Source organism: Marinococcus sp. LNHM5E3-2.1, from assembly GCF_056034365.1.
This window is the reverse complement of the sequence record NZ_JBQLIB010000001.1, coordinates 171,624-228,903: the sequence shown is the minus strand read 5'-3', so window position 1 is coordinate 228,903 and position 57,280 is coordinate 171,624. Positions and strand designations below refer to the sequence as shown.

The window sequence follows — 57,280 nt, the reverse complement described above, 5'->3', positions numbered from 1 at the left end:
GAATTAGATGAAAAAGAAAGCAGCACTTTTATCGTTTAGCATTTCTTCAGTTTTGGTTTTAGGTGCATGTGGGGGTAACGATGTTCCTAGCGGCGAAGAAGCAGAACAGGAATTAGAAGAACTTGGGGAAGAAGTCACTGACGATCTTAATGAAGATGCAGACGCTTCTGGAGAAAATAAAAAGGATAACCAAGATTCACAAGAGAAAAAGAAAGATCAGGAACTCGCAGATAAAGCTGAACCCTACCATGAAGATATGAGCAAAGGAGATCCTGTGCTAGCTGAGGGTGAAGTGACATATGAATCTTATCCCGGAGAAGAATTTAATCCTTACGATGATTATGTTTATACGATCAGTAAAGATGCTTTGGGCGAAGAAGTTTATTGGTCTACAATCCCTGAGGATACCGAAGTTGAAATGGGGGACGAAGTGAAAGTTATCGGTACGTATGATGGGGTGAATGAGGACACAGGAATTCCATTAGTTAAAGGGAAATCTTTAGAGATCGTAGGGTCTAGTAATCCTGACAGTGATGCTTACGCAAATGAAGACAATGAGGAGATTCCAGAAGACGCCGTAACCATTGAAGATGAGGTCTTTTATGCCAGCAAGGACTATGAAGATATAGATGAATATACCCATTCTTATTATGCGAAAGTAAAAAACAACACCGATGAATCGTATGATCTAGACGGCTCCTCTGTTACCTGGTATGACGAAAACGATGAAATGATTAACGTTACTGATGACTACTCTGTCTGGATTTATCCGAACATTCTTATGCCTGGAGAAGAAGCACTTATTTCAGTAAATGAAGATTATATGCCAGATGATAATTTAAGTGATGTGGAGCTCCTGCTTTCCCCTTCTCCAGCCGGATCTGATTATGAAACAGAGTATTTAGATATTGAAAAAGTGAGTATTAACGATAGACCTGCTGTTGTCGGACAATATACCAACACCTTGGATGAAGAAGCTGGCAACGCGTATGTAGCCTCCGCTTTTTATGATAGTGATGATAACTTGGTTGGCGTTAGCGCCCTGCAAGTCCACGACTTAATCAGCCCAGGAGAAACCACAGCTTTCGAATACGGCCTCCCCTCGATGACCAGTGAAGCATATGAGAGCATTGAGTATGAAGAAACAGAAGCATTCGAGTTACAAGGATACGCGCAGGCAGAATAATTTTGTCACAAAAGCAGATATCGAAGAAACCGAAACGAAGGCGTAAGCTCCAGTTACATCAGAGCTTTCTTAATTAATTAGTACAGAAAAGGTGATCAATATGGCCGATATAGGATTTGTAATACTATCACAAGAATCAAAAAGAACTAATAAAAAATATAATATTACTGAACCAATAAGTGCTTTTGTTGTTCCGTTCTTACCTACGCAAAAATCTTTCGTTATATCATTTTCAATATTTAATATAGAATTTCACACAAAATATCAGTGTGTTATAGAAATTTTTAATGAGAGAAATGAAAAAATTGATGGGGATGACTTCAATATGGATATAAACGAGCCCCCTAAAAACCCTGAAGGAAAACTACCTGCTCACGCTGATACTCTTGTTTCTATGCCTTATAGGGATTTTGCTTTTTACGATGAAGGTATTCATGTTTTTAAAGTTATTATAAAAGAGTTATCGAGCGGTTACGAATCTTCCTTATACACCAGGGTGCCGGTAATGAAAACACAGTCTCATGATGTATCGAGTGATTCAGATGAATGAAGATAAAAAACCTGAGAAATCCATACGCGTAGACCCTTGGTTAATAATCGAAGGAATGAAAAGCGAAACATTTAACGAAAAAAATACCGAAGAAACAGAAAACCAATATGGTAATTTAGCTAAAACGGGAGTTTCTACTGATGGGAAAACTCCAATAATAATCTCCCCAACATCCGACCAGGAAGTTTATGCTACAATAGATATAGAAGGAATCAACGAAGAAAGCGACGAAGAGTTCACTTCTCTGGGAAAGGAGGAGCATGACATGGACACGAATGGTGAAGCCAATCTGAGACAGGAATTTAAAGCTGACTTGAGGGCAGATCGAGAAGAATTTAAAAACGAAATAAGAGATCAACGCCAAATATTCAAAGAACAGCTCGAGTCTTTTAATAACCTATCTTCACAAAGAGAAAAGAATATTGATGATAAATTTAATCAAACCATGGATGAACTCCGCTCCTTGCGATCCGATTATAACCAACAATATATTGCGCTTAACTCCAATATTGACGGAGTAAGAAAGGAATTAACAGATGAATTTAAAGAGTCTAAAAGATGGATTGTTGGTACAGCAATAGGCACTGGAGTAGGAGTATTAGGTATCCTGGCTACACTTTTAACCATTTTATTATAAGCCTCTTGTCGAGAGGCTTTTCTTTTACTATAAAAAAAGAACAAACGTTCGCATTAACAGGGGGAAATATGTATTTATCCACAGACTTAGAAACCGTTGTTGATAAGATGCACCACTCATTAGATCATACTTCTATTAGTGACATTGATATGGATATGATAGCCTTGAAGCTCGGTTTTCGCGTAACGTACGGGGGTCGTTACACCTTCGTCGATGGTGCCATCATGAATATTCACCACGTCACCTGGGCGGAAGCGTTCTATGCGTTTGCTCATGAACTTTGCCATCTCCTGATGGATCGAGGGATGCAATGGGCCTTTCCAGAGATTCATGCGGAATACACGGAAATGAAATCCAACCTGTTTGCTGCTTATTTTTGCGTGCCAACCTTTTTGTTGAAACAGTATTCTCTGCCAAGAAACATGAAGCACGCCGCCGAAATCGTCGCCGATGAATTCACCGTACCTTATGACGTGGCCCTGAAGCGCGTCGAGCAATACCGCATGCGCAAATACCAAGCGATTGGATTAATTTAAGGAGGGATAAGCATGGCCAGCTTTCGCAAACGATACGGAAAATGGGAGTTCCGGATCACCTATTTTGATCCCATTGAACGGAAATTCAAAGAAAAAATGCGCGGAAACTATAAAAGTAAAGTCGAAGCCAAAAAAGCCGCTTCGGAACTCGAGTACAATATCGAACTGAACGCAGAAGAAATCAGCTTGGAGCACTGGCTGCATACCTACATTGAGCACTACCGGGAAGCCAAAGTTGCCGCCAATACGCTCACGAGCAACAAAAACAGCGTACGGATCATCCTGGATTATTTCCAAAAAATCCGGCTCAAAGAAATCACGCCCGAGCTGTATCAGTCCTTTTTGAACGATATGCAGAAACAGGGCTATTCCACCAACTCCATCCGCAGCGTGCACGGCACCTTCCGTAAAGCGATGGAACGAGCGGTCTTGAATCAACGCCTGGACACCAACCCGGCATTGAACGTGCAGCTCCCTTCCGGATCCAATCAACGGGACAGCATGAAATACCTTCCGGCGGCTAAAATTGTCCCGTTCTTACATGCCGTTCAGGCTTATGATCCGCACACCTATTACTATTTTAAAGCGCTGCTAGATACCGGCATGCGGAAAGGCGAAGCTGCCGCCCTTACCTGGGACGATATCGACATGGACAACCAAACCATCCATATTAATAAATCCTTTGATGTGAACAAGCAGCTGCTCGGCACGACGAAAACGAAAAAAAGCCGGATCATTTATTATGGTCCGACCCTGCAGCACGATTTAGAAGCGATTGCCAAAGACCAAAAGATCCGGAAAATAAAATACGGCCATTACTATCACAAAGACCTGAACCTTGTCTTTGCTCGCGAATACGGTGATTACCAGGCACGCGGGGCGACCTTCCGGGCGATGAAAAAAGCGTGCCAGGAAGCCGGCGTCGATGATCTGCCGATCCATGCGCTGCGTCATACCCATGCCGTCCTGCAGCTGGAAGCCGGCATCAGCATGAAAGCCCTCCAGGAACGACTCGGTCATGCCTCCATGAGCACGACCGCCAATATCTATTCGCATATCACGTCCAAAATCGAAAAAGAGAACGTCGATCTGTACGAATCCCGCATGCAACAGGTGTATCAGCCGTCGTCCTCCGCCCAACATTAGCCCAGATGTAGCCCAGATACAGCCCAGGTAATCATCCCATGTCAGCTATTGTATTATTTGATACGCCCGCTATGGCACGGGTTATCCTACGTAAAACCACGTAAAACCAAACCGAGATTTAATTGCAAGATACATTCCTGACTCCCTGTCTTGCAATCAGGAAGCCTTGTCACACAAGGGTTTTGTTTCGTTTCTTTTAACAGCAGCGGGCAATATACCCAAACAGCGCCCACGTTATTTAAAAAGCATAACAAAACCTCAATAAAAATCCCCTGCTGCAAGCGGGGGATTCTTGTTGTGCGCAGACATATTATATAAAAATTTTCCTGTCCCCGCAAATGAAAAAGTTTTCTGAACAAGAGGAGGGAATTGGTTTCTTTCTCTTTTTTCTATCTGAATTCTCACTCAGTTTTCAGCAGGATATTTTACTATTTTCTGCTTTTCTGCACATTTTCAAAAATTCCGGTGCCCCCGAGTCCAGCAAGCACGCCTGCCCATACCCGCTCTGCCAGAACGGCATTCGAGTACGGAAAAGGGACAAGTGCCAGGGATGCCCCGATCCCGAGCGTCAGAAGGGGGATATACTTTTTCGGCAGCGGGAGCGCCTGCTTTAACAGCTGCATCAGCGCCGTACTTGTCGTACCGATGAATGACATGTACAGCAGAAATTCCGGACTGACTTCCATTTTCTTCGCCTCCCCTTTGTTTTTTCTTCTCTCTGCAAAAGGCATGTATGCCTCTGTTTTTAAACCATCCTTTTAAGTTGAATTTGCAAAAATAAAAAAGGCCCGGTAAACCGGACCCTTCGGATATAACATTCAATTCGGTTTATTTATCTTCCGCTTCCCCTTTATTCAGTCAGCGGCTCCCGCTCAGGCATGGCACCTGCTTCGATATATTCAGCCATCCCACGCACAATTTCCTCTGCTCCGTATTTCTTTGCTTCTAATGGAAACATCTCTTCGACAGTTTCCAAATAAAAAGAAAGATCTTTATTACGGAGAAAATGGGAATAGTATTCGCGCTCGTTCTGGAATTCGTGTCTTGATCTCGTTTGAGCAACAGACTGCATTTCAATGTCCGCTAAAGTACGGACCACCTCTTCAAATGTTTTCATGTCTTCACTCCTTTTCATAGGATCAATGACACGGAAAAGTACAATGGATGAATAGAAGTATATTATAACACGAAAAGGCTTATGAATCATAACGAGTTGACCGGAACAGTGATAATATTTCCCCCTGTCGAGCAGCTTCCGTCCATTTTCCACAGACATCAAACGTTGACAAACAAAACTGTAATATTTATAATTACAGTATAAACATTAACAATTCTTTTACCCGGAGAGATACGTATGAACAGCCACTTTTCTATAGCTGTACACAGTTTGACACTGCTCGCCCATCAGCCGGAGAAAGCTGCCTCAAGCACTTTCATTGCTGAAAGTGCCTCTGTGCACCCGGTTCGGATCCGTAAGGTGTTAAGCCTGTTGAAGCAGCATGATTTGATTCAGTCCAAGGAAGGCGCCGGTGGAGGTTTTGTCCTTTCCCACCCTCCGGAGGCCGTCACATTGTGGGATGTATACCAGGTCACATCAAAAGGCACTCTGCAGCCCCGGTGCCCGGATGAAAACCCCGATTGCTCCGTTGGGGCTAATATGAAACAAGTGCTGGGCGGTGTTTTTTCGGAGGGTGAATACGTTTTTGGAGAACACCTTGATCAATTTACTATTGCCGACATGCTGAAAAAATGTATCACAAATTAACTGAGCAATGTTTTTGCAATCAAAAACAGGGAAATGTATAGTTATAGATAATTCAGATTACAACACTATTAATTAATAGGTAATCCTTAGGAGGTTACGCGAATGTTACCAACAAACGATATTATTTCGGTAGGAGATTGGGTTCGAGGAACCACCATTTATGGTGAATTGGTTGTAGGCTATGTAGAAGCAATTGAAGAATCTTATCAAACCATTAAAGTAAAAGTTATCTCCTCTGACAATCAGGATATAATGGAAAAATCAGCTGAACTGCTGCTCCACAAAGTAAGCAAGCTGAATACCGTACAGCCTGTTTCAGAAGATGAATTGCATGACCTGATTGATCTTGCATTGGTCACCAATGATAAACAGTGGTTTCTGGAGCTCACTGCCGAATTGAATAATAAAGCAAATGTCCGGTCATCCAACGATTCCTCCTACGCGCTGTCGAATTACAGCGAGTACTAGGAAATTCCGGCATATTAACTACAATAGCCCTTTGCAGATTTACTGCGAAGGGCTATTTTTGCATCTGTATACTTGTTATTTCTTAATTTGAATATTCATCTTCTGTTCGAGGGCCTGCTGCAGATGAGCAAAGGTTTTTACTTTACTGAAATCAATCCCAAGCCGCACGGCCGTTTCTGCAATTTCCGGGCGAATGCCGGTAATAATGATTTCCGTGCCGATTAAACTCAGCCCGTGATGCAGGTTAAACAGCTGCTGAGCCACCATTGTATCGATAATCGGCACCCCGGACATATCAATAATCAGTACATCGAGTTCAAGCTTTGCCACCTCTGTAAGAGTCACGTCTTCAATCATTTTCGCCCGGTGCGTATCAATATCTCCGACAAGTGGGAGGACACCAATATCCCCTATTAATTTAATGATCGGCACACTCAGCTCCACCATCATCTGCTGCTGGGCCTCGAGCTGAGCTTCGTTCATCTGATAGTAGTATTGGTTTACAAGCTCCAGTCCCTTTTCAAACACCGACTGAATCTTCTCTGCCCAGTCAGCCACCTGCAGCGGGGAAATCTCGTCCTCCCGTTCTTTGAAGTAGGTAGACAGACGCTTCCAGAGGTCAACACGCCCGACTCTGAAAAACTCTACCGAGTAAAACCTCGGCCCCTGGTTTTCAAGCCCGTCCATCGCCGTAAGCTGCGCCCAGTCAGTAAGTGATGGTTCTTCCCCTATTACTGCTTTTGCCGTTTCCTGAATGAATCCCTTGAGTCTTCCCCGGAATGCCTCCCTCCGGTCGGCATCGTTCGGGTAGATAGCTTCCGACTGTGCTTCAATATCTTCCATCCATGTAGTCACGATCTCTTCTGCATGGTTTAACATGAAATTGTACAGTTGTTTACTCAACGCCAATAATCCTTTCTGTCATTTCCTGTATTTAATATATTTTAAAATACATAATCAAAAAAATAAAGCTGTCTTACTGATTTTCACGTTTTAATCTATTGATCCACTCTGCCTCCAGCAGTCGTTCCACATTCGTCTGGTCCATGCTCCATTCCCATACCTTTTCCTGGAGCTCCCTGTCGCGGGCATGAGGGGCAGTATCTTCTTCAAAAGAATCAATAAAGTATTTGCCATGCACCCCATCCACTTCACGGGAAGCGGCAAGATACACCGATGTTTCCGCACCTTCTGCCGCTGTGCGAAGCATTGGACGGATTGTTTGATGAATACGGCGCCCAAAGCCTGTAGACCGGTCTACTCCAAGCATAGTACTTACCCCGCCAGGATGCAGGGCATTAACACGAATACTCGTCCCTTCGAGACGGGAAGCAAGGGCGTATGTAAATAAAACGTTCGCCAGCTTTGACTGGGCGTACCCTTTCCATGTTCCATATCCTCTGGTTAAATGAGGGTCCGGAAAATGAATGCTTCCATATTTGTGCGCTCCTGACGAAACATTAATGATACGTGCCTCTTCTGCCGAACATTCAAGCAGAGGCAGAAGCTGCAGTGTCAGAGCGAAGTGCCCCAGATGATTCACGCCGATCATGCTTTCAAAACCATCCTCGGTAAGCTCTCTTTTCAGCGATACTACGCCGGCATTGTTAACCAGTACATCCACACAGGGAACGATCTGTTCGAGCTGGCGCACAAAGGTATGTATATCCTGAAGAGAGGACAGATCACAGCGCATCACCCGCACACGTGAAGCTCCGGTACTGGCCTTTATCTGCCTCATGGCTTCTCCCCCGCGCTTCTCGTCCCGGACGGCCATAATGACATTAAATCCTTTCACGGCAAGCTGTTTCGCTGTTTCGAATCCCATTCCGGTATTTGCTCCGGTAATGATGGCTGTTTTCTCCATAATTTATTCTCCTCTGGAATAGTTTTGTTGCTTTTCCTATACCCATTGCCGCTATTGTTCACTCTTTGTACTGTGCATTTCCTGAAAATTCTCTTTCTTTTTTGGAATAAACAGGAATATTCATAAAAGAAATAGAAGCTGTACAGTGAATGAATATCTTAATATTATTATTAAAAACGGGAGGGATTTTTTGAAACTGCAAAATCAAACAGCAATCGTCACAGGAGGATCTTCCGGTATTGGAGAGGCAGCGGTACGCCGGCTCGCCGATGAAGGAGCGTCTGTCGTTATAACCGATATCAATGATGAACTTGGCAAAGCACTCGAGCAGGAGCTGAAGAATAACCATAAAACCGTCAAATACATGCACATCGATGTGACTTCTGAAGATGATGTGTCCCGGATGATCCACGAGACCGCCAGCCAGTTTGGATCGGTGGATATTGTTTTTGCCAATGCAGGTGTGGGAGACACAAAGCCTATTCATGAACTTAGCTATGAGGAATGGAACAAACTAATAAATGTCAATTTAAACGGTGTATTTCTAACTGATAAATATGCTATTGAACAAATGCTCACCCAGGACGGCGGCGGTAAAATCATTAATAATGCAAGCATACTCGGCCACGTAGGCAGCGATTCCATTACTTCTTATAGTACGGCTAAAGGCGGCGTAGTTAATCTGACAAGAACGCTGGGAGTGACATATGCTAAAAAGAACATCCGGGTCAACTCTGTGTGCCCTGGTTATGTCGAAACCCCTCTTGTTCAATCAAGCCTCGATGAAGATACTCTGCAGCAGCTTGCCAGTATGCATCCAGTCGGCCGATTAGCTAAACCCGAAGAGATTGCTTCTGTTGTCTACTTTTTAGCCAGTGATGATGCCTCATTTATTCACGGGGCAAACCTGCTCGTAGACGGGGGGTATACTGCCCAGTAAATCTTTTGTCATATTATCTTCCAACTCTATTGAAGTTTTTTTTATTCCCCGGTACGATGCAGGTATTACCACTTACCCTTCGTATATATTCAACAATTGGGTTGAACGTTTCTACTGGAAACCGTAATTTCCAACTACGAAGAACGCCTTTTACAGGTGTTCTTCGTTTTTTTATGCAAACAAAGGAGTGTTTACAATGACCACGATCTTAATACGGCAGGCTGAAATCATGACGATGAACGAAAACAATGACATTGTGCACGGAGATATACGAATTGAAAATGAATACATTAAAGAGATCCAACCATCTTTAACTCCCCATCCGGATGAAAAAGTGATCGAAGCACGGGGACGAACTGTGCTTCCCGGCTTTATCCATACCCATATTCACCTTTGCCAGGCACTGTTTCGCAGTCAGGCGGATGACCTTGAGCTGATGGATTGGCTGAAGGAACGCATATGGCCAATGGAAGCTGCCCACACTCCCGATTCTATCTACGCCTCGGCGATGCTCGGCATCGGCGAATTGATCCGGAGCGGCACGACCACGATCGTCGACATGGAAACAGTCCACCATACAAACGCTGCCTTCGAAGCCATAGAAGCTTCCGGCATCCGGGCCCTATCCGGCAAAGTTATGATGGATAAGGGCGATGAACTGCCTGCTCCCCTGCTTGAAACCACGAGCCAGTCCGTGCAGGAAAGCGCCGATTTGTATGAAAAATGGAACGGTCGGGATAATGATAGAATACGATACGCATTTTCACCCCGGTTTGTTGTCTCCTGCTCTGAACCGCTGCTGCGCGAAGTTTCCCGCCTGTCCACTCATTACGGAGCGTATGTGCATACACACGCTTCAGAAAGCCAGGGAGAAATAGAAATTGTTGAAGCTGATACCGGCATGCGAAATGTAACGTATCTGGATCACCTTGGCCTTGTACACCCGCGCCTTATTCTCGCCCATTGTGTCTGGCTCGATGAGCATGAAAAGCAGATTATTAAACAAAAGGGCGCTCATATCAGTCACTGCCCAAGCTCCAATATGAAGCTTGCTTCCGGATTCGCAGAGATCCCGGACCTGCTCGACCACCATCACAATGTCAGTCTCGGTGCCGACGGCTCCCCGTGTAACAACACGCTCGACATGTTTCAGGAAATGAGGATGGCCGCCCTTATTCATAAACCCTCCTATGGCCCGACCGCCATGAATGCCAGACAGGTTCTTCGCATGGCAACCATCGAAGGTGCGAGAGCAGTCGGTCTTGACCAGGAAATTGGCAGTATCGAAATCGGCAAAAAAGCGGATTTGTCTATCCTCAACCTTTATGATTTTCATACGTATCCGAGCGAAGGAGCAGATCCATATTCCCGTATTGTATACGCCGCTTCCAAAGATCAGGTGGAAACTACCATCGTGAATGGACGGATTATTATGGAAGACCGCAATATGCAGACCATGAATAAGAACCATGTGCTTAGTGATGCGAACAAAGAAGCAAAGCAGTTATTCCATAGGGCTTCCAGGTATATGTCTAATTCTTTTGTATAAATTATGAGCAATCTCCTCCCTGCCGGCTGGAAATTCTGATATGCTGATGACGGAATAATAGCGCAGAAGGAGAGGAAGAGAAATTATGCTTAGTGCAAAACATGGAGATATTACCACTGTCACCAATGTCGATTATATTTGCAATGCTGCAAACGGGAAGGGGTCGATGGGCGGCGGGGTTGCCGCTGCCATCAAAAAAGCTGGCGGAGAGACTATTGAACAGGAAGCAGAAGCCTACTGCAAAAAGAACGAGCCGAAGCGCGGCGAGCTTTACACGACTACGGCTGCCAGTCTCCCGTATGAAGCCATCCTTCATTTGGTGACGATGGAAGCCCCGAAGGAAAAGTCGAACTATGACGTGGTTTATTCCTGTCTTCAGGCGTTAATACGCTACTGCCAGGAGAATCACATCTACCGGGTCGCCCTGCCGGCGCTTGGCACCGCCACCGGCGGCCTGGACCCCGAGACCGTCGCGATTTATTACCGGGAACTGCTGCACAACATCCGGGAAATTCAATTTATCGCTGTCGATATGGACGAAACGTTCATTCAGGCGCTCGAAGCCGAATAGCACAGATACAAGGCCCCGGGTTTTTTTACCCTGGGGCCTTTCAAATAATTTTTTCCACCCTGCCCTTCCCCTTTATTTGTCCTTACTTTCTGCTTCCTGCCGTCCGGCAATCTGCACCGCATGCACCACGGCAATCGCAGCAACGAAAATGGACGGCACGTACACCGTAACGAGCAGACTTACGTAAAGCACAAAAAACAACACCGCCCAGAGGTATTTTTTAACATACACCTGTCCCGCACCTGGAATGAAAAGCGACAACAGCCCCGCTATCCACATCTTTTTGTTTCTCATATTCTATCCTGCCTCCTAAAAATTTTTAATTATTCATGAATATTAATATTTCTTCAGCCGATATAAGAATTACTGTATCAACCATACTTTTATTGCATCGGGAGGCTATTTAATATGCTGTTTTCAGCAAAACCATCATCTGCACCAGCTTCACAATTTCCAGGGGACGCCCATGCCGGCAGCCGGATCAGGCTTTCCCCCGGAAGCGATCTGCACCGTCAGCTCCAGTTGATTCATCTAACTGACCATGACCTTTATATACTATCCGAACTTCAGCCAGTCATTGCTGAAAACATCGAAGCTATTGTTGATGCCTTTTACCGCAACCTTAAGAACGAGCCCAGCCTGCGTGCAATCATTGAAGAGCACAGCTCGGTCGAACGGCTGAGCCGGACGCTTGCTGTTCATGTGCAGGAAATGTTTCAGGGGACAATGGAGGATACTTTTATTCAAAAGCGGCTGAAGATTGCCCAGGTTCATTTACATATCGGCCTTCTGCCTAAATGGTACATGTCCTCGTTTCAAGACATGGAGCAGTCCATCCTTCATTTTGTCGACCAGCACCTTAACAGCCGGGCTGATTTTCTTCCAGCTGTTCTTGCAGTTACGAAAATCATTAACCTCGAGCAGCAGCTTGTGCTTGAAGCCTACGAGGAGGCCCACCTTACACTTCACAAAGAACAGCAGGCTGTTAAAGATCATCTGCACGAACAAATTTCTGTCACTACCCGCTCGCTCCGGGAGGTTTTCAACCAGACAAATACCTCTGTTGCTTCACTTACTGCAACTTCCAACAGGGTCGTTACCATTTCAAAAGAAAATGTTAAGAGCAGCTCTGGAGCCGCTTCCCAGTCCGAGGAAGGCAAGCAAGAGCTCGAACAGCACGGAAAGCATATGAAAAGCCTCCAGGAGCTCATGGATTTTATGCGTACTGAAACGGGTGAACTCAAAGCAATTGCAGCTAAAATTGATGATATCACAAACATCGTCACTGGGATCGCTGAACAGACGAATCTTTTGGCCCTGAACGCCTCAATTGAATCTGCCCGTGCCGGCGAACACGGACGCGGATTCGCGGTGGTAGCCACAGAAGTCCGTAAGCTTTCCGGTGAGACAAAAAAATCCGTAGATACCGTATCTGAGCTTGTCCGGAAAACAAATGACCAAATTCAGCTTGTGAGCAACCACATTGAAAACGCGGACAATCAGATCAGTAACGGCACGAAACGGGTCCACGAAATCAACAGCATGTTTGATGGTATCGTACAGGAAATGGCAAGAAGCCGCCAGCAGAGCAATGATGCCGAAGCGGAGGTTCATTCACTCATCCAGGAGCTGCGCGAAGTCGAGCAGGCCATTTCTCAGGTAGGGAGCTCTGTTTCCTCTCTCCATGAGCTAACGAAGGAATAACACCCTCCGATTCTCGTGCTATACTTACACCATAGCCAGAGAAAAGGAGGCCCTTAGATGGAAACTCAGGAACAGCTTACAGATATTACAAAGCAGTATTTGAACACCTATGAGGCGTTAAAGAAAAAATATCCGTGGCATCATTCGGACGCCCGCATGTTCATGCTGATGGCATCGATGTATTCTCTACACCACCAGTCGTTTGACATTGAGCGGTTTGACCGTCTCCAGCAGACGATTAAAAAGAACAACAGCTGGTTTTCACCGCTGCGGTCCCACCAGCGTTTTCCAATCGCTGGTATGCTTGACTGTTTGTCCGACAACCCCGAGGACAGCTGGAGCGGTTTTAAGCAGCTGTACAGCCAGTTGGTTCAGGGACCGTGGGGGCGTGGCACCTCTACGTACGCTGCCGCTTTATCATATTACACCTTCTTCCGGAACGACTTTTCAGCTGTACCGGCGTTTACTGCCTGGTACGAGTTTCTGCAGGAATCCTTTCCGGATTTAACAAGTGCGGATTATTATCCTCTACACACACTTTATATTCATCAGTTCCCCGGAAATAAGGAACAGATGATTGAGCATATGAACAGTGCCCATCACCAGCTGCTCGAGCGGGACTTTAAAAAAGGTGCTCAACTTCAGTACCTTTCCTTTTTATCCGCTCTGAATCTCGAAAGTATAAACTCAGCTGCATACTTTGAACGTTTTGACGACATCCTTGGCCATTGGCAGTCCGGACAGTGGCACGTACGTCCGTTCTATTACTCGCTTTTCGGAGTGCTCGGATTTACAGCTTCTTTTTCTACCATTATTGATGACGCCCGAAGCGTTCATGCCCTCCTGGCTGAGCAAAGTGAATTTCGGCGGTTTCAGCATTTTGCGGTTCATATCTCCATACAGATTGCTGTGGCCCACCACGCTTCCCTACAGGACGGCAGCCTGCCTCCAGCATTAATCGACGCGCAGCGGGCTGTGGCTCTGCAGGCACTGAATTCCTCCACTTCTGCTTCAGCAGCAATAACCCTTTAAAACAAATTGAAGGCGCACACTACCCGTGCGTCTTCTTCCAATTTATAACTGTTGCAATTATTACAATTGTGCTACGATAGTTTCTGCTTATTTACATACATTCAACGTCTCATCAGTTCACAGGGAGGGGATTCAGATGCCACGTTTTTATTCTGTTATTATCATGCTTTTTTTCTTACTATTTATAAGCGGCTGCGGCATGCTTCCTTTTTCTGCTGATTCCGGCGAGAGCGATAAGGGGATATTTGTCTCCCCTTCAGGAAATGATGAGCAAAACGGCACTATCGATGCGCCTTTTCAGTCTGTTCAAAAGGCCGCTGATACCGCGGAAGCCGGAGATACTATTTATTTACGGGAAGGCACTTATCAGGAAAATGTGAACGTGAGCCAACAGGGTGAAGAACAGCTTCCTATCACCGTCCGTCCGTTTGAAAATGAAAACGTTCATTTAAAAACCGCTGGCGATAAGCCGTTTTTTTCTTTAGAAGATACCGAATACATAACGATTAAAAAATTCACCTTTCATCAGGAAAATACGGCATCTGTGATTGCTTCCTCCGGAGAAACCAGGGCCCTCCAAATACTTGATAACCGTTTTTTATCGTCTCAAAGAGCGGAAGAAGAGCCTGGGTCAGCAGTCCATATAGCCAGTTCAGATGCAGACAGCATTCACGAGGACACGATCATAAGCGGCAACACTGTCGAAAGATGGAAGCATGCCCCCGCCTTTGCACTAGAGGGCAACATAGCTTCGTTTACAGTTTCCCACAACCGGTTTGAGAAAGCTTCCGGAACATCTCTCGATCTTCAGGCAGTGCCCGGGGAAGTAAACGGCCGGGTCCCGTCCGGAGGTGTGGTGAAAAACAATATTATTGATTCCTCGAACAGAAGCACCGATCCGGCTGTTGCAGTCGAGGGAGCCGATGAGGTCACTTTTTCACATAACACTATAAGCGGAGGGGCTGTTGGGACATTTATCCGTAACACTTCCTTTGCAGAAACAGAGGATCTATCGTTCAAAAATAATGTATGGCGGGACCAAACGTCGTCCGGAACGGCTCTGGTTCAAGGACCTGCTCAACGTCCAATCAGCCGCGTTTCTTTTTCAGAGAACACCTGGAAAAACGCGCACGGCAGCCGGGACTCCGCCCAGCTGCGTATCCAGTCCTCCATACGACATTTAAGCGTCATCAATAACGATTTTGAAGGCTCCACATTCAACGGATTTTATATTGATGCCACTGAAGACATCAGCAACTATGTTACCCTGAAGGACAATTCCTTTCCTTCTTCTTCCAGAGCTGAATGGAAATGGGAGGGACGTGAATTCAGGGATCTCGTTACATTCCAGCAATATATCGAACAGGATGCCCCCTCCTCTTCTTCTGAAGAAACTGACTAGAAGCTCTGACAGCTGTAGGGGACCCAATGTGCAAAACCTGTGCAGCAGCTGTGCACAGGTTTTTTCCTTTCTGCTTTCAGTCTTTTGTATAATGACCGAAGAACCGTCCGAAGGAGTGATAGTATCAAAAGCATAACTGCTTTTATTCAAAATTTATTTTCAGAATTAATGAAGGACAATGCTGCCGGCCTGGCTGCTCAGCAGGCGTTTTATTACCTTTTATCCATTTTCCCACTGCTTATTTTGTTTCTATCACTTCTTCCCTACTTTAATATCGATGCCGACCGGGCTGTATCACTTTTGTACCAGTTCGTTCCTGCAGAGGCTGCCTCTCTGTTTCAGGACACGATTGAAGATACGATAAACAGCTCGAGCAACGGGCTGCTTACCATCGGGATCATTGGCACGATATGGACAGCCTCCAACGGCCTGAATGCTTTTATTAAGGCGGTGAACGGGGCTTATGATGTTATCGAAACGCGTTCCTTTTTCAAGGTGCGGCTGCTGTCTGTCGGTTTAACCTTTGGATTAATGCTCTCCGTTATTATTGCACTCTTTCTGCCCGTGTTCGGCAATTTAATTTTATCGGCAGTGCAATCATTTATTTATGTTCCGGAGGATACTGTTTTTCTTGTTCAGCTCCTGCGCTGGCTTATTACTATTTCGATTACTTCCGTCATTCTCGCCATGCTCTATCATCTTGCACCGAACAATAATATGCCCTTTTGGTCTGTTTTGCCGGGGGCAATGACAGCAACGCTGCTCTGGCAGGTAATTTCGCTGGGGTTTTCCTTTTATGTCAACAACTTTGCCAACTATGCCTCCACGTATGGCAGTCTTGGCGGAGTCATCGTGCTAATGCTGTGGCTGTTTCTGGTGGGACTGATTCTAGTCACCGGCGGAGAAATTAATGCTCTTATCTACCGACAGAGGCAGAGAAAGCGTCCCGCTCCCCTGCTTCATGATTACTATTAACCTCTTTTGGCTCTGTATTGGTAGAACGTGAGTGATTGTAGTATACTAAACGGGCAAAAGTGTAGAAAAGGAGAGCCCATACATGAGTAAAAAAATGATTTTTTTCGATATCGATGGAACGCTGTACGATGAAAATAAACAGTTGCCGGCTTCCACCAGAGATGCTATTCAAATGCTCCGGAGCAAAGGCCATGAAATCGCGATATCCACCGGAAGAGCCCCTTATTTGTTCGACGACCTCCGGGAAGAACTCGATATCCACACGTTTATTTCATTTAACGGTCAATTTGTGAAATATAATGGAAATGCTATTTATCAAAACACGATTCCCACCGCAAAACTTCAGTCTTTGCAGTCCTTCGCTGCTGAAAAAGAGCATCCGATTGTATTTATGGGCAGCAGTGCCATGAAAGCTAATATTGAATTTCATCATGATATTCATGACAGCATTACAACACTTGGCGTAGAGCATCCCGAATTTGACGCTTCGTTTGCAGAACAGAACAATATTTATCAGGCCCTGCTGTTTGCCCGGAAAGACGAGGAAAACCGTTATGTAGACCAGATGCAGGATCTGCGGTTTGTGCGCTGGCACCCTTATTCACTCGACGTCATTCCTCCTGGAGGGTCTAAAGCAAACGGAATCAAAAACCTAATCGCTGAAGCCGGTATTGCGCTTGAGGACTGCTATGCCTTTGGAGATAATTACAACGATGTGGAAATGCTTCAGTACGTACCAAACAGCGTTGCCATGGGAAACGCCCCGGATGAAGTTAAAAGCTATGCCCGCCATATTACCGCTGACGTGGGAAATGACGGCATTGCGCGCGGCCTGGAAAAAGTAGGTCTGCTGTAGCACCCTGGGTTTATTAACAGCAAATAATGACAGGAAGCCGCTTTGTAAAAAAGGCGGCTTTTTTCGTTAATAAGCAATAAAATAATTTCGGTAAATGAAATTATATTCACTCATAAAAAAAGAAGCTTTAATCTGTGTAAGCTTCTTTTTGATTCGATGGTTCGGATAGTTTTGACGGTTCCGTTTGTTCCGAAGGCTTCGGTTCCTCCGGCGCTGCCTGCTTAGGGGGATACAAATACTGCTGAAGAGCCTTTGGTTTATTTGTAATAATCCCCGTGACGCCGGCATCTATTGCTTTTTTCCATCCACTTTTTTTATCAATAGTATAAGGAATAACCTCGAGTTCCGAATTAATAGCGTCGTCAATCCAGGATTTATCGATCGTGCGGTAATGAGGGTGAAGCTCTGTAGCTCCGACGATTTTCGCGTATTCACACGGGCGGTACAGGTGCACCGCGTAAAGAATAGCGATATTGATCTCTTCCGACAGCTCCCGAACGTAGGCCATCGATCGGTGATTGAAGCTTGACACTGTAGCCGATTCTATTTTTTCATAGTCGTTCAGCAGGTTAATCACAGCTTCTTCAAGACCTTTATGAGCAATGTTGGAATTTTTTAATTCAAGCACAAGCTTCATTTCCTCCATGCCTGTTTCCTGCAGAAGCTGCTCCAGACTGACGATTTTTTCCTTGCGGTACCTTTTATGCATCCACGCCCCCGCGCTTAAATCCTGCAGTTCCTTGTATGTATATTCGTGAACACTTCCGGAAGCACCGGTTGTACGTTTCAACAGCGTATCATGAATCAGCACCGGTACCCCGTCTTTTGACAGCTGCACATCTGTTTCAATTGCGTCTGCTCCGTCTGTGACAGCCTGGCGGAAAGCCGACATGGTGTTTTCCGGACGGCGGTCTGAAGCCCCCCGGTGGGCTATAATTGAAGTCAAAATATCTTTCCTCCCTGCACATAACCGTACAAAACCTGCTCTATGAGTGCAGGTCAGGTAGATGCCCTACTGTCGGTTATCATCGTTCTTTTTTGCTTCTTCTGCTGTTTTTATAAACCCCATCTGCAGTCTAAGCTTCTCTTAGTTATATATTCACATTATGGGCTTTGAAAATCAACCATTAACGTTTTTCTATAAAAACTGAACGGCCTTCAAACAGCTTTTTTGATTTTCACCAGATAAAGCAGAACAGACAGCTGCAGCTAGGGCAGATTTAATTATTCTTCTGCGTTTTTTGAGACAGAATATATCTTTCACTGATACCAAAATAACGCACTTCCCCGCTGCCGTTTAGTGAAAAGGAAGATAAGCCCGAAGATACGTTTGTTTCTTTTGATAAGCTGGTAACCTCTTCGTGCATCTGAATCGTCTGAATGCTCGATTCTGTATCATACCAATGGTATCCGAACAGACCAGCAACCCCCAGACCAATCACTGTGATAATTGTATAAAATTTTCCCATGTCCCCCACTCCAATTGCGTTTCATATGATAAATAATGCTATGGCTGCAGCCCCCCTGCCGCAGATTTCTTAATTTATATAAGCTTCTAGTTATTACCCTATATTATACACTTCAAAGATGATACAGGCTTTAATCATTTTTCGTTTATTTATGGGCTTAACCCTGCGAAATACAAAAAAACTCCGCCAGGGCGGAGTTTTACAAAAGCATGGATGTATTTAATAGTACAAGCGCAAGCAGCGAGCTTCCGTACAGCAGGGAACAAAGCTGCCTGCTTTCTTTTGCATCTGCACTCGTAATCCACAGGCCATAAAACAGATACGTAAGCACGGCAAACAACATCAGGGATAAAACAATAATAATCATTTTAGCTCCCTTCCCGCTTTTTGTCAGAATCTTTAATTTAATTTTAATGTATGCGTTCGGTCATTTCAAACCTTTTTCGCTTATAGACACATATTTTCTCTAAGGCAACTTTTAGACCGGACCGGATTGAACAACAAACCCCCGGGCCCAGGGCCCGGGGGTAACTTATATATTATGGCGCCCTAGGCAGGATTCGAACCTGCGACCTACAGCTTAGGAGGCTGTTGCTCTTCCCCTGAGCTACTAGGGCTTATGTGTATAACTATGACCTTTGCTCCGGTGAACAAAGACAAATGTAAGAATACGTGGAAATGCGCTCATTGTCAAGATTTCCTTTCAAAAGCACCTGATGAAAGAAAGCACCCAACCGACAAGTTGGATGCTTTCTTCTGTTTTGTTATTTCGTTACTCTATATTCACGAAGCATGTGAGCGAATATCTGCTCGATATGCTTTTTCTCAAGCTTTGTGCAGTCTTTTGGTTTTTTGCCGGCTTCGGCGATTACCCATTGGTTGCTGCGCGTGTCGATCAGATACAGTTTGTCGTTTGGAAGGAAGACCTGGCTGAGCGATTTCTTTTTCGGTTCATCCAGTGTCAAATCAACCATGACATCGATGTTACGATCAAAGTGGCCGCTGACAGAGCCTTTTAACTCGGACTCCAGAAGTTCAATCGTAAATGTTTCATCCCTGAACCGTTTTCTGTAGTCTTCTTTTTCCAGCCCGCCCTGCTCCACAATTTCCGTTAAGACTTCGTCGAAATCTCCCCAGAGCTTATCAATACATTTGCTGATTCGTTTCATTTTTTCTGCTGTACTGTCTTCCGTATCGTTTTTATGAAAATCAAATTCTTTTGACCAATCCATCTAATCCCTCCTAGAACTCTTAGCAGTTTTTCTTCCCGTTTCCGGAAAAGCTCACACTAGCATTTTATCTTGTTGACTCCCCTGTGACTATAGATTCATGCAGAATTTGTTAATTTTTTAGATCCAGCCACGGTACTCCATTGCTTCCTGCAGCCGGTCCATCGCGAAAATCATTGCACCGTTTCTGTTGGTGGTCTTGTGTTCGTAGGCTGATTTTTCCGTTTGTTCGTATGCTTCGAGTATAAATTCCTTCATCCGTTCATTAATTACATCTTCAGACCAATAGTAGTTCATATGGTTCTGAACGGATTCCAGATACGACACGATAACACCACCGGCATTCACTAAAATATCCGGATATACTGCCTGGCCCTGGTCCTTTAAAATATGATCTGCTTCCGGTGTTGTCGGTCCGTTTGCAAGCTCCATAATCTTCGGGGCTTTTATCCGGTCTGCATTATCTTTTGTAATAACGCCTTCCATGGCAGCAGGTATCAAAATATCAGCGTCAGTATAAAGAATGTCCATGTTATTTTCGAGCAGATAGTTTTCTCCGTATTCCTGCAGGCCGCTGTTTCCTGCTTTTGCCTGCTGGGCTCTCGGAATATCAAGCCCCTCCTCATCATACAGGGCGGCTTTGGAGTCGCTGACGCTCACAATTTTACATCCTAAATCGTACAGCAGTCTCGCGGCGATCTGTCCGGCGTTGCCAAAACCCTGTACGGCCACGCGTATGTCTTCGGGACGTTTGTTCTCCTGCTCAAGCATTTTTTCGATAATATATACAGCGCCGCGGGCCGTGGCTGATTCTCTTGCTTTTGAACCGCCGACAAGAGGTGGCTTGCCGGTGATAACGCCGGGCTCGTGACCGCCTGCCATCCGGGAGTAGGTATCCATCATGACGCTCATGACCTTTGGATCCGTATACACATCCGGGGCGGGCACATCTTTATTGGGACCCAGAAGGTCAAACAGGGCCTCTGTGTATCCTCTGCTGACCTGGCGAAGCTCACGGTCACTCAGCATGGAAGGATCACAGACGACACCTCCCTTTGCTCCGCCATGCGGAATCTGAACAAGCGCGCACTTAAACGTCATCCATGCGGCCAGCGCCTCCGTTTCCTCTTCATCCGTTTGTGGGTGAAAGCGGAGCCCGCCTTTCACCGGACCAAGCACATCATTATGCTGCGTCCGGTAGCCGGTAAACATCTGGGTGTGGCCGTCGTCCATTTCCACCGGGAACTGGACCTCCACTTTTCTTTTCGGGTATTTCAGTATTGTTTCTACAGTATTTGGCAATTGAATAAGCTGGGAGGCTTCAGCGATCTGTTGATGCACAACACCGAGCGGCCCCTGGTTATTTTGTCCGGTCATGCTGTTCTTCCTTTCTATTGGACTGACGCCCCTAAAATATTTTGTGCGTGTTTTAGCGCAAACTCATGTCCTTCCTCGTCAAAGCTTGCTACAGCATCCTGATGGATGACGATATCGAAGCCTTTATTATAGGCATCTACTGCTGTATGAAGAATACAGATATCGGTACAGACGCCGGCAAGGTGAAGCTCGGTAATGCCGCGTTCTCTCAATTTCAGTTCCAGGCTTGTTCCTGCAAATGCACTATACCTTGTTTTGTCCACCTGCCAAACATTCGGCTGATGTCGTATAGATTCATACAGACTCTGAATGCTTCGATACAGATCCCTTCCCTTCGTTCCAGCTATATTATGGGGAGGAAACAGCTTCGTTTCCGGATGATACTCCTCCCCTTCTTCGTGACGGTCGAGGGCAAATACGACAAAATCATCCGCGGCCTGATAGGTTTCAATTAATTGATAAATAGCGTTTTCGATTTTCTGACCCGGCTCCCCGCAGGTAAGTGCACCTTCTTCCGCTACAAAATCCATCGTGTAGTCAATCACAATAAGGGCACGCGAATAGCTCATCAGCCTTCCCCTTCCTTTTTATAAATGCCGCACCAGCGGATTAAAAAGTCTGCGTACACTTTCGTTACGTTTTTTACACTTTCCAGGTCCACCCATTCATCCGGTTCGTGCATTTTTGCGCCTGATGGGCCGTAGCATGTAACAGCCGTATCATAATAAAGGCCGTAATACCGGGCATCTGTCGTTACCGGAATCGCCTGTCTGCCGCATTGTTTTCCGGTCACCAGCTCATGGGCTTCATCGAGTTTGGCAAACAGAGGGTCATCCTCAGGCATCACCATACCCTCCGCATGAAAACCAAAGGATTCAAAAGACGGAGGATTCTCGCGAAGCCACTCATCATCTTTTGTTTTATCAAGAATCCAATCGATTAGATCCTGTTTGCCTTCGGCCGGGTCCTTCCCCGGGTAAACCGCAGAACGAACCTCAAGTGTCGCTTCTACAGGAATATTGGAGGCAAAGTCCCCGCTGTGCATCGTTCCTACCTCCACGTCGATCGGCTCTTTCATATGGGCAAATTCCGGCGGCTTTTGTTCATCCCGGTTGACGTATTCCCGGTAGCTCTGCAGAGCCTCAATCACGCTTTGTGCTTTTTCGATGGCATTCGCTCCGACGCCGCTTTTATCCGACTGCAGATTGCTGCTCGTATCGATATGAATACGGAGCCAGAGGCTTCCAAGCTGGGCGGTGGATGGGCACTGCCCGAACGGTTCCGGAATGAGAACGGCATCTGCCAGATGTCCGGCGTTCGCTGCAGCGAGCGTCCCATTGCCTGTTGCTTCTTCCTCGATAACCGTTTTGATGGAAAAATCAGCTGCTGGTTCGTAGCCTGCATCCCGTATGGCTTTATAGGCATAAATCATTGCCGCCACACCGCTTTTCATGTCGAGCACCCCGCGTCCGTAAAGGCGGTCTCCAATACGCTGCGCTCCCCATGGATCCACGCTCCATTTGTGCTTTGGCTCCGGACTTACAACGTCCACATGGCCCTGGAAAAGCAAACTGCTGCCTTCGGACTTACGGGAACTGCGCGGTGCTTTCGCCACTACTACCGGCCGGCCTGCGTAGGACCACTCGCTTGGGGAGTACCCCGGAAGAGAGCTGATTTCTTTTTCATCGACATCCACTGTTTCTACGTCCATCTGCAGCTCGTTCTGAAAAAAATTCTTTAAGTATAATTGAAGGGATCCTTCATATTCGATCGTACTCGGAAATCGTGCGATCGTCTGTAAAAACTCTATTTCCTCTTCCCACAGATTATCAACTGAAGCTAATACTTTTTGACTGGGATTGATAGTCTCTGTCACTCGCTTTCCCTCATTTCTAAAAAGACTCTTTTACTCTCTTCGACTTTTCCCATTTTGACTTCAAAGTATGCTTCCGGTTTGAAAGTATTAGTTATTATAAAAACAGCTTCGGGCTGTAGACGCCACCCGTTTTTGCATATAAAAAAAGGGAAACGACTAAGCGCCTTCCCCCTGAATCAATACGGAACTGTCCCACTGCAGCCAAAAACCTGCCGAAAACCAGGCAGCTGCAAGCGCCAGTGTAAAAAAGAGTACGCCCCATACCTGCGCAGGGACGCGGCTCACCCGGTGCATCCCCGTAGCATCTCCGGCGTCCCCCGGCATCTGCAGACTCCGCTGCAGAATGATCCAGGCCGACCGGACTGACTGGATGACCAGAAGTACGCCGAGCATGAACATAATCCACATCATAAGCATTACCATATTTTCAATGAGCAGGTACAGACCCCCACCCGAAGCTGCCAGTCCCCAGACGATCCCGGCAGGATTACGCACCCAAAGAAGCGTATTCCAGATGAGCAGTCCTACAAGGGCTATCATGAGTCCGCTGTACCAGCCGGAGGTGAATACCCAGCTGTAAAGAAGAGCCATCCCGCTTGCAAACGGATAGCCGGCGAACGTTGTAAGCGCCTGGCCAAGCCTCCCTTTATGACCGGTTTCAGCAAGTCCCTCTCTCGTATAAAATAAAGAGATCGAGCGCACTTTCCCACCGGTGGCAAGCGCCATGAAGGCATGTCCGTTTTCGTGCACCATTGTCTGAAACAGCGATAAATAGGTGCCAAGCACTGGTGTGTACGTAAGAGCCGTTAACACGACAGCTGCTGTCAGAAAAAACAGGATCGTTTCCATCATGACTTTTTTTCCCGGGCGTGAAGGGGAAGCGGACGATGACTTGCTACCGCCTGCTTTAACGCCTGCTGCATGTATCCCATCCCGCGGTATTCCCGAAGCGGAAAAACGGTTCTCTCCATGGGCAGTATCCTCGTGATGACCGGATCGTATTTTTTGCCGAGCAGCACTACATACCGGTCGTATTCATTCATCTGCTTTTCCTGCCACTGCTGTATGCAGAAAGCCCGGGAGATTTCCTCCTGCTGTCTTTTTCCAAATGTAACATCGTAATTTGTGTTAATAAGCTCCTGCGGGTACATAAAACCGTGCTTGCCTGAGAGCACGGCCCACTGATCAGCGAATGCCTCTGCGTAAGCCCGGCACAGCTGATGGAACGTACTCTGGTATACGTGCTTTACAGGCAGAGGCCCAAGATCCGGCTCCGTGTCCCAGGCTTTTTTCGCCCCGCAGGGAATTATCGCGAGCTGTTTCAATGCCATTCACCTTATTTCCTTGATTTTCGCTCACGTCGTTTGTGGTCGCTTTCCGTTTTCCAGGTATAGAGGGCCGGCACCAATAAAAGCGTCAGCACTGTCGAAAAGACAAGACCCGTCACAATTGCTGTTCCGAGTGGCTGAAACAATGGATTATCCCCCAGAGCGATCGGCAGAAGACCGGCGATAGACGTGAGGCTCGTCAACAGAATCGGCCGAAAACGCTCTTCTCCGGCTGCCACAACGGCTGTCCGCACGGACTCACCGCTTCGTATGCGCTGTTCCATAAATTCTATCATAACGACCGCATTCCGTACGACGATACCGGCAAGACTGACTGCCCCCATCATCGACATGAATCCGAGTCCTGTCTGTGTCAGGAACAAACCGAGAATCACCCCCGCAATTGCTACATACACTGCACTCAAAACTATAAACGGAATACGCAGCGAATAGAACTGCAACGCAAACAATATGAGCAGCAGGAACACCACAACTATGAAGATCTGTCCAATATCAATAAATACATCGTTTCGTTCGGACGTTTCTCCACCTACCTGGACACTGACGCCGCCGTACTCATTTTCAATTGAGTCGAGAGAATCCCCGGCTGCCGCTAAAATCTCGTCCTCGGAAGCATCTCCAGGATAAGCACGGACCGTAATGGTCCGTTCCGTATTTTCGTGCGGGATAGCAGAAGTCGTCGTTTCCTCTACACCACGTCCCAGGTCATTTAAAGTAACTGCTTCTCCGCCTTCGTCTCTGGCCATAACGATTTGATCCAGGTCGCTGTTTGTTACCTGATCCCCATTATCGTACATTATCTGGACCGGTATGACTTCATTGTCTGTGTTCCACTGGCCAAACGGCACTCCTTCCCCAAGCAGGCGGAGCTCTGTACTTATGGTTTCGTTGGTTACACCTGTACCTTCCAGGGCTTCCCTGTCCTGTTCGAACCGCCACTGGTTTACGTTCTGATTGGCGTTTGAAACCGCTAAGTCAACACCATCTGTTTCTGCAAACAGCGCTTCCACCTCCGCCGCTGCAGAAAACAGTTCATCCGTTTCTTCACCAGAGAGCTCAACGGCAATTGGGGCTCCCACCGGAGGACCCGATTCAACAATCGACCCCTGGGCTTCAACGTTTTCAAAGGTGTTTCGAATCTCTCCCGGCCATATTTCGCTTCCTTCCCTTGCCGGAATTTCTTCAGGGTTTACGTATACGAGAAAATTCATATCATTTGGTCCGGCGGCACCGCTTCCCGATCCCCCCGAAAATACGGTAGGGATTTCCGTCCCTGCATATGAAGATACCGACGTTACTCCTTCCTGTTCCTGCAGCCAGCTGCTCACTTCCTCCGCCTCGGCCTCCGTTTCTTCAAGCGGGGTGTTTTCTGGTACAGAGGCTTCGATAAATACTTCCTCCCGCTCCGTATCCGGGAAAAACTCGAGCGGCGTGTAAGGAACAAGCGCAAATGCCGAGGTTCCCAGTATCAGTCCGGCAAGCGAAACAATAACCGGCCGCTTCACGACACGTGTCAGCACACGTTTGCTGTACCACCTCGCTGAGCGGTCAAGAAATGCACCCAGAAATCCCGGCGATGTCCGCTTGTCCTTCTTTTTTCTTCTCTTCTCTACAATACCCCGGTAAATAGGGATAAAAAAGATCGCAAGCAGCGTGGACGAAATCAATACCGTAATCAGCACCACAGGGAGCGGACGGATAAATGAACCCGCCGCGCCTGGAAGGAATAAAAGCGGAAAAAAGGTGAAGACAACAGCGAGCGTCGACACGATAACCGAGACAAGTACTTCCCGCACCCCGTTACTGGCTGCGTCAATCGGACTGTCTCCCATCCGGAGCCGGCGGTCAATATTATCATTCACGACAATCGCATCATCCACAAGAATCCCGAGTGAAATAATAAAAGCAATTAAAGAAATTTGATTCAGGCCAACATCGGTAAATGGAAGAGGGATCATTCCGATCGCAAGTGCCGCCGGGATCGATATGGCTACCGACAGCGCGGTACGGATTCGCAGACCGATAGAGCAGACAATCAATACCGACACAAATGCCACCACAAATGAGATGGCAAGGCTTGAAAACAAATCCTCCACGACGTCGCCCTGCGTATAGAGCTGGGTGAGCTCCATTCCTTCAGGCAGCTGCTGTTCAAAATCCGCTATTACGTCATCTAAACTGCTTTGGGCCTGCGGCACGCTCGCGTTTTCCGCGAGAAAGAATGTTACCGACAGGGCCGACTGCTGATTATACTTCACCTGCTCCTCGGTCGGAGCGTATGTGTTTTCCACTTCTGCAACATCGCCAAGCAAGGCATTTTCCCCATCACTCTGCTGGCCTGGACTTATTTCAATGTTTTCCCAGTCCTCTACGTTTTCAAGTGCTTCAAGCTCTACCTGATACAATTCCCCGTCCTGCTGCCACTCCCCGGGTGGAATGACTTCCGAGGCAGAAGAGAGCGCCCCGATCACCTGGCCGGACTGCAGTCCTTCTTCCTCCAGCGCCTCACTGTCGAGACGAATCTGCAGTTCACGTTCTACATCTCCAGTGATTTCCAGGCTGTCGATATCAGGTATTCCGGTGAACCGCTGCTCCCAGTTCTCAATCAGCTGTACCGCCTCCGAAACTGCCTCCTCATCTACTGTCAGCTGGTAAATAGCGAGCCCCTGCTGACTCAGCTCACTGTTGATGGACGGCTCTTCTGCGTCATCCGGAAACGAGGTGCTCACCTGCGACAGCTTCTGCTCGAGACTGTTCCACACCTGCTCCGGATTTTCCGTGCTCTCATCAAGCTCTACAGTAATTGACGACAGCCCGGGTGAAGATACTGAAGAAATCGACGCTGTGGACAATTCATTATCAAGCTCTTCTTCAAGCTGGTTCGTAACCGTCGTTTCCACTTCTTCTGCTGAGGCTCCGGGGTAAACCGTTGTTACCTGGCCCACCGGTGGATTTGTTGATGGAATTTCCTTTTGCGGCAGCTGAAAAAAAGACAGGGTGCCGACAATGATGAGCATCACAATAAATAATAAAATCAGCTTTGGTTTTGCAATTATTTTTTTCACATTTCTCCCCCCAGTATCATCACCCCCAGTATACTTTGTTTTGAACGAAAATGACACTAGTGTCATTTAAATTTAAAAATTATTTACGGCCGCTTAATGCCGTTTAAGAAAATATTATATATCGTCTCCACCCATTCCTCCTCACTGAGGGACGGGTCCGGGGCCTGCACTGCCACCATCAGCATCCGTGTGATGCCATGCGTCGGAAGGTCCCCGCGGATGGCTCCCTCCCTTTTCCCGGCTTCGATCAGTGTATAAGCCCGGCTCCCAAGTTGACCCAGGTACTGCTGGAGCTGCTCTACGTTTATTTCCACCTGGGCCGAAGCATGATGGTCCATCACCGGAAAAATGTCAAATGCCTGATGAACTGATGCCTGCTGCACCCACACCCGGATATAGGCCTTCATCCGCATTGAAAAGTCCGTCTGCCGGTCGGCTTCATCGAGCTGGGAAAATACCTGCTCCAGCTTGTCGAGCATATAGGCCGTCACCAATTCTTCTTTTTTAGCATAATAGTTGTAAATGGTGCTTCTTGCCACCCCAAGACGCTCCGACAGGGCTTTGAAATGAAACGAGTGGTAGCCTTCATCCATGATTAGCCTTTCCGTTTCCTGAAAAAGCGTTCTGCGGTCAATGGTTCGCTGCCTCGGCATCAGGGAGTCCTCCTTTCCATTTTAGTTTTAAGCAAAAAACAGCATATTGAGGCCTGCTATTCCAATAATGACGGCCGTGAGCGTACGAATGTGCTTTTGCGGAAGCTTTTCGAAATATCGGATGCCAATTCTTGTGCCAAGCAGCACGCATACGATTCCTATAGGAATATAAAGCAGCAGCTCCCTCGAAAAGTCGCCGGCACCCGCGTGAGCAAAGACCGTTAAAAGACTTCCGATTAGAAATGTAATCTGCAGGTTCGCTGTGTAATGATATTTGTTAGCTGTTGTTAATAAAAAATAAACGACGAAAAAAGGACCGCCAACGCCAAAAACGCCTCCTACCAGCCCACCGCAAAAACCAAGTGCCAGTGGAACCATTTTCGGCACCAGCCGCAGCTTTTTCTCCGGCTTTTGGGCAAAGGTATACACAACCATGCCGAGAAGCACAAGGCCGAGTACTTTTTTCAAAATGTCCATTTCCCCAAAGTTATGTAGAATAAAAAAAGCTGCAAACCTTCCTGCTGCAGTAGCAGCCAGCAAATATCCGAGCTGCGCCCACTGAATGTGCTTATACACCTTACCTATAATGCTCAGTGCGGTAATAACCGACAGAGAAATAACGAGGAGTGAGCTGAACTGCAGCGTAAAGAAAAACGGCACAAAGCTCATCACGAACAGTCCGAAGCCAAAGCCGCTGACGCCCTGAATAAAGCTTCCGGTAAAAATAATTACTGCGATTAAAACAAATTCCCCAATGGCACTCATCTTGTCAGAACCCTTCATTGCATACTTACGCTATTGTATCACGCTTTAAACAAAGATAGAAAAAACGGGAGCGACTTTTGTCACGCCCGCTGATTCGCTGCAAAATAAATCATAAACTCATACAGATGCATCGGCCACTCCCGTTTGGGTTGTTCTGCCGGCCAGTGCTGTTCAAGGTATTCAGGATACGTTCCGAGCCAGTCATATGCCACCAGATCGATCAGCTCCGGTGTATGCGACTTCATTCCGTTGTAGTAACGGTATTTGGCTTCCTTCTCTTCTTCGAGCGGAGACTTCCGCTTCGGCCAGCGCCACTTTTTCTTTTCCTCCTGCTGGATAAAAACATACCGCTGCGACAGATGAAGCCGAAAGTCCTGCAGACGCTTGCGGTAATAATCATCGAGCTCATAAAGCTCAGGCCAGGGCTTGCGGAAATAGTGCATCCAGGCTTTCATAAACGGCGCCAGCACGTCTCCTTCCACGATGACCGGTACGCCTTCTTCTTCCCACTGCTTTGCCTCCCGGTTCCGCTGTCGTTCGGCCTCGATCCACTCCCACGGCTCCTCAGGAATTTCTGCAAGACGCCCGATCAGCTTTGCCTCGGGGAAATAACGCTTAAGCCGTTCGGACAGATCCGGAATCCACACATTGTTTTCTGCTTCCACCGTAATAATGGTCATTGTTCGTCCTGCCTGACACCGAATAAATATTTCATGCTTTCTGTACTGTGTACAGGCGCATGGCAGGAAAAGTCCCTGCAGACATAAATAGTTGTCTTTCCTTCCTGCACGGGGTAATCCTCTGCAAACGGAGCCGCCCGGCTGAGATCAGTATTTTCTTCGGCGACCACGCTTGTCACTTCCGGATGAAACGCGCGCTGGATATATGTTTTCACCCGAAACGCCTCGTCATCCTGCGCAGGTCGTATAACTACTTCTTTTCTGTCTCCGTGAAAAAGCACCAGCCCCTGCATGAGATGTCCAAAGGCAGTTGGCGCCTGTTCGATCGAAGCCGAAAAAGCTTCCCATGTTTTTTCGGCTGTTCGTTCAAATTCCATATTGCCGGCAAGACGGGCCAGTCTCATCAGCTGTACTGCAGCTACACTGTTTCCGGAAGGCGCGGCTCCGTCAAAAGCTTCCTTCGGCCGGAAAAGAAGTGATTCCCCGTCGGATGCGGTCAGAAAGAACCCACCGTTTTCCTGATCGTAGTAGTAATCAATCATCGTTTCTGCCCAGGCGGACGCTTTCTCAATATATTCCGGCTTCCACGTCGAAGCGTAAAGCTCTGTACTCGCCCATATCATATTGGCATAATCATCCACGTATGCATCGTACTGCACGTCGCCATCCTTCCAGCGGGCTTTGAACCGTCCGTTTTGATCCTGAAGCCGGGTTTCAATAAAACGGTACGCCTGTTCAGCGAACCTTGTCCATGTTTCCTCCTGGAAAACCCGTCCAGCTTTAGCCATAGAGGCTATCATCCAGCCATTCCAGGACGTAAGTATTTTTTCATCCCGGAACGGACGCACACGCTTTTCCCGGTGTTCGTATAAGGCCTGCAGCGCCTCCTGACGTTCGGCGTCACTCCAGCCGGCAGTCGGACGGCTGATCCGGTTGGGGATGCTTTTCCCTTCAAAGTTTCCGGCCGGGTCGATACCGTACTCAATCGCAAACTGTTCGCCCCGCTCTTTTCCAAGCACGTTTTCAATCTCCTCCGGGGTCCAGACGTAAAATTTGCCCTCTTCCCCTTCGCTGTCAGCATCTTCTCCGCAGAAAAACGCTCCTTCTTCATGGGTGAGATCCCGATGGACATATTTGATGATTTCCTCCACCACTTCCTTATACCTCGTCTGACCTGTCAGCTGGTAGGCCTCCGTATAAGCCATCAGAAGCAGCGCGTTGTCGTACAGCATTTTTTCAAAATGGGGCACAAGCCACGCTTCATCTGTCGCGTAACGGGAAAACCCGCCGCCAATATGGTCTCTGATGCCTCCCGACGCCATCGCATCAAGTGTGGAGATGGCCATGTACAGCGCCCCCTCGCTTTCAAACTGATGATAATAATGCAGCAGATACATAACGATATGCGGGCTTGGAAATTTCGGGGCGGACCCAAATCCGCCGTTCGAGGAATCAAACTGCTGCGTAAAGGCGCGAAACGCTGTATGCACATTGTTAATGTTCAGCTGCCTCGTTTCCACAGCCCGCGGCTTTAGCGCTTTGGAAATATCATTCCCCACCTGTGCCACACGCTCAGGGTCGTCCCGGTAAATATCTGAAAGCTGGCTCAGGACGTCCATAATTCCGGGCATGCTGCCCATTTGATTTCTTGGTATATAGGTGGCTGCATAAAAAGGCTTCTGATCCGGTGTAATGAAAACATTCAGCGGCCAGCCTCCGTGCCCGTTCATGGCCTGGCATGCTGACATGTAGATGGCATCCACATCCGGGCGCTCCTCCCGGTCTACCTTTACCGGTACAAACTTTTCATTTAAGACCGCTGCCACTTCCGCGTTTTCGAAGCTCTCCTGTTCCATTACATGGCACCAGTGACAGGTCGAGTAGCCAATGGATACCATTAACGGTTTATTTTCTTCCTCTGCTTTCTCAAAAGCCTCCGTGCCCCATGGATACCAGTCCACCGGGTTGTTTTTATGCTGCTGGAGATAGGGCGATTTTTCGTATTGTAGACGATTCAACCAATCACGTCCTTTCTTACTAGTATTTATTCACGAAAAAGAAGCCGCCCAAACAATGACCACATGGTTATCTGATATGGTCCCCACTGTAATAGCGAAGTAATCAATATACGGCGTATCTTCCGAATCGAGAAGGAAGGACATAACAGGCTATTCGTTTATTGCTTTTTCCATTTCGTCGATATTATCGACACCTTTTTTGTAATACTTATACGCTTCTTTCCATTCGTCTTCGTCATACGATCTCGCTTCTTCAAAGTAATAGATCGTTTCCGTCATCCAATCGTGTACGGCGTCGAATTGCTCAACGTAAGGTTCAAGCTGATAAAGTCCACTTAAAGAATTACGTGAACCTTCTTCAATAGCCTCGTAGCCCGTCAGGTTATCTCCTTCTTCTGCTTTTTCTTCAAGTGCTCCTGATTCGATAAGGGATTTTTTCTCTCCTTCATATTCATCTAAACCTTTCAACGGTCTTCCTGCGTTTTCTTCAAATATTGAAGGATAAAACGCCATTTCATGATTCACTCTATATTTTAATGCCCCTAATGCTTGCGTACCATACGGCTCAGGCTTGTCTTCCTGCGATAATGTATCGTAATTAATCCAGGAATAAGTATATGTTTCTTTTGTATCTTTATAAAAAATCATCGAATTATCATAAACAATTACATCTTCATAATCGTCTTCAGGCCGCAGAATTTCCCCAAACCTTAATTCTGCTTCCTCATTACTTATGCGGCCCTTTTCGGGAAGACTAAACATTGTCATCGTTTCGTGTAGCTGTTCATAACGTTCAGACGTTTCTTGAGAACTTGATGCCGGTGTCTCCTCTTCGTTATTGCTGGAAGAATCATCTGAAGATCCCTGAGCTTCCCTTGCGGATTCTTCACTTGAACCGCTGCCGGTTTCATCCGGTGCACCGCAGGCGGATAATGCTAATAACGATGAAAGGCCAACCATAATTAATTGCTTATTCATATAATGAAACTCCTTTGTACTATCCTTCAAATACTTGCATGAACATTTTCATCACTCTAATGTCTGGTAATTGTGTTCAACATTACCATAATGGTTCGTCATTTTTAAATGAGCAACAGCCTGGCTGCTATTCAAATTTTGGTACCACTATCATAATGAAGATTTTTTCATCGTTCAGGCTGCTTCCCCTTAAATTTTTTTATGATAGAATCTATATGAAATGTTCATCATAAAATGCTTAAAAAGTGAGGATACACAATGATTGCAAAAACGGAAGAAGATTTTCAGGGATTACAGGAAATTGGTGAAATATGTGGAGCGATTCGCGATAAATTAGTTCAGGCAGCTGAACCGGGTATTACCACAAAGGAACTCGACGATATTGCAGAAGAGCTTTTTGAACAATCAGGAGCTCAATCTGCTCCAAAGGGAGTGTACGATTTCCCTGGTCAGACGTGCATCAGCATCAATGAAGAAGTGGCGCACGGAATTCCGGGCGAGCGGGTCATTCAGGAAGGAGATCTCGTCAATATCGACGTTTCAGGCTCGAAGAATGGTTATTTCGCCGATACCGGGGTTTCCTTTGTGGTCGGTAATGCTGAACCAGCTTTACAAAAAATTTGCGACGCTGCGAAAGAAGCTTTTGATGCCGGCCTGGAGAAGGCAAAGCCAGGATCGAAAAAAAGTACTCTCGGAAAGGCAGTACACAATGTAGCTAAAAAGCACGGATTGACTGTCATCAAAAATCTTACCGGCCACGGTATTGGACGCTCAATTCATGAGCCGCCGGAGCATATTTTCAGCTACTTTTCCCGCTGGGACGATGAAATTTTTAAGGACGGTACCGTCATTGCCCTTGAGCCCTTTATCTCTACATCTGAAGAGGAGGTTTTCCAGTCTGACGATGGATGGACCCTTTTGACTGATGACAGCTATGTGGCTCAATACGAGCATACAATTATTCTTACTAAGGACGGACCGGTTATTACTACATTGTAAAAGCGCAGTTCTTCTTTATTAACTGCTGCGGGCAATTCCCCTACTGGTTTATGTCTAAATTCCCGCTGATACGGGAACAGGCTACTATTATCCAGTTCAGGAGGTACATTATGGCAGCAAAACAAACAGTCAGTTCCTTTTTATACGACTGCCTTGAAAAAGAAGGCGTTACAGAAATATTCGGCGTACCGGGCGACTATAATTTCGCTCTGCTGGATGAACTCGAAACTTACAGCGGCATACGTTTTGTCGATAACCGGAATGAGTTGAATGCCGGCTACGCCGCTGATGGGTATGCGCACGTAAAAGGGCTCAGTGCCCTAATCACCACATTTGGCGTTGGGGAATTGAGCGCTTCCAACGCTGTCGCCGGCGCCTACAGTGAACATATCCCTTTAATTCAAATTGTCGGATCCCCTGCCTCTTCCATGCAGGAAAATGGTGTTAAAGCCCATCATACCCTGATGGACGGCGACTACTCGGCTTTTCTGCGTATGCACCAGGAAATCACGTGCTACGCAGTGAAAATCACTGCTGAAAACGCCACCGCAGAAATCCCGAAAGCTATCGCTTCCGCTGTCCGTGAACGAAAGCCAGTCTATATTGACGTCCCTCAGGACGTGGCAGCCACTTCCATTGAAATGCCGGGAGTGCAGCAGGAGCTCTCTTATACAAGCGATGAGCTGGTCGTGCAGGAGACCGCCCAGCTGATGAAGGAAACGATCGATCACGCAGAAAACGCCGTGCTGCTTGTGGATATTTTTACGTCCCGCTACCATATGGAGAACATGATTTTACAGCTGGCGGAGCACTTAAATATTCCAACAGCCCAGATGATGCAGGGAAAAAGCGGATTTAATGAGCAGCACCCGCTGTACATCGGCATATACGGCGGTGCCTTTGGCAGCCAGCAGGTGCGTGATTACGTAGAAAGCGCCGATCTAATTATTACTGCCGGCCTGCTTCAATCCGACTTTAACATGGCGAAATTCACCGCCGATCTCCCAGTGGAGAAGCGGATTGACATTCAGCCGCAACACATTTCCGTTCAGAACAAAGCCCGTTACAATACCGCAGTCGAAGAAGTGATTGATGCCCTCACATTCATGGAGTGCCGTACATTTGAAAAACCAGGGTATTTTCCGTCCTTCTACGATTTTCCTTCCGAACATTATTCTGAACGACTGCTGGCGGAAACGTACTATCCAGTTATTCAAAAAATGCTGCGGCCCGAGGATATTGTTGTTGTTGAAACCGGCACCTTTTCCTACGGTCTGCCGCATGTACGTCTGCCTGAGAATACGCTGTTTATTTCCCAGGGATCGTGGCAGAGCATCGGGTACGCCCTGCCGGCAGCTTTCGGTGCCCAGCTTGCCGCTCCGGAGCGGCGCGTGCTTTTATTTATCGGGGACGGCTCGTTCCAGCTGACCGCTCAGGAGCTGAGCGCGATGGCCGAGCAGAATCTTAAGCCGGTGATTTTCTTTTTAAACAATGACGGCTACACCGTAGAACGTTATTTGAATACAGAAAATACACACGCCCGCTACAATGACATTCCGCGCTGGGACTACGTGCAGCTTGTGAAAAGCTTTTACCCGGATGCTGAAACGATAAGCGTCTCCACCTCTGCTGACTTCGAGGAGGCTGTCACACGGACCGATCAGAAGGATACACTTCATTTTATTGAAATGAACGTTGATGACCAGATGGACGCCCCGATCCACTTGAAGCGGCTTCGTGAATTTGCCGAAGGCGGCGGTTCATAGCAAATACGTAAAAGCCAGCCCATTATGATGACGGGCTGGCTTTTCTATACGAAATTAACGTTTGATCAGGGCCGACAATTCGCTTTCAAATACCTTTATATTCTTTTGATTGTATGTTCTGAGCATCACTGTAAGTATACCTTCCGTTTCTCTTTTTGCTTCTATCTTCGTCACTTCAGCATAAGCCCGCAGTTCGTCGCCCGGGTACACCGGCTTCATAAATTTAATATGATTCATCTCCGTACCTGCAACGACCTCTTCTCCGTACATCCCTGTTTCCACCCAGAGCTTGAACGTGATGCTGATCGTATGAATGCCCGAAGCAATAATACCGTTGAATCTTCCTGCTGCAGCTTTCTCTTCATCTATATGCATATACTGTGGGTCAAATTCACGCGCGAACCGAAGGATATCCTCCTTCGTTACTCTGTAGGCATCTGTTTCGAATATCTGCCCCAGGGTAAATGTATCAAGCTTCATTTTCCCCCTCCTTTCTCCGACTTCTTTAATTGGATCACTTACATTAACAGCAGGTCTATATTAGCATACTTCCCCCTGGCTTATTAAAATCTTCGCCATTCTAAAAATTCTGCAGGCTTTTTAAAATAAATAGAGCATCTACGTTTAAACCTTTTGATTATTGGCTATAGCATAAGCAGTACAACATATTGCATGGCGGGAATAACCAGATAAAAAGCTGAGTTATGAGCCAGAGAAGGGAGAGACCTCCTTTTTCTGGCTCTTTTTTTATGATTTTGGAAAGGAGGGCCAACCACCAGGCGCCAGGGCGGTATGTTGTTTTATTCATAAATCGGACGATACACATTTAATTAGACCAACTAACTATTTACTACAAAAAGGGGTTATTCATTTATGTTTTTTCACCGTAAAGAGCTGCAATTTCACGCGAAACCAGATCGTCCGGATCCTGTCTTTGCCAAAAAGCTGCAGGAGATTCTCGGCGGCCAGTTCGGAGAAATCTCGGTAGCGATGCAGTACATGTTCCAGGGCTGGAACACCCGCGGCAACGAGCAGTATAAGGATTTGTTGATGGATACCGGCACGGAAGAATTCGGCCATATCGAAATGATCGCGACCATGATCGCCCAGCTGCTTGATGACGCGCCTGTGGAAGAACAGGAAGAAGCAGCGAAAAATCCCATTGTCGAATCCATTATGGGCGACATGAACCCGCAGCATGCGATCGTTTCCGGACTTGGCGCTGTGCCTAAAGACAGCAACGGTGTCCCTTGGAACGCCGGCTATATTATTGCGAGCGGCAATGTGCTTAGTGATTTCCGCGCTAACCTTAACGCGGAATCGCAGGGACGCCTCCAGGTGGCCCGCCTGTATGAAATGACCGAAGACAAAGGTGTCCGCCAGATGCTTTCCTTCTTACTCGCCCGGGACACGATGCACCAGAACCAGTGGGCGGCAGCTATTAAAGAGCTCGAGCAGAAAGAAGGCTTTACGGCACCATCCACCGTACCGGCCCAATGGGAAGCAACCGAGTTTTCCCATCAGCTGATGAATTTCTCGGAAGGGGAGCAAAGCGCGAACCTCAACTGGCTGAAAGATAAAGCACCGGACGGCCAGTCCTTTGAGTATATATCCGAGCCAAAGGCCCATGGTGGCAAGCCGGAGCTGAAACCAGCCCCTGACTATATGCACAACACCCTTCCGGACATGGACAAAAAGTAAGCATCACATTTTATTTTATAAATTTCACCGATAAGGAAGAGATCTTTTTCTCTTCCTTATTTATTTATCACCAGATTAGTTATCCAAATCACCTACAGTTAAAAGGAGGTACCAATGACGAATACGTCTAAACAGAACGTCATTCCGCTTGCGATTTTGTCTACAGTCATTGTTGGAAGCGGCATTGCCTGGCTTACAGTGAGGTCATCCAGCCAAGAAAAAGAAGCCGGTGAAAGCATTGATACGGAAGAAGTAAAAAACAGATTCCAGCGTTCCCTCGAGCTCTTTAAAACGACAGGTGTTCAGCTGCATACGATTTATGAAAAATACGGCAGAGATCTCATTTGGCAGCTTCAACAGATTCAGCAGGAATCGAAGACAATCGCCGACACCGCTAAAGAAGCCAGTGAAGAGATTGAGGATACTGTGCAAAAGGAAGGTAAGGAAGCTGTACAGGAAGTGCAGAAAACGAAAGACGAAGCCAAACAAAGTCTCTCCCGGGATGACAAGAATCAGAACAGCTCCTACTCCCATAATCCCCACGGGCCGTTTGGATCTAATTAAAATATCCGGCTGCACAAATTACCAGTTTGGGAAGCCGCCGCCCATGTGTCCCGCTGGCGCTCAGGGTCGTATTCAACCATATACACAGCAGATATCTTTTGCTTCTTTTTATTTTACCGGCAGATAGTTATAAATCAGTGCCAGTGTTTACACATATTCTCTGTACAAAAGCCACGGCTGCGGAAGCCATGGCTTTTTCTGTTTCTTCGTTTCGGCTTCCACCTTCAATGCTTCAAGAATAAGGCTCTGCTTTCCACCATGTGCAGACGCTTTTTTTCCAGCAGTTACAGCATCCCCCGTATCGCTGCAACCGTTATTTCGAAGCTGCATTTATTTTCATTTCTGTTCTGTGAGTCGCTTTATTTTTATATGGCGTGTAAGCTTCCTTACATCGCGGTACGTATGCTTTGAATAATTACTTTCCACCGTGATACATTGTTCCGACAATAGTGTTTCCCGCTTACTAACGATATAAATGCATTAATAACGAATAACACTCAGTACGTCTATGTTTCGAAAGGGATGAAGAATTGTGCTCCCACTTCCGCGCTGGCTGAAAATTGCTTTGATTTTATTAGCATTCGGCACTGTTTCTTACTTCACCCATTTTCATCTGGAGATCCGTCCGCCCGATATCCGTGACTTCGTATTGTCGTTTGGGTGGTGGGGACCGGTGATTTTCTTCATTATTTACACTATCGGCCCGTTTGTCTTCTTTCCCACCTCTGTACTGTCGCTTGGAGCAGGTCTTGCCTTTGGTGTCTGGCCCGGTGTTCTTTATATCATTATCGGGGCTACAGGGGCCGCCTCCACAGGCTATATTATGGCCCGGCTGTTTGGCCGCTCAGTATTAAAAATGGACAGCTTCTCCTGGTCGGAAAAGCTGTTCAATCAAATGGAAAAGCGCGGATTTTTATACATTTTTGTCCTGCGCCTCATTCCTATTGTGAGCTTTGACTTACTCAGCTACGCAGGTGGAATCGCCAGGGTCCGTTTCTCTTCATTTATTCTTGCCACCGTTCTGGGGATGATTCCTGGAACATTTGCCTACAGCTTTCTAGGTGCCAGTATTGCTTCAGGCAATATTTTAATATTCATCATTGCTGCGGCTTTATTTTTATTATTAATCGGCATCACGTATTATTTCCGGGAGCCAGTAAAACGGTGGCTCGGACTTTCTACTGACAAGCCTTAAAGTTATAAGGCTGAAATCGTTGACATGCCGGTGGTCTGGTCCGAAGCGTAAAAACCCATAGATTGAATGAATAGAAACAGGGGTATCCGGAGAGGGTATTCCTGTTTTCTCTTTCTGTATTTTCTTTAGAACAAAAAATGAAAGGATCGATAGTATGTCTATGAACTTATTTTCTCTGGCCCAACAGGTTGCCGTAGTTACCGGCGGCGGCAGCGGCATTGGAAAAACTATGGCCGAAACACTCGCCGGAGCAGAAGCCCACGTGGTTATTCTCGGCCGCACTCAAAGTAAAATTGAAGAAGCAGCTGACGAAATCAGGAGCGAAACGAATGCAGAAGTAACTCCTCTCACCTGTGACGTGACGGACAAAGAGCAGGTTTCGCAGACTGTATCGCGTATCATGGAGGACTTCGGCCGGATCGACGTGCTTGTTAATAATGCCGGCACCGCCGCTTATGGCAAGGTAGAGGATATAAGTGAAGAGGACTGGGAGCATGTGTTCAATACGAACATGAAGTCTGCGTTTCTCATGACCCAGGCCGTTGTTCCCCACATGAAAAAAGCCAATTACGGCCGCATTGTGAATACGGCTTCGGTGGCCGGCGGCGTAAGCTTGTTCTTCAGTTCTGTCTATGGCCCGAGTAAGGCAGGCCTTGTCCAATTTACCAAACAATTGTCGGGTGAGCTTGCCCCGTACGGCATTACGGTTAACGCGATCAGCCCATGGTTCTTTAAAACAGATTTTAATGCCGAATCCCTTGAAGACGACGATTTTCGTCACTCCGTGGAACAGCGCACCCCGATCCAGCGTACTGGTCGTCTCGACGAGCTCAAAACCTCTGTCCTGTATCTGGCTGCTCCCGGGTCGAGCTATGTCAACGGTCAGAACATTTACATTGACGGCGGCATGACTTCATTTGGGCTGTAACATGGCCACCCGCCTTTTAACTATGTGTACTCCGAAAATATAAATTTAAAAAGGAGCTTTTCGATGTCTGCAAACTCCATTTTTGCCTTTGATGTTTATGGAACTCTGTTTAATATTCAATCGGTCGACGCCACCTGCGAGGAGCATTTTTCCGGTAAGGGGGAAAGCATCGGCCAGCTTTGGAGACAAAAGCAGGTCCAGTATTCCTTTCTCCGTCAGGCAATGGGAAAATACGTGCCCTTTTCTTCTGTTACTAAAGATGCGCTGCGGTTTTCTTTAGCTGCCCATCACGCCGAATGGACAGAGGAAACCGAACAAGAACTGATGAAGGCCTACAATCATTTATCGCTCTTTGAAGAAAGCATGCATGTTCTGCAGAAGCTTAAAGAGCAGTCTGCCACCCTGATCGTGTTCAGTAACGGGTCAAGAGACATGCTCGAGCCGTTGCTTGAACAGGCCGGGTTAAACGACTACCTCGATTACGTCCTCAGTGTAGACGATATCAAACAATTTAAGCCTTCCCCGGCATCGTATCAGCTCATTTTAGATACCACCGGAGCGCCTCGTCATGAAATTACCTTTCTATCGAGTAATGGCTGGGACATAAGCGGCGCTAAAGCATTTGGCTTCACCACAGCCTGGATCAATCGAAATGAGCAGCCAACCGAAGAGCTGCAGCTGCCTCCGGATTATCACTACACCACGCTCCTGCCTTTAATCGAAAACTGATTTTTTTAAAACAAATCCACAAATATAAAATCCGTCCGGCCATGGCAATAACACGGCCCGGACGGATTTTTTCTTATGTAACGGGTATAAGATATATAACTTTCTCCCAGGCAGTATTCATTTGCCGCTTCATATGCATACAATATTATGTACGCCAGGGCTGCATTAATGGATCAAAGGCCTTTTGGTTAATCACTCTGTGCTTTTGAAATTTTCGGAAGTGAAAACCCTGGTTTTTCCCTATCGCCAGAAACTCTCCTCCCTTCATTTCTTTCCTCTCAAAGCTGAGCGCTCGTTTCATTATCACCCCGACCGAGTCGTGCGTTACATTATATTTTCATCCACGCGATGAATAATAAGGAGAGATGTTTCATGAGCCATCTATACGCACTGGTGCTCAACGCTTCTCTGAAAGCCTCCCCGGAGCCGTCTCATACAGAAGCTCTTTCGAATGAAGTGCTCGATATTTTAAAAAGTAAAGGTGTGGAAACAAAAACCATTCGTCTTGCTAATTATTATATTCCCTATGGTATCAGCGGCGATATGGGGAACGGCGACGAATGGCCGCTGATCTTTGAACAAGTGCGACAAGCGAATATCCTAATAATCGGAACACCACTCTGGCTCGGGGAAAAAAGCAGCCTGGCCACACTGGCCATTGAGCGGCTCTACGGCAGCAGCGGTGATACCAACGCTGTCGGCCAGGCCATCTACTACAACAAAGTGGGCGGTGTTGTCGTTACGGGAAACGAAGACGGAGCAAAGCACGCGTCAGCCGCTGTATTGTACGCCCTCTCCCATATTGGTTTTGTTATTCCGCCACATGTGGATGCTTACTGGGTCGGAGAAGCCGGCCCTGGCCCTTCTTATATGGACGGCGACGGACGAAAGAATGCATTCACAAAAAAACACGTAGAGATGCTTGCCTACAACACATGGCACCTGGCTTCGTTCTTTCAGGAACACCCTATCCCGCCGGAAGGCAATACGATGAATAAGTAATTATTAATTTCCAGCAGAAAAAACCCCTCTGTTCAGAATACAGAGGGGTTTTATGCTTATTTAACCGTTTATGCATCAGCGGCAAGCAGGCTTGTCACACGTTATTTACCTGTACAGCTGAAGACCCGGCAAAAATTTTTCTTTAATTCCACACGGTGCATGAGTCTCGTTTAACGAGGTGATGAGGCACAATGGTATGCTGAATATCTTTGTTGCTTGAATGCATTAAATTCACTAAGCTCTCTGCTGCCCGCGCCCCTAAATCGAATATGTGAATATCCACCGTAGTAAGGGGCGGAGTGGATAGCTCGGAAAGCATAAAATTATTAAAGCTGACAATGGAAACGTCGTCCGGCACCTTTTTGTTCATGTCCTGAATCATTCGCAGTACCCCAAAAGCCATCATATCGTCTGCAGCAATTATTGCAGTCGGCGGATTCGCAAGTGACATTAATTCGATAGCCGCTTCCTGTCCGCCCTCTTTGATTTCTTCCCGGTATACAACATATTCTTCCCGAAACGGAATCGCCCGCTTTTCCAGGGCATTTGCATATCCTTCTAAGTGATCTTTCGTTACCATCGAATTTTCATTTCCGCCGATAAAGCCAATTTTTGTGTGATTAAGGAGCAGCAGGTATTCTGTAAGCATTGCGCCTGCTTTCACATTATCATTATTAACGTAGGATATTTGATTTAACTGTTCAGAAGGACGTCCAATTAATACAAAGGGGAAATCTTTTTCTAATAGAAAAGGCATGATGCGGTCGTTCTCTTGAGAATACAAAAGAATTATACCGTCTACCCGGCTTTCCACCACCATTTTCACCACTTCATTGTAAATTTCATCCTCCGTCTGCCCAGTAGATAAATATAACCCTATATCCTTGTCATGTATTTCAGATGTAATCCCTCTGATCACTTCTGGAAAGAAGGGGTTTTGAAATGTCGACTGGGCCGACCTCGGCATAACAATACCTATAGTGTTCGTTGTATTTTTAACTAAGCTCCTGGCATGGTAATTCGGATTATAGTCAAGCTCTGTGATTGCTTCACGAACCCTGCGTGCTGTGCCGGGGCTAATTTTAGAGCTGTTAGCAATGACCCGCGATACCGTAGACGCCGCTACATTCGCACGTTTTGCCACATCTTTTATCGTTACAGCCACTAGGGGTCCCTCTTTCCTGCCAGCTCTCATGGTTTACCCTTTTGTCGCTCCAGAGGTGAGCCCTGAAATTAACCACCGCTGTAAAAGTAAATAAACCGTTGCAATTGGTACTGCAATTAAAACAGAACCAGCTGCAAAGCGAGTGAAATTATTTGAAAATTGGTCGTTAACAAAATTAAATAAACCAAGCGCCAGCGTAAAATTTTCTTCACTTCTTAGTATAATGCTTGGCAGCAGAAAATCCATAAATGGCGTCATGAAATTAAATAATGCCACTACAGCGAGTATAGGTTTTGCAAGTGGGAGCATAATTTTAAACAATACGGAAAAGTGTCCTGCACCATCAATTCTTGCTGATTCATCCAATTCTTTAGGAATTGTATCAAAATATCCTTTTACAAGGAATGCATTCATCGGTATCGCTCCGCCTAAATATATCAAAATTAGTCCTAAAAGTGAATCCAGCAGCCCCACCGTATTCAATAAAATGTATAAAGCCACCATGCCCATCAGAACAGGAAACATTTGCAGAATTAAAAATGTGTATATACCGTACTTTCTTCCCCGGAAACGATACCTTGAAAATGAATATGCAGTCAAAGCTACAAAAAATGTAGCTACAATAGAAACCGTAGCCGCAACGATAAGCGTGTTTTTATACCACGTTACATAATTACTTGCGGGATCCGTAAAAAGCCAAATGTAATGTTCGAACGAAAGGTTCTTTGGAATAATGCTCGAAGAATACAGGTTAGTGCCTTCGTTTAAAGACAATCCAAATGTCCAAAGCAGCGGATAAAAAATAATGATAAACATTACAGCTATCACTGCATAAATTCCAGTTACTTCCAAACGGGATTTCATACGTGCCGACATTACCTCTCCCCCTCTTCCTGGAATGATTTTGTGCGCCTGAATTGAAGAATAGCAAATGCTGCAATCATCAGACCCATAATTAGTGATATGGCAGCCGCCATGTTAAACATATTATTCTGGAAAGTAAGTTCATAAACCCAGGAAATTAATATATCTGTTCCTCCGGCATTTTGTCCCCTCACTGCCGGGCCGCCTTCATTGAATAAGTAAATGATATTAAAATTATTAAAATTAAACGAATACTGCATGATCAGAAGAGGTGCCGTAGCAAATAATACGTGAGGCAGGGTGATAAATTGAAATTTTTGAAGCTTTGATCCGCCGTCGACATCTGCTGCTTCGTACCACTCTTTAGACACACTTTGCAGAACTCCGGTAAATAAAGCGAATACAAATGGAAAACCAAGCCATACCTGAATCATAATAAGAGCTGTACGCGACCATAGAGGATCTGTAAGCCATGGCACACTCTGCCCAAATAATGGTTCCATAATTCCCTGATTGATGGCGCCAAAATTATCATTAAACAGCGCTGCGAATATAAGGATTGTTACAAAAGCTGGTACTGCCCACGGAAGGATAAATACCGTTCGGATCAACTTTTTTCCTTTTATTCTTTCATCGTTTACGAAAACAGCGAGAACAAGGGCCAATATAATTTGAAGTGTAGTAGCAACAAATGTCCATACGAGTGTCCAGGAAAGTACAGATATAAAAGTTTCCCGCCAAATAGGTACATTGATAATGTTGAGAAAGTTTTCAAACCCTACCCATTCCAGCAGATTTCCGGGCGGTGCATTGTACCGGTCGTAATTAGTAAAAGCGAGTAATATCATAAAGAGCAGTGGAAAAACGACGACAAATATAAGCAGTAAAAAGCCAGGCGTTATAAGCGCATACGGAAAAATAGCGTCCCACCAGTTTTTAAATGCTTCCTTTACCGAGGGAAGGACCCAGCCTTCAGAAATCTTGACAGCGTCCTGACGGGCATCTACGAGGTTAAAAATGTAAAATCCTGCTCCAACCACTATTAGAAATAATGATAGTATTCCTTGAATAATTAATGCCCGGGAATCATCAAGCCCAGGAATAGTACCAAGTGTGCGCAAACCCCAAAGGCCTACACTAATGAACTGAAAAAAAGAGATAATGAATGCGGCCGCCATCAAAAAGAGAATTGTTCCTTTAATCCATCTCCTGTTATACCATTGCCCTGCCCCAGGGATGATACTTAAAAGTACAGCGAGACGTACACTGTGCCGGGACTGTTTATTATTATGTGAAAGTGCCCTTTCATTTTGCATAAGAACCCCCCTGTGTAAATATTGAACGCGGGCTATCAGAAATGTTCAAAAGCCCGCGCCATCATTTGAAAGCCTATAGTTATTCCTGCAGTTCAATCTCCTGCTCTATTTCGCCTTCAGCTTCTTCAAGCACTTCTTTTGCGGCAGCTCCTTCTGCGATGTATTCATGCGCGTCTGCCATTGGGTCCCATACCTGCGTCATTTCCGGCACGTTTGGCATCGGCTCTGCATGTCTGGTCTGTTCAGCAAATCCTGCAAAATATTCGTCTTCCTGAATGAGATCTGACTCCACGACCGCTGTATTCGCCGGAACTTCTCCAGCGGTTTCAAAATATGTTTTTGAGCTTTCTTCATTGGTCATAAATAATGCCAGTTCTTCCGCCCAATACTTACGGTCATCTTCGACGAAATTAGAGACCATCCATCCCTTTACTCCCGAGAACGAAGTTAGTTCTTCGCCGTCTTCTGTCGTTGGCAGAGTTGCTACACCCAGGTTTTCCTCACCAATTGCTTCTTCATAACCCCGCAGCGCCCACGGTCCGCTGACTACTGCTCCAACATCCCCGCTTTCAAACAAACCATTCATAACATCTGCAGTTATTCCTTGAGGAATATAACCTTCTTCGTACCACGAACCAATCATTTCTCCGCCCTCTACAGCTCCATCAGTGGCAAGTCCAATATCTTCCGTATTATAGGTTCCGTCTTCATTTTGCTCAAAAACATATCCACCATAAGCTGTTACAAACGGGTAGGTGAAATAAAAATTGGCTGCTTCCATAAGAAACCCGTACTCATCATTGCCTGCATCCGTATGTTCCTCGGCTGCCTCTTCAAGCTCATCCAGAGTCTCCGGAGGCTCCTCCAAAATTTCTTTATTGTACAGTAACGCATAAGTTTCTGTTACCGAAGGGATTCCATAAAGCTCTCCGTCATATGTCATGGCCTGGACAGCTTCTTCCTGGTATTCCCCCAGCCTTTCATCATCTGCATCTAGCGGAGAGGCAAGTCCCTGAAGCTGAATATCGCCAATCCGGTCATGTGGCTGGAAGAATAAATCAGGACCATTACCTGCCGGACCATCCAGAGAAATTTTTTCTGTTTGTCCATCAAAGTCCTGGCGCGCTATTTCAACTTCAATACCTGTTTCTTCAGTGAAGTTTTCTGTAATTTCTTTATATGCGTTTACCTGCCGGTCATCATCATTTGCCCAAATTTTTAAGCTTTCTGGTTTATCCGGCTCTTCATTTCCCGAACTGCCACCGCTTTCTTCAGCACCTCCATCTCTGTCGGGTGCACATCCTGTGAGTATAACTGCTCCGCTTAAGAAAGGAATCGCCAGCCATCTAAGTCTTTTCTTCATGTCATTTCCCCCTACTTTAGTTATGAAAGCAAACGTTTGCATAAACGTTTTTATGAAATCGCTTTCAAATTTAATCTTATTATATTTGTGTTAGATATAAAATGCAATAGCAAATAAAATAAAAAGGGCAAACGTTTGCAAATTTATATACAATGCTTAGATTTTCATATTAAAGGAAAGGGCGTCCTGTAATATTTACAGGACGCCCTTTCTTTTCTCTTTATTTATAAAATACCAAGCGTGTTCAGCAGAATAACGACAATCACGGAGATGATCGGAATCAACACAGCGACAACAAAAATGTCCTTATAGCTGTCTTTATGGCTCATACCTGTAATTGTTAAAAGAGTCAGGACCGCCCCATTATGTGGAAGGGCGTCGAGTCCACCTGAAGAAAGTGAAGCGATACGGTGAAATGCTTCAGGGTCGATCCCTGTATTCATCGCTATCTGATAGTATTCTTCCCCCAGTGCTTCGAGTGCAATCCCCATTCCTCCAGACGCGGATCCTGTCGATCCGGCGAGAATGTTAACTGCTACAGCTTCGGAAATTAATGGATTTCCGCGCACCCCCATCAGTAATGAGGTTAACTGGTCAAACCCCGGCACTTCCCTTACTACACTGCCAAAACCAACAGCAGCACTCGTATTAATAATGGCAAGCACGGAGCCGCTCGCTCCGCCGTTAACAGCAGGCACAAACTTTTTAAATTTAGTCAGATTGAGAAGCATAATAAGTACTATACCTGTCAGAAGCGCCACCACAATGTCCCATCCGAGAAGATTCAGTGTTAAGAGCACTGTGATCAGCGGAAGTATCGACAGCATGAACGGTGGTGCCTTCTCTTCTTTTTCCATCATGCTTTTGTCCTTAGGTTCAGTGAAACGCTCTCCTTTAGCCGTCATCTGTTTTTCGCGCCACCGTAAATAGAGATAGCCTCCCACCGCCATCACCAGAGCTGCGATAATGCCCATTAACGGCGCGGCAGCAGCACTTGTACGAAAGTATTCGATCGGAATCAGATTTTGAATCTGCGGCGTGCCCGGGAGTGCTGTCATCGTAAATGTAAATGCCCCCAAAGCGACGGTCGGCGGCAGCAGCCGGCGGCTGATATCTGCTTCCCTGAATAAGGAAAGAGCGAGCGGATACACAGCGAAAATAACCACAAACAAGCTGACACCGCCGTAAGTAAGTACCGCAGAAGCAACCAGGACGCCTAAAATCGCCCTATTCCTCCCAATGAGCTTTGTCAGCGCTACAGCGACAGAGCGTGCCATCCCGGTGTCTTCCATTAGTTTTCCGAAGACGGCGCCAAGCATAAATACCGGAAACCAGCTTTGCGCGAAATCGACGAAACCGCTCATGTATGTACCCGTATACGCATCAAGCAGATCGAGCCCTCCGGTAAGTGCTACTATACCTGCTGCCACCGGAGCTACCCAGATGATGGACCAGCCTAAGTAGGCGAGAACCATTAATGTAATTAAGCCTAACAATATTCCAAGCATTATTTTACCTCCTTTTCTATCTTAAACAAACGCAGACTACTGCGCCGTATAACCTCCATCAATTAACACGCTCTGTCCGGTTACGCTTTTCGCCTGGTCTCCGGCTAAAAATAAGGCATAGTCTGCTACTTCCTGTGGATCGAGCAGACGCTTCTGCGGTACGAGCGGATAGATAACCTCCTCCAGGGCTTTTTCCAGCGTAACGCCCCGGTCTGCCGCCAGATCCTCCAGCTGATTACGGACGAGCGGTGTGTCGACGTAGCCCGGACAGAGGGCATTTACCGTGATGCCATGCTCCGCTCCCTCTAAAGCTGCTACTTTTGTAAGCCCGATCAGCCCGTGCTTTGCGCTGTTGTATCCCGCTTTTCCGGCAAACCCGATTACGCCGTTGATCGAGGACATATTAATAATTCGGCCGTGCTTTTGTTCTTTCATAATAGGAACCGCTTTTTTCATCATGGAAAAAGGCGCTGTCAGCATAATTTTGGTCATTTTTTCAAATGTTTCGGTTGGAAAATCCTCAAGCTTTGCTACGTATTGCATGCCGGCGTTGTTAATGAGAATATCCACCCGGCCGAACTCTCGCAGCGTTTCCGCAAAAGCCTTGTCCACCGCATCTTCATTGGTAACATCACAGACCAGTCCAATACAGGTGAAGCCTTCATCTTTGATCTCACTGGCAGCACTCTGTACTTTGTTTTTATCTATATCTGTCAGTACTACCTTCGCATGCTGCCGGGCAAATGCTTTTCCGATTGCAAGCCCTATGCCGCTTGCTGCACCTGTAATAAATACCACTCTACCTTGAACCATTTGTATCACTCCTGATTAAATTTTTAGTAACCGCTTACAAAAACGAATTCTGTTCCAAATCCGTTTACTGTCTATATATTTGCAAAAACCATGCCAACATTTATTTGAATGCTTCTTGCTTCGAATTCCCGCCGCTAATGTATTCTTTCACGAAACCAGGCTTAAAAAATAAAAACCATTCCAAAACAATGGAATGGTTTCCGCAAACATGGAAAAACCCGCTGTTATTCCAGACTGTATTTCATGATTTTATTGTAGAGATTGGACTTCCCTACTCCGAGCAGATCGCAGGCTATACGCTTATCACCCTCCGCTTCCTTCAGCGCCTGCTTTACCGCTTCCTTTTCTGCTTTAGCAATTACTTGTTTCAACGGTTTTATTCCGCTTTTCCGGTTCGCCTGCCCCTCCTCCGTCATGCGTGCAGGAAGATCACTCAGATGAATTGTTTCTCCTTCTGCAAGATGCACGGCTGCCTCAACCGTATTTTCGAGTTCCCGTACATTCCCCGGCCAAGAGTAATCCAAAAAGCGGTCAAGCACCTGCTGATCGAACGCCGTAATTCGTTTGCCCAGTCTTTCCGTAACTTTTTGGAGCATAAGTTTGCTGAGCAGAGGAATATCCTCCGGACGGTCACGCAGAGCAGGCACCGTAATTGAAATAACATTAATCCGGTAGTACAAATCCTCCCGGAACTGCTGCCTTTCTATCAGCTGTTCGAGCGGCTGATTGGTTGCAGCAACCACCCGCACGTCCACCTGCCGTGGCCCTTGTGCACCAAGCGGCTCAAGCTCTCCCTCCTGAAGCACACGAAGAATTTTCACCTGGGTATTCAGCGGCATATCCCCTATCTCGTCCAGAAAAATTGTCCCCTGGTCAGCCAGCTGGAATTTTCCCGGCTTTCCTCCTTTTTTCGCGCCGGTAAAGGCTCCTTCCTCATAGCCAAACAGCTCAGACTCAAGCAGATCACCCGGTATGGCAGCACAATTCACTTTCACAAAAGGCTTCGTGCTTCTTTCGCTCAGCTTGTGCAGGCCCTGGGCAAATAATTCTTTACCGGTCCCCGTCTCCCCGCGCAAAAGTACGGAGACGTCGCTTGAAGCTACCTTACGCACGTTTCTTTTTACTTCCTCCATCTCCGGGGACACACTGATCGCATCGTGCAGGGAATAAGATGTGCCATTCAGCTGCTCTACCTGCTTTTGATACGACTCGAGTTCCAGCATTAATGTTTTAATATGCTGATTCATCTCCGCCCATTCTTTTCTGTCCCGGAACATGACCAGTCCCAGCGCTCCAATAATACGGCTATCATCATATAAAGGTACGCGGTCGGCAATCATATAATTACCTCTAATGTACTGCATGTTTGCTTTCTCTGCTTCTCCCGAAGCAGCTACGATATGCATGCGTGTATTTTCAATCACCTCAGTTACATGGCGTCCGATCGCTATTGCGCTACTTGTGCCGAGAAAATCATAGTAGCATTTATTCATATACGTGATGACTCCCTGCTCATCGACAATGACGACACAATGGTGCAGACTGCCAAATAATATGTCGTAAATATGCTCCAGCCCTTCTAAATTTTTCATTTTTTCCACCCCGTTATCGCGGTTGACGTTTCTGATTAAATGGTAACGGTCCTGCGGATTTTTTCAATAGTCCCGGAACCTTTACTGAAAAAACATCCCCAGCAGCCGATCAGTATGCGCCGGCCCGGAGATGTTTTATATTTGTTCATATTAACGTTTTTATTTAAACTCTTTTCACGACGGTAGCAACGCCCTGGCCGCCTCCGATACATAAAGCTGCCAACCCTGTATCCGCCTGCTGGCGCTTCATCTGATGAAGCAGGGTCACGAATATTCTTGTGCCGCTTGCCCCAATCGGGTGGCCTAACGCGATTGCTCCCCCGTTTACGTTCAGCTTCTCCGAATCGATATTCAAGTCTCTTTGCACAGCTAGTGACTGGGCAGCAAACGCTTCGTTTGCTTCGATCAGATCGATATCCTCCATTGAAGTGGATGCTTTATCTAAAGCTTTTCGGATGGCCGGGACCGGACCCAGCCCCATCACGCTCGGATCCACGGCAGCACTCGCGTTGCCGGCAATACGCGCCATCCCTGTAATATCCAGCTCCTTCGCTTTCTTCTCACTCATGACAATAACAGCTGCAGCCCCGTCATTAATCCCGGAAGCGTTACCTGCGGTCACGCTTCCGTCCTTTTGAAACGCCGGCTTTAATTTTTTCAGCTTTTCCACCGTAGTGTCACTTCGGATATGTTCGTCTTCCACTATCTCTAAGGGCTCTCCTTTTCGCTGAGGCACATGGACGGCCACGATTTCTTCTTTGAACAACCCATTATCTCTCGCTGCTACTGCCTTCTGCTGACTGGCTGCGGCGAACGAATCCTGTTCCTCACGTGTAAAGCCGTACTCGTGATTGATGTTTTCGGCTGTCACACCCATATGATAGTTTTCCACTGCACACATCAGTCCGTCGTGGAGCATGCTGTCCACCAGCTTCTGGTCTCCCATGCCAAAGCCGCTGCGCGCGTTCATCTGCAGGTAGGGAGCCTGACTCATGTTTTCCATCCCGCCGGCAACGACGATGTCCGCATCGCCGGCCAGCACGGCCTGAGCCGCCAGATGGACGGCCTTCAAGCCGGATCCGCACACTTTGTTAATGGTCATAGCAGGTACATTTTCTGAAAGACCGGCCTTTAAAGAGGCTGTCCTTGCCGGGTTCTGCCCAAGACCTGCCTGCAGCACATTTCCCATAATGACTTCATCTACTTCTTCCTTCGGGACACCGGCACGCTCAAGTGCTTCTTCAATTACAAGCGCCCCCAGATTTACAGCCGGTACATCCTTCAAGCTGCCCATAAAGCCGCCGACCGGAGTCCGTACCGCTCCTCCAAGCAGAACCTCTTCCATCTTCATTGTTTCCCCTCCCGGTTTATCAGAGCTTCATCAATTGTAAAAGAAGCTTCTGTATACTGCTCTACTGTTTTTATATCTGCTCCGTTCAATACTTCTCTCAGCACCATGCCCGATGGCGTAAAATCAAAAACCGCCATATCTGTAATCAACCGATCCACTACTTTTTCGCCGGTCAGCGGGAGAGCACATTCTGTTCGGATTTTTGATTCTCCTTCTTTGTTCGTATGAGTCATGATGATAACTACTTTTTGCGCTCCCTGCACGATATCCATGGCACCACCCATGCCTTTAACCATTTTTCCCGGAATCATCCAGTTCGCAAGATCTCCCTGCGCAGAAACCTCCATGCCCCCGAGAATCGCGAGATCAATATGACCGCCGCGGATCATAGCAAAGGATTCCGCGTTATCAAAAAAAGAGCCTCCCTGTTTGACTGTTACGGTTTCTTTCCCGGCATTAATCAGATCCGCATCCACGTCTTCCTCCTCCGGATACGGTCCGATGCCAAGCAGGCCATTTTCGGAGTGAAGAAATATATTTTTCTCTGCCGGAATGTAGTTGGCAATCATGGTCGGCATGCCGATGCCCAGATTTACGATCGTGCCGTCTTCGATTTCCTTTACTGCCCGTTGTATAATGTTTTCTCTTTGACTACTCATTCTTTTCCTCCTCCTTTTATGCCTGCTGGACCGTTTTTCGTTCGATACGTTTTTCATACGATGCTCCGACAAGCAGATGCTGAACGTACAGGCTCGGCGTATGGATAAAGTCCGGATCTAGTTCACCGACATCAACCAGCTCTTCCACCTCTGCGATAGTGAATTTCCCTGCCGCTGCCGCCAGCGGATTAAAATTCCGGGCTGTTTTCCGGTAAATGAGGTTTCCATAGGCATCGCCCTTCCATGCTTTTACAAGAGCCGCATCCCCCTGAATAGCTTCTTCAAGAATGCACTGCCTGCCGCCGATAACCTTATGCTCTTTGCCTTCAGCGATCGGAGTTCCTACCCCGGTCGGCGTGTAAAAGCCGGGAATACCAGCGCCGCCTGCCCGGATACGCTCTGCAAGCGTTCCCTGAGGCACAAGTTCCACCTCGAGTTCCCCGTTTAAGTACTGCTCTTCAAAAATTTTATTTTCTCCTACGTAGGAGGCCACCATTTTATTAATCTGTTTATTTTCCAGCAGCAGTCCAAGCCCCCAGTCGTTGACACCGCAGTTATTACTGACTACTGTTAAATTCTTCGTTCCCTTTTCAGCCAGCGCCTGAATGGCTTTTTCCGGAATACCGCAAAGGCCGAACCCTCCGACAATCAGCGTAGCACCGTCCTGAATGCGGGCAACGCTCTCTTCAAAAGATGTCTGTATCTTCGTCATTGTATAAACCCCTTTCAGTCCTTTAATTGGTAACTCCACTTTACTAATAGCGCTTTCATAAGTAAAATAGATAAATAATATAAATTTATTACTAAATGGAATAAGAGGTGACGCATGGATATCAAACAGCTTCGTTTTTTCCTCGAAGTCTGCAAGGAGCTAAGCTTTTCCCGGGCCAGCGAGAAGCTTCACATTTCACAGCCTGCTTTAAGCAAAACGATTCATCAGCTTGAAGAAGAAATCGGCCTCCGTCTGCTCGACCGCTCCACCCGTCACCTTTTCGTTACAAAAGAAGGCGAAATTATCCGCCAGCATGCCCGGAAGGTACTCCGCAGCGCAGAGGATTTGTGGCAGGAAGCAGAAGAAATTAAACTGCATAAAAAAGGCAGCTTTACGTTCGGGCTCCCGCCCGTCATTGGCTCCAGCTTTTTCCCCGAAATTATTGCCGACTTCCGCAGAGCCTATCCGGAAGCCGGCATGCATATTGTCGAAGAAGGAGCTAAAATTATGGAGCAGTCCCTGCTCGAAGGAAATATTGATGTGGGCGTAGCCATTCTTCCAGTCGATGAAGAACAGTTTGAGGTCCGACAGATCATCGACCGGAAAATTCTTGCCGTCACTTCGGCGGATCATCCGCTTGCCGGGCGCGAAAGCATACAAATGAAGGATTTAAAGCATGAACCCTTTTTAATGTTTCAACAGGGATTTGCTCTGTACGACCGGGTCATGGAGTCATGCATCCATGCCGGCTTTGAACCCGAAATTCTTTACGAAAGCTCCCAGTGGGACTTTTTATTTGAGAGTGCCATGGCGGGCCTCGGAGTCGCCCTCCTTCCCGAAACAGTTGTTCATAAAGCAAATACCAGCAATGTTTCAGTGCTGGCAGTAGACGATGAATTACTGCACTGGCGGCTGGCGCTCATCTGGCGGAAGCAAAGCTATCAGACGCAGGCCGCCCAGGCGTGGATCTCGTTTGTGGAAGAGGCTTTTAATTAATAATCCTTTTTTACTTTCATACACCTGTTCACGTGTCCCTAAAACACTAATCAGGTGTTCGGCTTTTCTTTTTGATATAATTCATAAGCAGTTTTATTTCATTTCTTTATGCTTATTTCATATGGAAAGGACGTTGCTTATGAAACAAACAATTTCTTTTTGGCTGGAGGCCGCTCGGGCAAGCTTTTTGTCCGTCATGCTAATGCCTGTCCTGTTAGGGGCACTTGGTGCTTTCGCATGGAACGGGGTCTTTGAGCCGCTTTGGTTTATTATTACACTGATCGGGGCATTCAGCGCCCACTTGTTTTCCAACATGGTGAACGATTTGTGGGACTACCGTAACGGTGTTGATACAAAGGCACAGGATACGGCAAACGACGTTTCCACCAATTCCGGCATGCTGACAGGAGGCCGGGTCTCTGAAAAAACATTCGCGTCTGTTACATGGATGTTTTTCGCCCTCGCTCTTTTATGTGGTGTCATTTTAAGTATTGCCAAAGGGTGGCCGCTTTTGATACTGGCTGCCGCCGGCGGACTGCTTGCTTATTTTTATGTAGCCCCTCCCTTCAAATTCGGTTACCGGGGCAAGGGATACGGCGAAGTCGCCATCCTGCTTTCGTTCGGGGTGCTTCCCGTGATGGGAAGCTACTACGTGCAGACGGGATTTTTCGACGTTCGGGCCTTTTTTCTCTCTCTGCCGATCGGCATATTAACGACTATGGTGCTTTACAATCATCATTTTCTTCATTGGCGTGCTGATCGTGACTCCGGAAAAAATACGCTCGTCGTCGTACTCGGGGAAAAGAAAGGACTGCTTCTCTCGAAAGCCTTTACCCTGCTTGCGATGCTTACGATTCCCTTAGGTATTTTCGTCGGGGCGCTCCCCTGGTACGCTCTGATTGCCGTTATTTCTGCGTGGCCGCTCGCAAAGGCATATGCCGCCCTTGAAGATACCAACCCTTCTGAATCTTATGGTCCGCTCATGGGGGCATCGATTAAAAGTACCGTTCTGTGCGGCTTTTTCCTGGCAGTGGCTCTTCTATTGCAGGGAATATTTTAACCGCTCGGACACCCGCTTGTTCTGAATGACAGGCAGCTTCTATCATAATAGTGTACAATGTGGTCACAAGACTGCATTTTGTAATTAATTAGGAGGCTTTTGATGAAAACTATTCGATGGGGAATTTTAGGCACAGCCGATATCGCCAGAAGAAAGGTGCTGCCTGCACTGCAGCATACAGAAAATGCCGAAGCATATGCGATCGCAAGCAGCAGCGGCAAAGCCGGGGAACTCGCCGAAGCTTTTGATATTCCTAAGGTGTATCAAAGCTACGATGATCTGCTTGAAGACCCGGACATCGATGCGGTCTACATTCCTCTCCCCAATCACCTCCACAAGGAATGGAGCATCAAAGCTGCCAGAAAGCAGAAGCATGTATTATGCGAAAAGCCGGCAGCACTGACTCAGGCAGAGGCCGGAGAAATAAAAAAAGCCTGCGAAGAAAACGGCGTTCAGTTTATGGAAGCATTCATGTACCGGTTCCACCCTCAGCACCAGCTTGTACAAAAAATGCTTGCAGGTAATGCGATCGGAGACGTAGTGACGATGCGCTCATCGTTTACCTTCCCGCTGCAGCATACCGAGGGCAATATTCGGCTTCACTCGCAGGCTGAAGGGGGTGGAAGTCTGTATGATGTCGGCTGCTACTGCATTCATGCCATTCGTCAGGTTATGGGGGAACCGGAGCACGCGAAAGCTTTTTATTCATTTCATGAAAACGAACGCAGTGACTGGGCAGCTGCAGGAATTCTTACATTTCCGGACGGCAGGCTGGCCCATTTCGACTCCGGTATGAATGCGGCCCTCCGAAACGAATACGAGGTGGTTGGAACGAAAGGTGTGCTTCGGGCCCACCAGGCGTTTGTGCCGACAGAACAACCGTGCAAAGTCTCTATTGAACTGGCAAACGGAGAATCCTACAGTGAAACGATCTCCGATAACTACTACATTACCGGTATGCAATCGCTCTCCCTTGGCCTCCTCGAGGGAAGAAGCTGGCCTTCCGATGGACTAGCGGAAAATGCTTCTGTGCTTGAGCAGCTTATTAATTCATAAAAAAACGGCCCGCGGTCTCCAATCAAAGGAGGCTGCGGGTCGTTTTTTGCTGTTATTCTATATACTTCCGTTCAATGGATTCCTGCACATTCATGATCGAAACTCTTGCCGTTAAAGCATCTCCTTCGCTGACTGATTTCCCTGTCACATCCACCAGTGAAAACTGCGAACTCGGTTTCCCTACTATCGAAACCGGTTCTTCTCCACAGAATATTTTCGCCGGGGGACGGACATAGGAACGCACATCCCGCAGAATATTAAAGGCGAGCTTTTTTAACGTATCGGACTGTTTCTCACGGGCAAAGTTAAAGCCGTGGGCTTCTCCGAGCGGAATAAGACCAACAGTCATTGGTTCATCCAACGGCTTTGTGTCTCCGTAGCCCGCTGTGCTCCCTGCTTCAATTTCCCTCGTTTCAAGAAGAGGTGTTTTCAGCTCAAACGTTTCTTCAAAACGCAGACCATTTCTGCTCGCCGCCTGCCCGAACATGGCATTGCCAATACGTATCATATTAAAGCCAAGGTTCGGATGTTTAACAGCTATCGCGCTGTTAGCCATGTGCACATACTCCGGATGGATTTGATAAATTTTTGTTATGATTTCTATACACTGCTTTAAGCGGTCACTCTGGGAAATAATCTTTTCTGCATGCCTGTTTGCGGCAAAATGAGAGTAAACGCCTTCCATTTTTACTGACTTTAATGCCTGGTAAACCTCCAGAAATGAGTTTAAATCCTTTTCATCCAGACCGAAACGGTTTAAAGAAATATTGATTTTTAAGTGGAAGGGATATGCCCCCACGTTTTTCTTCTCTGCCGCTTCATCTAATTTTTTCATTTTTTCAATCGTATCAACGGTTGGCGTCAGATTGTAATCGATTACACTTTCTGCACTGAAATAAGGGCCTAAAATTAATATGGGAGCCTTCACGCCGTTGTTTCGCAGTTCAACGCCTTCTTCCTCCACCCCTACCGCTAAATAATCAACTTCGTTTTCAATGTACTTGGCCATAGGCACCAGTCCATGGCCGTAGGCATTGCTTTTAACGATGCCTGCAAAAAATTTATCCGGCATCCGGTTTTTAATTTGATGAATATTGTTTCGTACAGCCTTTACGTTAATTTCAATCCATGAAGAATTCATCCATTACACGCCCTTCTATGTTGAATATTACTCTTTAAATCTGAGAATAATTTCATGCGTCTTCTGTTCTATACCTTTACGAGCCCGCTCGAAAACTACCTTTCTCTCATCTTTTTTAATATAAATGCATCTCCCTTCAGCTGTTATTCTTCTGAGG

The 57,280-nt window shown here is 46.7% G+C and carries 59 protein-coding genes, 1 tRNA gene and 1 riboswitch; of the genes, 26 read left to right on the top strand and 34 right to left on the bottom strand.

Features of this window, described 5'->3' with window-relative positions; genetic code table 11:
* Positions 1-7 precede the first annotated feature (7 nt).
* From ACTRXH_RS01190 to ACTRXH_RS01170, 5 genes are all read left to right on the top strand, one after another.
* Positions 8-1,186 (top strand): FxLYD domain-containing protein, encoded by a 1,179-nt coding sequence (locus ACTRXH_RS01190; RefSeq protein ID WP_474280158.1) that lies wholly within the window; start codon positions 8-10, stop codon positions 1,184-1,186.
* Positions 1,187-1,286: 100 nt separating this feature from the next.
* A complete protein-coding gene (locus ACTRXH_RS01185; protein WP_474280156.1) occupies positions 1,287-1,736 on the top strand; it encodes a hypothetical protein in 450 nt (149 codons plus the stop codon).
* Positions 1,729-2,373 carry a hypothetical protein gene (locus tag ACTRXH_RS01180; protein WP_474280154.1) on the top strand — a complete coding sequence of 215 codons (645 nt, stop codon included), beginning with the start codon at positions 1,729-1,731 and terminating at the stop codon, positions 2,371-2,373. Before ACTRXH_RS01185 ends, ACTRXH_RS01180 begins: the two co-directional genes overlap by 8 nt.
* Positions 2,374-2,441: 68 nt before the next feature.
* Positions 2,442-2,909 carry an ImmA/IrrE family metallo-endopeptidase gene (locus ACTRXH_RS01175; RefSeq protein WP_474280152.1) on the top strand — a complete coding sequence of 156 codons (468 nt, stop codon included), beginning with the start codon at positions 2,442-2,444 and terminating at the stop codon, positions 2,907-2,909.
* A gap of 12 nt (positions 2,910-2,921) precedes the next feature.
* A complete protein-coding gene (locus tag ACTRXH_RS01170; RefSeq protein ID WP_474280150.1) occupies positions 2,922-4,055 on the top strand; it encodes a tyrosine-type recombinase/integrase in 1,134 nt (377 codons plus the stop codon).
* A gap of 428 nt (positions 4,056-4,483) precedes the next feature.
* On the opposite strand, the gene ACTRXH_RS01165 is transcribed toward ACTRXH_RS01170, so the two are convergent.
* Both ACTRXH_RS01165 and ACTRXH_RS01160 read right to left on the bottom strand, forming a co-directional pair.
* Positions 4,484-4,741 carry a holin gene (locus ACTRXH_RS01165; protein ID WP_474280148.1) on the bottom strand — a complete coding sequence of 86 codons (258 nt, stop codon included), beginning with the start codon at positions 4,739-4,741 and terminating at the stop codon, positions 4,484-4,486.
* Between the two features lie 164 nt (positions 4,742-4,905).
* Positions 4,906-5,172: a hypothetical protein gene (locus tag ACTRXH_RS01160; protein ID WP_474262656.1), complete on the bottom strand. Its 267-nt coding sequence runs from the start codon at positions 5,170-5,172 to the stop codon at positions 4,906-4,908.
* Positions 5,173-5,409: 237 nt separating this feature from the next.
* Between ACTRXH_RS01160 and ACTRXH_RS01155 the strand changes: the two genes are divergently transcribed.
* Both ACTRXH_RS01155 and ACTRXH_RS01150 read left to right on the top strand, forming a co-directional pair.
* Positions 5,410-5,820 carry an RrF2 family transcriptional regulator gene (locus ACTRXH_RS01155; protein WP_474280146.1) on the top strand — a complete coding sequence of 137 codons (411 nt, stop codon included), beginning with the start codon at positions 5,410-5,412 and terminating at the stop codon, positions 5,818-5,820.
* Between the two features lie 102 nt (positions 5,821-5,922).
* On the top strand, positions 5,923-6,288 hold the full coding sequence (locus ACTRXH_RS01150; RefSeq protein ID WP_474262661.1) for an IDEAL domain-containing protein: 366 nt from the start codon (positions 5,923-5,925) through the stop codon (positions 6,286-6,288).
* 75 nt (positions 6,289-6,363) lie between these two features.
* Here the strand turns inward: ACTRXH_RS01150 and ACTRXH_RS01145 are convergent, their stop codons facing one another.
* Together ACTRXH_RS01145 and ACTRXH_RS01140 are read right to left on the bottom strand one after the other, a co-directional pair.
* Positions 6,364-7,191, bottom strand: a complete 828-nt coding sequence (locus ACTRXH_RS01145) for an STAS domain-containing protein (protein ID WP_474280144.1) — start codon at positions 7,189-7,191, stop codon at positions 6,364-6,366.
* Between the two features lie 73 nt (positions 7,192-7,264).
* Complete coding sequence (locus ACTRXH_RS01140; protein ID WP_474277076.1) at positions 7,265-8,155, bottom strand: SDR family oxidoreductase; 891 nt, start codon at positions 8,153-8,155, stop codon at positions 7,265-7,267.
* Between the two features lie 190 nt (positions 8,156-8,345).
* Between ACTRXH_RS01140 and ACTRXH_RS01135 the strand changes: the two genes are divergently transcribed.
* The 3 genes from ACTRXH_RS01135 (at position 8,346) to ACTRXH_RS01125 (ending at position 11,215) form a co-directional block, all read left to right on the top strand.
* Positions 8,346-9,095, top strand: a complete 750-nt coding sequence (locus ACTRXH_RS01135) for an SDR family NAD(P)-dependent oxidoreductase (protein ID WP_474280142.1) — start codon at positions 8,346-8,348, stop codon at positions 9,093-9,095.
* A 59-nt stretch (positions 9,096-9,154) separates the two neighbouring features.
* Positions 9,155-9,252, top strand: a riboswitch (purine riboswitch).
* 39 nt (positions 9,253-9,291) lie between these two features.
* A complete protein-coding gene (locus tag ACTRXH_RS01130) occupies positions 9,292-10,644 on the top strand; it encodes a 5'-deoxyadenosine deaminase (RefSeq protein WP_474280140.1) in 1,353 nt (450 codons plus the stop codon).
* 85 nt (positions 10,645-10,729) lie between these two features.
* Positions 10,730-11,215 (top strand): macro domain-containing protein, encoded by a 486-nt coding sequence (locus ACTRXH_RS01125; RefSeq protein WP_474280138.1) that lies wholly within the window; start codon positions 10,730-10,732, stop codon positions 11,213-11,215.
* A 72-nt stretch (positions 11,216-11,287) separates the two neighbouring features.
* On the opposite strand, the gene ACTRXH_RS01120 is transcribed toward ACTRXH_RS01125, so the two are convergent.
* Entirely contained in the window at positions 11,288-11,509 is a 222-nt protein-coding gene (locus tag ACTRXH_RS01120; RefSeq protein WP_474277070.1) for a hypothetical protein, read from the bottom strand.
* A 114-nt stretch (positions 11,510-11,623) separates the two neighbouring features.
* Here ACTRXH_RS01120 and ACTRXH_RS01115 point away from each other — a divergent pair, with 114 nt between their 5' ends.
* The 5 genes from ACTRXH_RS01115 to ACTRXH_RS01095 all read left to right on the top strand — a co-directional run bounded on the left by ACTRXH_RS01115 (position 11,624) and on the right by ACTRXH_RS01095 (position 17,184).
* Positions 11,624-12,919 carry a protoglobin domain-containing protein gene (locus ACTRXH_RS01115; RefSeq protein ID WP_474280136.1) on the top strand — a complete coding sequence of 432 codons (1,296 nt, stop codon included), beginning with the start codon at positions 11,624-11,626 and terminating at the stop codon, positions 12,917-12,919.
* A 57-nt stretch (positions 12,920-12,976) separates the two neighbouring features.
* Positions 12,977-13,951: a DUF4003 family protein gene (locus tag ACTRXH_RS01110; protein WP_474280134.1), complete on the top strand. Its 975-nt coding sequence runs from the start codon at positions 12,977-12,979 to the stop codon at positions 13,949-13,951.
* Positions 13,952-14,087: 136 nt separating this feature from the next.
* Positions 14,088-15,353 carry a right-handed parallel beta-helix repeat-containing protein gene (locus ACTRXH_RS01105; RefSeq protein ID WP_474262677.1) on the top strand — a complete coding sequence of 422 codons (1,266 nt, stop codon included), beginning with the start codon at positions 14,088-14,090 and terminating at the stop codon, positions 15,351-15,353.
* Positions 15,354-15,437: 84 nt separating this feature from the next.
* Entirely contained in the window at positions 15,438-16,328 is an 891-nt protein-coding gene (locus ACTRXH_RS01100) for a YihY/virulence factor BrkB family protein (protein WP_474280734.1), read from the top strand.
* Between the two features lie 82 nt (positions 16,329-16,410).
* On the top strand, positions 16,411-17,184 hold the full coding sequence (locus ACTRXH_RS01095) for a Cof-type HAD-IIB family hydrolase (RefSeq protein WP_474280132.1): 774 nt from the start codon (positions 16,411-16,413) through the stop codon (positions 17,182-17,184).
* Between the two features lie 127 nt (positions 17,185-17,311).
* Here ACTRXH_RS01095 and ACTRXH_RS01090 read toward each other — a convergent pair whose 3' ends face one another.
* The 16 genes from ACTRXH_RS01090 to ACTRXH_RS01015 form a co-directional block, all read right to left on the bottom strand.
* Entirely contained in the window at positions 17,312-18,130 is an 819-nt protein-coding gene (locus ACTRXH_RS01090) for a glycerophosphodiester phosphodiesterase (RefSeq protein ID WP_474280130.1), read from the bottom strand.
* Between the two features lie 274 nt (positions 18,131-18,404).
* On the bottom strand, positions 18,405-18,653 hold the full coding sequence (locus tag ACTRXH_RS01085) for a hypothetical protein (protein WP_474280128.1): 249 nt from the start codon (positions 18,651-18,653) through the stop codon (positions 18,405-18,407).
* Between the two features lie 199 nt (positions 18,654-18,852).
* Positions 18,853-19,020 carry a hypothetical protein gene (locus ACTRXH_RS01080; RefSeq protein ID WP_474280126.1) on the bottom strand — a complete coding sequence of 56 codons (168 nt, stop codon included), beginning with the start codon at positions 19,018-19,020 and terminating at the stop codon, positions 18,853-18,855.
* Between the two features lie 175 nt (positions 19,021-19,195).
* Positions 19,196-19,270, bottom strand: a tRNA-Arg gene (locus ACTRXH_RS01075).
* Positions 19,271-19,417: 147 nt separating this feature from the next.
* Complete coding sequence (locus ACTRXH_RS01070) at positions 19,418-19,885, bottom strand: hypothetical protein (protein WP_462866859.1); 468 nt, start codon at positions 19,883-19,885, stop codon at positions 19,418-19,420.
* A gap of 117 nt (positions 19,886-20,002) precedes the next feature.
* Positions 20,003-21,259: a Glu/Leu/Phe/Val family dehydrogenase gene (locus ACTRXH_RS01065; protein WP_474280124.1), complete on the bottom strand. Its 1,257-nt coding sequence runs from the start codon at positions 21,257-21,259 to the stop codon at positions 20,003-20,005.
* 14 nt (positions 21,260-21,273) lie between these two features.
* Positions 21,274-21,828 (bottom strand): cysteine hydrolase family protein, encoded by a 555-nt coding sequence (locus ACTRXH_RS01060; RefSeq protein WP_474279517.1) that lies wholly within the window; start codon positions 21,826-21,828, stop codon positions 21,274-21,276.
* Positions 21,828-23,135 carry an ArgE/DapE family deacylase gene (locus ACTRXH_RS01055; protein ID WP_474279519.1) on the bottom strand — a complete coding sequence of 436 codons (1,308 nt, stop codon included), beginning with the start codon at positions 23,133-23,135 and terminating at the stop codon, positions 21,828-21,830. The genes ACTRXH_RS01060 and ACTRXH_RS01055 overlap by 1 nt, the downstream gene beginning before the upstream one ends.
* A 156-nt stretch (positions 23,136-23,291) precedes the next feature.
* Positions 23,292-23,987, bottom strand: coding sequence for a M50 family metallopeptidase (locus ACTRXH_RS01050; protein ID WP_474262693.1), 696 nt, complete (start codon positions 23,985-23,987; stop codon positions 23,292-23,294).
* Positions 23,984-24,466 carry a DUF6884 domain-containing protein gene (locus ACTRXH_RS01045; protein ID WP_474279521.1) on the bottom strand — a complete coding sequence of 161 codons (483 nt, stop codon included), beginning with the start codon at positions 24,464-24,466 and terminating at the stop codon, positions 23,984-23,986. The genes ACTRXH_RS01050 and ACTRXH_RS01045 overlap by 4 nt, the downstream gene beginning before the upstream one ends.
* Before the next feature lie 5 nt (positions 24,467-24,471).
* On the bottom strand, positions 24,472-27,549 hold the full coding sequence (locus ACTRXH_RS01040; RefSeq protein ID WP_474280122.1) for an efflux RND transporter permease subunit: 3,078 nt from the start codon (positions 27,547-27,549) through the stop codon (positions 24,472-24,474).
* An 83-nt stretch (positions 27,550-27,632) separates the two neighbouring features.
* Positions 27,633-28,202, bottom strand: coding sequence for a TetR/AcrR family transcriptional regulator (locus tag ACTRXH_RS01035; protein WP_474279525.1), 570 nt, complete (start codon positions 28,200-28,202; stop codon positions 27,633-27,635).
* Positions 28,203-28,229: 27 nt separating this feature from the next.
* Positions 28,230-28,967 (bottom strand): TSUP family transporter, encoded by a 738-nt coding sequence (locus tag ACTRXH_RS01030; protein ID WP_474280120.1) that lies wholly within the window; start codon positions 28,965-28,967, stop codon positions 28,230-28,232.
* An 80-nt stretch (positions 28,968-29,047) separates the two neighbouring features.
* Positions 29,048-29,647, bottom strand: a complete 600-nt coding sequence (locus tag ACTRXH_RS01025; protein WP_474280118.1) for a hypothetical protein — start codon at positions 29,645-29,647, stop codon at positions 29,048-29,050.
* Entirely contained in the window at positions 29,644-31,665 is a 2,022-nt protein-coding gene (locus ACTRXH_RS01020) for a thioredoxin domain-containing protein (protein ID WP_474280115.1), read from the bottom strand. Before ACTRXH_RS01020 ends, ACTRXH_RS01025 begins: the two co-directional genes overlap by 4 nt.
* 150 nt (positions 31,666-31,815) lie before the next feature.
* Positions 31,816-32,643: a hypothetical protein gene (locus ACTRXH_RS01015; protein WP_474280113.1), complete on the bottom strand. Its 828-nt coding sequence runs from the start codon at positions 32,641-32,643 to the stop codon at positions 31,816-31,818.
* Between the two features lie 258 nt (positions 32,644-32,901).
* Here ACTRXH_RS01015 and map point away from each other — a divergent pair, with 258 nt between their 5' ends.
* Entirely contained in the window at positions 32,902-33,642 is a 741-nt protein-coding gene (map, locus tag ACTRXH_RS01010; protein WP_474279534.1) for a type I methionyl aminopeptidase, read from the top strand.
* Positions 33,643-33,752: 110 nt separating this feature from the next.
* Entirely contained in the window at positions 33,753-35,408 is a 1,656-nt protein-coding gene (locus ACTRXH_RS01005) for an alpha-keto acid decarboxylase family protein (protein ID WP_474280111.1), read from the top strand.
* Between the two features lie 54 nt (positions 35,409-35,462).
* Here ACTRXH_RS01005 and ACTRXH_RS01000 read toward each other — a convergent pair whose 3' ends face one another.
* The gene (locus ACTRXH_RS01000; RefSeq protein ID WP_474262714.1) at positions 35,463-35,888 is read right to left on the bottom strand and encodes a MaoC family dehydratase; all 426 of its coding nucleotides are present in this window, start codon (positions 35,886-35,888) and stop codon (positions 35,463-35,465) included.
* 393 nt (positions 35,889-36,281) lie between these two features.
* Here ACTRXH_RS01000 and ACTRXH_RS00995 point away from each other — a divergent pair, with 393 nt between their 5' ends.
* Positions 36,282-37,109, top strand: coding sequence for a manganese catalase (locus ACTRXH_RS00995; protein WP_322527202.1), 828 nt, complete (start codon positions 36,282-36,284; stop codon positions 37,107-37,109).
* 114 nt (positions 37,110-37,223) lie between these two features.
* Positions 37,224-37,673 carry a hypothetical protein gene (locus ACTRXH_RS00990; protein ID WP_474280109.1) on the top strand — a complete coding sequence of 150 codons (450 nt, stop codon included), beginning with the start codon at positions 37,224-37,226 and terminating at the stop codon, positions 37,671-37,673.
* Between the two features lie 147 nt (positions 37,674-37,820).
* Here ACTRXH_RS00990 and ACTRXH_RS00985 read toward each other — a convergent pair whose 3' ends face one another.
* Positions 37,821-38,003, bottom strand: coding sequence for a hypothetical protein (locus tag ACTRXH_RS00985; protein WP_474280107.1), 183 nt, complete (start codon positions 38,001-38,003; stop codon positions 37,821-37,823).
* Positions 38,004-38,205: 202 nt separating this feature from the next.
* Between ACTRXH_RS00985 and ACTRXH_RS00980 the strand changes: the two genes are divergently transcribed.
* From ACTRXH_RS00980 to ACTRXH_RS00965, 4 genes are all read left to right on the top strand, one after another.
* Positions 38,206-38,868 carry a TVP38/TMEM64 family protein gene (locus ACTRXH_RS00980; RefSeq protein ID WP_474262719.1) on the top strand — a complete coding sequence of 221 codons (663 nt, stop codon included), beginning with the start codon at positions 38,206-38,208 and terminating at the stop codon, positions 38,866-38,868.
* A gap of 154 nt (positions 38,869-39,022) precedes the next feature.
* The gene (locus ACTRXH_RS00975) at positions 39,023-39,796 is read left to right on the top strand and encodes an SDR family NAD(P)-dependent oxidoreductase (protein ID WP_474280105.1); all 774 of its coding nucleotides are present in this window, start codon (positions 39,023-39,025) and stop codon (positions 39,794-39,796) included.
* Positions 39,797-39,859: 63 nt separating this feature from the next.
* The gene (locus tag ACTRXH_RS00970; RefSeq protein ID WP_474280103.1) at positions 39,860-40,525 is read left to right on the top strand and encodes a haloacid dehalogenase type II; all 666 of its coding nucleotides are present in this window, start codon (positions 39,860-39,862) and stop codon (positions 40,523-40,525) included.
* Positions 40,526-40,897: 372 nt separating this feature from the next.
* The gene (locus ACTRXH_RS00965; RefSeq protein ID WP_474280101.1) at positions 40,898-41,527 is read left to right on the top strand and encodes a flavodoxin family protein; all 630 of its coding nucleotides are present in this window, start codon (positions 40,898-40,900) and stop codon (positions 41,525-41,527) included.
* Between the two features lie 142 nt (positions 41,528-41,669).
* Here the strand turns inward: ACTRXH_RS00965 and ACTRXH_RS00960 are convergent, their stop codons facing one another.
* From ACTRXH_RS00960 to ACTRXH_RS00915, 10 genes are all read right to left on the bottom strand, one after another.
* A complete protein-coding gene (locus ACTRXH_RS00960) occupies positions 41,670-42,692 on the bottom strand; it encodes a LacI family DNA-binding transcriptional regulator (RefSeq protein WP_474280099.1) in 1,023 nt (340 codons plus the stop codon).
* Between the two features lie 33 nt (positions 42,693-42,725).
* Positions 42,726-43,568, bottom strand: coding sequence for a sugar ABC transporter permease (locus tag ACTRXH_RS00955; RefSeq protein ID WP_091614322.1), 843 nt, complete (start codon positions 43,566-43,568; stop codon positions 42,726-42,728).
* Positions 43,568-44,872, bottom strand: coding sequence for a sugar ABC transporter permease (locus ACTRXH_RS00950; protein ID WP_474280097.1), 1,305 nt, complete (start codon positions 44,870-44,872; stop codon positions 43,568-43,570). The genes ACTRXH_RS00955 and ACTRXH_RS00950 overlap by 1 nt, the downstream gene beginning before the upstream one ends.
* A 79-nt stretch (positions 44,873-44,951) precedes the next feature.
* Positions 44,952-46,235 carry an extracellular solute-binding protein gene (locus ACTRXH_RS00945; RefSeq protein WP_474279551.1) on the bottom strand — a complete coding sequence of 428 codons (1,284 nt, stop codon included), beginning with the start codon at positions 46,233-46,235 and terminating at the stop codon, positions 44,952-44,954.
* Between the two features lie 224 nt (positions 46,236-46,459).
* Positions 46,460-47,743 (bottom strand): GntP family permease, encoded by a 1,284-nt coding sequence (locus ACTRXH_RS00940; RefSeq protein WP_474262734.1) that lies wholly within the window; start codon positions 47,741-47,743, stop codon positions 46,460-46,462.
* A 36-nt stretch (positions 47,744-47,779) separates the two neighbouring features.
* Positions 47,780-48,556 carry a 3-hydroxybutyrate dehydrogenase gene (locus ACTRXH_RS00935; protein WP_474262736.1) on the bottom strand — a complete coding sequence of 259 codons (777 nt, stop codon included), beginning with the start codon at positions 48,554-48,556 and terminating at the stop codon, positions 47,780-47,782.
* Positions 48,557-48,780: 224 nt separating this feature from the next.
* Positions 48,781-50,148, bottom strand: coding sequence for a sigma-54 interaction domain-containing protein (locus ACTRXH_RS00930; protein ID WP_474280095.1), 1,368 nt, complete (start codon positions 50,146-50,148; stop codon positions 48,781-48,783).
* Between the two features lie 163 nt (positions 50,149-50,311).
* Positions 50,312-51,499 (bottom strand): acetyl-CoA C-acetyltransferase, encoded by a 1,188-nt coding sequence (locus ACTRXH_RS00925; RefSeq protein ID WP_474280093.1) that lies wholly within the window; start codon positions 51,497-51,499, stop codon positions 50,312-50,314.
* The gene (locus ACTRXH_RS00920) at positions 51,496-52,158 is read right to left on the bottom strand and encodes a 3-oxoacid CoA-transferase subunit B (protein ID WP_474280091.1); all 663 of its coding nucleotides are present in this window, start codon (positions 52,156-52,158) and stop codon (positions 51,496-51,498) included. Before ACTRXH_RS00920 ends, ACTRXH_RS00925 begins: the two co-directional genes overlap by 4 nt.
* A gap of 16 nt (positions 52,159-52,174) precedes the next feature.
* On the bottom strand, positions 52,175-52,870 hold the full coding sequence (locus tag ACTRXH_RS00915) for a CoA transferase subunit A (RefSeq protein ID WP_474262745.1): 696 nt from the start codon (positions 52,868-52,870) through the stop codon (positions 52,175-52,177).
* A 114-nt stretch (positions 52,871-52,984) separates the two neighbouring features.
* Here ACTRXH_RS00915 and ACTRXH_RS00910 point away from each other — a divergent pair, with 114 nt between their 5' ends.
* From ACTRXH_RS00910 to ACTRXH_RS00900, 3 genes are all read left to right on the top strand, one after another.
* The gene (locus tag ACTRXH_RS00910) at positions 52,985-53,866 is read left to right on the top strand and encodes a LysR family transcriptional regulator (RefSeq protein WP_474280089.1); all 882 of its coding nucleotides are present in this window, start codon (positions 52,985-52,987) and stop codon (positions 53,864-53,866) included.
* Between the two features lie 139 nt (positions 53,867-54,005).
* Positions 54,006-54,926 carry a UbiA family prenyltransferase gene (locus tag ACTRXH_RS00905; RefSeq protein WP_474279555.1) on the top strand — a complete coding sequence of 307 codons (921 nt, stop codon included), beginning with the start codon at positions 54,006-54,008 and terminating at the stop codon, positions 54,924-54,926.
* 102 nt (positions 54,927-55,028) lie between these two features.
* Positions 55,029-55,982 (top strand): Gfo/Idh/MocA family protein, encoded by a 954-nt coding sequence (locus ACTRXH_RS00900; RefSeq protein ID WP_474280087.1) that lies wholly within the window; start codon positions 55,029-55,031, stop codon positions 55,980-55,982.
* 52 nt (positions 55,983-56,034) lie between these two features.
* On the opposite strand, the gene alr is transcribed toward ACTRXH_RS00900, so the two are convergent.
* A complete protein-coding gene (gene alr / locus ACTRXH_RS00895) occupies positions 56,035-57,123 on the bottom strand; it encodes an alanine racemase (RefSeq protein ID WP_474279559.1) in 1,089 nt (362 codons plus the stop codon).
* Between the last annotated feature and the right edge of the window lie 157 nt (positions 57,124-57,280).

Coding starts and splice junctions, on each gene's coding strand:
- ACTRXH_RS01190 (WP_474280158.1), top strand. CDS start 8: ATGAAAAAGAAAGCAGCACTTTTATCGTTTAGCATTTCTTCAGTTTTG.
- ACTRXH_RS01185 (WP_474280156.1), top strand. CDS start 1,287: ATGGCCGATATAGGATTTGTAATACTATCACAAGAATCAAAAAGAACT.
- ACTRXH_RS01180 (WP_474280154.1), top strand. CDS start 1,729: ATGAATGAAGATAAAAAACCTGAGAAATCCATACGCGTAGACCCTTGG.
- ACTRXH_RS01175 (WP_474280152.1), top strand. CDS start 2,442: ATGTATTTATCCACAGACTTAGAAACCGTTGTTGATAAGATGCACCAC.
- ACTRXH_RS01170 (WP_474280150.1), top strand. CDS start 2,922: ATGGCCAGCTTTCGCAAACGATACGGAAAATGGGAGTTCCGGATCACC.
- ACTRXH_RS01165 (WP_474280148.1), bottom strand. CDS start 4,741: ATGGAAGTCAGTCCGGAATTTCTGCTGTACATGTCATTCATCGGTACG.
- ACTRXH_RS01160 (WP_474262656.1), bottom strand. CDS start 5,172: ATGAAAACATTTGAAGAGGTGGTCCGTACTTTAGCGGACATTGAAATG.
- ACTRXH_RS01155 (WP_474280146.1), top strand. CDS start 5,410: ATGAACAGCCACTTTTCTATAGCTGTACACAGTTTGACACTGCTCGCC.
- ACTRXH_RS01150 (WP_474262661.1), top strand. CDS start 5,923: ATGTTACCAACAAACGATATTATTTCGGTAGGAGATTGGGTTCGAGGA.
- ACTRXH_RS01140 (WP_474277076.1), bottom strand. CDS start 8,155: ATGGAGAAAACAGCCATCATTACCGGAGCAAATACCGGAATGGGATTC.
- ACTRXH_RS01130 (WP_474280140.1), top strand. CDS start 9,292: ATGACCACGATCTTAATACGGCAGGCTGAAATCATGACGATGAACGAA.
- ACTRXH_RS01125 (WP_474280138.1), top strand. CDS start 10,730: ATGCTTAGTGCAAAACATGGAGATATTACCACTGTCACCAATGTCGAT.
- ACTRXH_RS01120 (WP_474277070.1), bottom strand. CDS start 11,509: ATGAGAAACAAAAAGATGTGGATAGCGGGGCTGTTGTCGCTTTTCATT.
- ACTRXH_RS01115 (WP_474280136.1), top strand. CDS start 11,624: ATGCTGTTTTCAGCAAAACCATCATCTGCACCAGCTTCACAATTTCCA.
- ACTRXH_RS01110 (WP_474280134.1), top strand. CDS start 12,977: ATGGAAACTCAGGAACAGCTTACAGATATTACAAAGCAGTATTTGAAC.
- ACTRXH_RS01105 (WP_474262677.1), top strand. CDS start 14,088: ATGCCACGTTTTTATTCTGTTATTATCATGCTTTTTTTCTTACTATTT.
- ACTRXH_RS01095 (WP_474280132.1), top strand. CDS start 16,411: ATGAGTAAAAAAATGATTTTTTTCGATATCGATGGAACGCTGTACGAT.
- ACTRXH_RS01085 (WP_474280128.1), bottom strand. CDS start 18,653: ATGGGAAAATTTTATACAATTATCACAGTGATTGGTCTGGGGGTTGCT.
- ACTRXH_RS01080 (WP_474280126.1), bottom strand. CDS start 19,020: ATGATTATTATTGTTTTATCCCTGATGTTGTTTGCCGTGCTTACGTAT.
- ACTRXH_RS01070 (WP_462866859.1), bottom strand. CDS start 19,885: ATGGATTGGTCAAAAGAATTTGATTTTCATAAAAACGATACGGAAGAC.
- ACTRXH_RS01065 (WP_474280124.1), bottom strand. CDS start 21,259: ATGACCGGACAAAATAACCAGGGGCCGCTCGGTGTTGTGCATCAACAG.
- ACTRXH_RS01060 (WP_474279517.1), bottom strand. CDS start 21,828: ATGAGCTATTCGCGTGCCCTTATTGTGATTGACTACACGATGGATTTT.
- ACTRXH_RS01050 (WP_474262693.1), bottom strand. CDS start 23,987: ATGATGGAAACGATCCTGTTTTTTCTGACAGCAGCTGTCGTGTTAACG.
- ACTRXH_RS01045 (WP_474279521.1), bottom strand. CDS start 24,466: ATGGCATTGAAACAGCTCGCGATAATTCCCTGCGGGGCGAAAAAAGCC.
- ACTRXH_RS01035 (WP_474279525.1), bottom strand. CDS start 28,202: ATGCCGAGGCAGCGAACCATTGACCGCAGAACGCTTTTTCAGGAAACG.
- ACTRXH_RS01030 (WP_474280120.1), bottom strand. CDS start 28,967: ATGAGTGCCATTGGGGAATTTGTTTTAATCGCAGTAATTATTTTTACC.
- ACTRXH_RS01025 (WP_474280118.1), bottom strand. CDS start 29,647: ATGACCATTATTACGGTGGAAGCAGAAAACAATGTGTGGATTCCGGAT.
- ACTRXH_RS01015 (WP_474280113.1), bottom strand. CDS start 32,643: ATGAATAAGCAATTAATTATGGTTGGCCTTTCATCGTTATTAGCATTA.
- map (WP_474279534.1), top strand. CDS start 32,902: ATGATTGCAAAAACGGAAGAAGATTTTCAGGGATTACAGGAAATTGGT.
- ACTRXH_RS01005 (WP_474280111.1), top strand. CDS start 33,753: ATGGCAGCAAAACAAACAGTCAGTTCCTTTTTATACGACTGCCTTGAA.
- ACTRXH_RS01000 (WP_474262714.1), bottom strand. CDS start 35,888: ATGAAGCTTGATACATTTACCCTGGGGCAGATATTCGAAACAGATGCC.
- ACTRXH_RS00995 (WP_322527202.1), top strand. CDS start 36,282: ATGTTTTTTCACCGTAAAGAGCTGCAATTTCACGCGAAACCAGATCGT.
- ACTRXH_RS00990 (WP_474280109.1), top strand. CDS start 37,224: ATGACGAATACGTCTAAACAGAACGTCATTCCGCTTGCGATTTTGTCT.
- ACTRXH_RS00985 (WP_474280107.1), bottom strand. CDS start 38,003: ATGCAGCTTCGAAATAACGGTTGCAGCGATACGGGGGATGCTGTAACT.
- ACTRXH_RS00975 (WP_474280105.1), top strand. CDS start 39,023: ATGTCTATGAACTTATTTTCTCTGGCCCAACAGGTTGCCGTAGTTACC.
- ACTRXH_RS00970 (WP_474280103.1), top strand. CDS start 39,860: ATGTCTGCAAACTCCATTTTTGCCTTTGATGTTTATGGAACTCTGTTT.
- ACTRXH_RS00965 (WP_474280101.1), top strand. CDS start 40,898: ATGAGCCATCTATACGCACTGGTGCTCAACGCTTCTCTGAAAGCCTCC.
- ACTRXH_RS00955 (WP_091614322.1), bottom strand. CDS start 43,568: ATGTCGGCACGTATGAAATCCCGTTTGGAAGTAACTGGAATTTATGCA.
- ACTRXH_RS00950 (WP_474280097.1), bottom strand. CDS start 44,872: ATGCAAAATGAAAGGGCACTTTCACATAATAATAAACAGTCCCGGCAC.
- ACTRXH_RS00945 (WP_474279551.1), bottom strand. CDS start 46,235: ATGAAGAAAAGACTTAGATGGCTGGCGATTCCTTTCTTAAGCGGAGCA.
- ACTRXH_RS00940 (WP_474262734.1), bottom strand. CDS start 47,743: ATGCTTGGAATATTGTTAGGCTTAATTACATTAATGGTTCTCGCCTAC.
- ACTRXH_RS00935 (WP_474262736.1), bottom strand. CDS start 48,556: ATGGTTCAAGGTAGAGTGGTATTTATTACAGGTGCAGCAAGCGGCATA.
- ACTRXH_RS00930 (WP_474280095.1), bottom strand. CDS start 50,148: ATGAAAAATTTAGAAGGGCTGGAGCATATTTACGACATATTATTTGGC.
- ACTRXH_RS00925 (WP_474280093.1), bottom strand. CDS start 51,499: ATGAAGATGGAAGAGGTTCTGCTTGGAGGAGCGGTACGGACTCCGGTC.
- ACTRXH_RS00920 (WP_474280091.1), bottom strand. CDS start 52,158: ATGAGTAGTCAAAGAGAAAACATTATACAACGGGCAGTAAAGGAAATC.
- ACTRXH_RS00915 (WP_474262745.1), bottom strand. CDS start 52,870: ATGACGAAGATACAGACATCTTTTGAAGAGAGCGTTGCCCGCATTCAG.
- ACTRXH_RS00910 (WP_474280089.1), top strand. CDS start 52,985: ATGGATATCAAACAGCTTCGTTTTTTCCTCGAAGTCTGCAAGGAGCTA.
- ACTRXH_RS00905 (WP_474279555.1), top strand. CDS start 54,006: ATGAAACAAACAATTTCTTTTTGGCTGGAGGCCGCTCGGGCAAGCTTT.
- ACTRXH_RS00900 (WP_474280087.1), top strand. CDS start 55,029: ATGAAAACTATTCGATGGGGAATTTTAGGCACAGCCGATATCGCCAGA.
- alr (WP_474279559.1), bottom strand. CDS start 57,123: ATGAATTCTTCATGGATTGAAATTAACGTAAAGGCTGTACGAAACAAT.